This window comes from Streptomyces plumbidurans, from assembly GCF_019857225.1.
GTDB lineage: Bacteria > Actinomycetota > Actinomycetes > Streptomycetales > Streptomycetaceae > Streptomyces > Streptomyces plumbidurans.
The window spans coordinates 57672-115342 of record NZ_JAFJSY010000014.1 but is presented as its reverse complement, the minus strand read 5'-3'; the positions used below and the strand labels follow the sequence as shown (position 1 = coordinate 115342).

General features: G+C 70.3%; 41 protein-coding genes, 5 tRNA genes and 1 pseudogene (2 of these 47 cut by a window edge). 24 read left to right on the top strand and 23 right to left on the bottom strand.

Annotated elements, in window-relative coordinates; all coding sequences use genetic code 11:
* A protein-coding gene (gene ppdK / locus JYK17_RS12500; protein WP_108007653.1) for a pyruvate, phosphate dikinase crosses the window boundary here: on the top strand, positions 1-578 show its final stretch. 2143 nt of this gene lie to the left of the window's left edge; the window shows 578 of its 2721 coding nt (coding positions 2144-2721); its start codon lies beyond the left edge, outside the window; the stop codon is at positions 576-578.
* Between the two features lie 130 nt (positions 579-708).
* On the opposite strand, the gene JYK17_RS12495 is transcribed toward ppdK, so the two are convergent.
* Positions 709-1248 carry a DUF4232 domain-containing protein gene (locus JYK17_RS12495; protein WP_222810376.1) on the bottom strand — a complete coding sequence of 180 codons (540 nt, stop codon included), beginning with the start codon at positions 1246-1248 and terminating at the stop codon, positions 709-711.
* A 133-nt stretch (positions 1249-1381) separates the two neighbouring features.
* On the opposite strand from JYK17_RS12495, the gene JYK17_RS12490 reads away from it, so the two are divergent.
* Positions 1382-2308: an oxidoreductase gene (locus tag JYK17_RS12490; RefSeq protein WP_222810375.1), complete on the top strand. Its 927-nt coding sequence runs from the start codon at positions 1382-1384 to the stop codon at positions 2306-2308.
* A gap of 389 nt (positions 2309-2697) precedes the next feature.
* Here JYK17_RS12490 and JYK17_RS12485 read toward each other — a convergent pair whose 3' ends face one another.
* The 5 genes from JYK17_RS12485 to JYK17_RS12465 form a co-directional block, all read right to left on the bottom strand.
* Positions 2698-3462 carry an SDR family NAD(P)-dependent oxidoreductase gene (locus JYK17_RS12485; RefSeq protein ID WP_164932248.1) on the bottom strand — a complete coding sequence of 255 codons (765 nt, stop codon included), beginning with the start codon at positions 3460-3462 and terminating at the stop codon, positions 2698-2700.
* Between the two features lie 101 nt (positions 3463-3563).
* A complete protein-coding gene (locus JYK17_RS12480; RefSeq protein WP_128803014.1) occupies positions 3564-4148 on the bottom strand; it encodes a TetR/AcrR family transcriptional regulator in 585 nt (194 codons plus the stop codon).
* 65 nt (positions 4149-4213) lie between these two features.
* The gene (gene nirD, locus JYK17_RS12475) at positions 4214-4564 is read right to left on the bottom strand and encodes a nitrite reductase small subunit NirD (RefSeq protein ID WP_108007657.1); all 351 of its coding nucleotides are present in this window, start codon (positions 4562-4564) and stop codon (positions 4214-4216) included.
* Positions 4561-7194, bottom strand: a complete 2634-nt coding sequence (gene nirB, locus JYK17_RS12470; RefSeq protein WP_108007658.1) for a nitrite reductase large subunit NirB — start codon at positions 7192-7194, stop codon at positions 4561-4563. Before nirB ends, nirD begins: the two co-directional genes overlap by 4 nt.
* Positions 7194-8405, bottom strand: coding sequence for an NAD(P)/FAD-dependent oxidoreductase (locus JYK17_RS12465; protein WP_108007659.1), 1212 nt, complete (start codon positions 8403-8405; stop codon positions 7194-7196). Before JYK17_RS12465 ends, nirB begins: the two co-directional genes overlap by 1 nt.
* A 163-nt stretch (positions 8406-8568) precedes the next feature.
* Between JYK17_RS12465 and cpt the strand changes: the two genes are divergently transcribed.
* The gene (gene cpt, locus JYK17_RS12460; protein ID WP_108007660.1) at positions 8569-9102 is read left to right on the top strand and encodes a chloramphenicol phosphotransferase CPT; all 534 of its coding nucleotides are present in this window, start codon (positions 8569-8571) and stop codon (positions 9100-9102) included.
* On the opposite strand, the gene JYK17_RS12455 is transcribed toward cpt, so the two are convergent.
* Both JYK17_RS12455 and JYK17_RS12450 read right to left on the bottom strand, forming a co-directional pair.
* On the bottom strand, positions 9086-9706 hold the full coding sequence (locus JYK17_RS12455; protein WP_108007661.1) for a class F sortase: 621 nt from the start codon (positions 9704-9706) through the stop codon (positions 9086-9088). The two genes, cpt and JYK17_RS12455, sit on opposite strands and share 17 nt — an antisense overlap.
* A 154-nt stretch (positions 9707-9860) precedes the next feature.
* A complete protein-coding gene (locus tag JYK17_RS12450; RefSeq protein WP_108007662.1) occupies positions 9861-10376 on the bottom strand; it encodes a hypothetical protein in 516 nt (171 codons plus the stop codon).
* Between the two features lie 304 nt (positions 10377-10680).
* Here JYK17_RS12450 and JYK17_RS12445 point away from each other — a divergent pair.
* From JYK17_RS12445 to JYK17_RS12385, 7 genes and pseudogenes are all read left to right on the top strand, one after another.
* Positions 10681-11286, top strand: a pseudogene (locus JYK17_RS12445) (NADPH-dependent FMN reductase).
* A 576-nt stretch (positions 11287-11862) separates the two neighbouring features.
* Positions 11863-13503, top strand: a complete 1641-nt coding sequence (locus JYK17_RS12440; RefSeq protein WP_222810374.1) for a DUF6531 domain-containing protein — start codon at positions 11863-11865, stop codon at positions 13501-13503.
* 76 nt (positions 13504-13579) lie between these two features.
* Positions 13580-16912: a putative adhesin gene (locus tag JYK17_RS40470; protein ID WP_441350879.1), complete on the top strand. Its 3333-nt coding sequence runs from the start codon at positions 13580-13582 to the stop codon at positions 16910-16912.
* Positions 16905-17555: a DUF7919 family protein gene (locus JYK17_RS12400; protein ID WP_108007666.1), complete on the top strand. Its 651-nt coding sequence runs from the start codon at positions 16905-16907 to the stop codon at positions 17553-17555. Before JYK17_RS40470 ends, JYK17_RS12400 begins: the two co-directional genes overlap by 8 nt.
* 701 nt (positions 17556-18256) lie before the next feature.
* Entirely contained in the window at positions 18257-18604 is a 348-nt protein-coding gene (locus JYK17_RS12395) for a hypothetical protein (protein WP_128803021.1), read from the top strand.
* A 48-nt stretch (positions 18605-18652) separates the two neighbouring features.
* Entirely contained in the window at positions 18653-19348 is a 696-nt protein-coding gene (locus tag JYK17_RS12390) for an ABC transporter ATP-binding protein (RefSeq protein WP_108007667.1), read from the top strand.
* On the top strand, positions 19345-21561 hold the full coding sequence (locus tag JYK17_RS12385; protein WP_222810373.1) for a hypothetical protein: 2217 nt from the start codon (positions 19345-19347) through the stop codon (positions 21559-21561). Before JYK17_RS12390 ends, JYK17_RS12385 begins: the two co-directional genes overlap by 4 nt.
* 69 nt (positions 21562-21630) lie before the next feature.
* Here JYK17_RS12385 and JYK17_RS12380 read toward each other — a convergent pair whose 3' ends face one another.
* The 3 genes from JYK17_RS12380 to JYK17_RS12370 all read right to left on the bottom strand — a co-directional run bounded on the left by JYK17_RS12380 (position 21631) and on the right by JYK17_RS12370 (position 26334).
* Complete coding sequence (locus JYK17_RS12380) at positions 21631-23283, bottom strand: M4 family metallopeptidase (protein ID WP_108007669.1); 1653 nt, start codon at positions 23281-23283, stop codon at positions 21631-21633.
* 160 nt (positions 23284-23443) lie between these two features.
* Positions 23444-25549 carry a molybdopterin oxidoreductase family protein gene (locus tag JYK17_RS12375; RefSeq protein WP_222810372.1) on the bottom strand — a complete coding sequence of 702 codons (2106 nt, stop codon included), beginning with the start codon at positions 25547-25549 and terminating at the stop codon, positions 23444-23446.
* Between the two features lie 113 nt (positions 25550-25662).
* Positions 25663-26334 carry a SanA/YdcF family protein gene (locus JYK17_RS12370; RefSeq protein ID WP_222810371.1) on the bottom strand — a complete coding sequence of 224 codons (672 nt, stop codon included), beginning with the start codon at positions 26332-26334 and terminating at the stop codon, positions 25663-25665.
* A 234-nt stretch (positions 26335-26568) separates the two neighbouring features.
* Here JYK17_RS12370 and JYK17_RS12365 point away from each other — a divergent pair, with 234 nt between their 5' ends.
* The 5 genes from JYK17_RS12365 (at position 26569) to JYK17_RS12345 (ending at position 33541) form a co-directional block, all read left to right on the top strand.
* Positions 26569-27405 carry a sirohydrochlorin chelatase gene (locus JYK17_RS12365; RefSeq protein WP_222810370.1) on the top strand — a complete coding sequence of 279 codons (837 nt, stop codon included), beginning with the start codon at positions 26569-26571 and terminating at the stop codon, positions 27403-27405.
* A 50-nt stretch (positions 27406-27455) separates the two neighbouring features.
* Positions 27456-28769, top strand: coding sequence for a deoxyguanosinetriphosphate triphosphohydrolase (locus tag JYK17_RS12360; protein WP_222810369.1), 1314 nt, complete (start codon positions 27456-27458; stop codon positions 28767-28769).
* A 168-nt stretch (positions 28770-28937) separates the two neighbouring features.
* The gene (locus tag JYK17_RS12355; protein ID WP_222810368.1) at positions 28938-30203 is read left to right on the top strand and encodes an NAD(P)/FAD-dependent oxidoreductase; all 1266 of its coding nucleotides are present in this window, start codon (positions 28938-28940) and stop codon (positions 30201-30203) included.
* 29 nt (positions 30204-30232) lie between these two features.
* Positions 30233-32134 carry a DNA primase gene (gene dnaG / locus JYK17_RS12350; RefSeq protein ID WP_222810367.1) on the top strand — a complete coding sequence of 634 codons (1902 nt, stop codon included), beginning with the start codon at positions 30233-30235 and terminating at the stop codon, positions 32132-32134.
* A gap of 102 nt (positions 32135-32236) precedes the next feature.
* Positions 32237-33541, top strand: coding sequence for an RNA polymerase sigma factor (locus JYK17_RS12345; RefSeq protein WP_222810366.1), 1305 nt, complete (start codon positions 32237-32239; stop codon positions 33539-33541).
* A gap of 33 nt (positions 33542-33574) precedes the next feature.
* Here the strand turns inward: JYK17_RS12345 and JYK17_RS12340 are convergent, their stop codons facing one another.
* The 4 genes from JYK17_RS12340 to JYK17_RS12325 all read right to left on the bottom strand — a co-directional run bounded on the left by JYK17_RS12340 (position 33575) and on the right by JYK17_RS12325 (position 39243).
* Entirely contained in the window at positions 33575-35503 is a 1929-nt protein-coding gene (locus tag JYK17_RS12340) for an ABC transporter ATP-binding protein (RefSeq protein WP_222810365.1), read from the bottom strand.
* On the bottom strand, positions 35503-37236 hold the full coding sequence (locus JYK17_RS12335) for an ABC transporter ATP-binding protein (protein WP_108007678.1): 1734 nt from the start codon (positions 37234-37236) through the stop codon (positions 35503-35505). Before JYK17_RS12335 ends, JYK17_RS12340 begins: the two co-directional genes overlap by 1 nt.
* A gap of 115 nt (positions 37237-37351) precedes the next feature.
* Entirely contained in the window at positions 37352-38809 is a 1458-nt protein-coding gene (locus JYK17_RS12330; RefSeq protein ID WP_108007679.1) for an FGGY family carbohydrate kinase, read from the bottom strand.
* A 128-nt stretch (positions 38810-38937) separates the two neighbouring features.
* Complete coding sequence (locus JYK17_RS12325; protein WP_108008059.1) at positions 38938-39243, bottom strand: hypothetical protein; 306 nt, start codon at positions 39241-39243, stop codon at positions 38938-38940.
* Positions 39244-39400: 157 nt separating this feature from the next.
* Here JYK17_RS12325 and JYK17_RS12320 point away from each other — a divergent pair.
* The 7 genes from JYK17_RS12320 to JYK17_RS12290 all read left to right on the top strand — a co-directional run bounded on the left by JYK17_RS12320 (position 39401) and on the right by JYK17_RS12290 (position 41974).
* Positions 39401-39473 (top strand) — tRNA-Asn (locus JYK17_RS12320).
* 5 nt (positions 39474-39478) lie between these two features.
* Positions 39479-39551: transfer RNA gene (locus tag JYK17_RS12315), tRNA-Asn, on the top strand.
* Positions 39552-39556: 5 nt separating this feature from the next.
* Positions 39557-39629, top strand: a tRNA-Asn gene (locus JYK17_RS12310).
* Between the two features lie 5 nt (positions 39630-39634).
* A tRNA-Asn gene (locus JYK17_RS12305) sits at positions 39635-39707 on the top strand.
* A gap of 179 nt (positions 39708-39886) precedes the next feature.
* Positions 39887-39960, top strand: a tRNA-Ile gene (locus tag JYK17_RS12300).
* Between the two features lie 482 nt (positions 39961-40442).
* Positions 40443-40715, top strand: coding sequence for a hypothetical protein (locus JYK17_RS12295; RefSeq protein ID WP_222810364.1), 273 nt, complete (start codon positions 40443-40445; stop codon positions 40713-40715).
* A 65-nt stretch (positions 40716-40780) separates the two neighbouring features.
* Positions 40781-41974, top strand: coding sequence for a N(5)-(carboxyethyl)ornithine synthase (locus tag JYK17_RS12290; protein ID WP_128803108.1), 1194 nt, complete (start codon positions 40781-40783; stop codon positions 41972-41974).
* 127 nt (positions 41975-42101) lie between these two features.
* Here the strand turns inward: JYK17_RS12290 and JYK17_RS12285 are convergent, their stop codons facing one another.
* The 3 genes from JYK17_RS12285 to JYK17_RS12275 all read right to left on the bottom strand — a co-directional run bounded on the left by JYK17_RS12285 (position 42102) and on the right by JYK17_RS12275 (position 45595).
* Positions 42102-44213: a LamG domain-containing protein gene (locus tag JYK17_RS12285; protein ID WP_222810363.1), complete on the bottom strand. Its 2112-nt coding sequence runs from the start codon at positions 44211-44213 to the stop codon at positions 42102-42104.
* A gap of 370 nt (positions 44214-44583) precedes the next feature.
* Positions 44584-44877, bottom strand: coding sequence for a hypothetical protein (locus JYK17_RS12280; protein ID WP_108007774.1), 294 nt, complete (start codon positions 44875-44877; stop codon positions 44584-44586).
* Between the two features lie 229 nt (positions 44878-45106).
* Positions 45107-45595: a hypothetical protein gene (locus JYK17_RS12275; protein ID WP_128803110.1), complete on the bottom strand. Its 489-nt coding sequence runs from the start codon at positions 45593-45595 to the stop codon at positions 45107-45109.
* A gap of 1067 nt (positions 45596-46662) precedes the next feature.
* Here JYK17_RS12275 and JYK17_RS12270 point away from each other — a divergent pair.
* Positions 46663-47610 (top strand): anti-sigma factor RsbA family regulatory protein, encoded by a 948-nt coding sequence (locus JYK17_RS12270; RefSeq protein WP_128803111.1) that lies wholly within the window; start codon positions 46663-46665, stop codon positions 47608-47610.
* Between the two features lie 36 nt (positions 47611-47646).
* Here JYK17_RS12270 and JYK17_RS12265 read toward each other — a convergent pair whose 3' ends face one another.
* From JYK17_RS12265 to JYK17_RS12245, 5 genes are all read right to left on the bottom strand, one after another.
* Positions 47647-48684, bottom strand: a complete 1038-nt coding sequence (locus JYK17_RS12265; RefSeq protein WP_222810362.1) for a rod shape-determining protein — start codon at positions 48682-48684, stop codon at positions 47647-47649.
* Between the two features lie 190 nt (positions 48685-48874).
* Positions 48875-52144 (bottom strand): SAV_2336 N-terminal domain-related protein, encoded by a 3270-nt coding sequence (locus JYK17_RS12260; RefSeq protein WP_222810361.1) that lies wholly within the window; start codon positions 52142-52144, stop codon positions 48875-48877.
* Complete coding sequence (locus JYK17_RS12255; RefSeq protein WP_128803113.1) at positions 52144-53151, bottom strand: AAA family ATPase; 1008 nt, start codon at positions 53149-53151, stop codon at positions 52144-52146. The genes JYK17_RS12260 and JYK17_RS12255 overlap by 1 nt, the downstream gene beginning before the upstream one ends.
* A 33-nt stretch (positions 53152-53184) precedes the next feature.
* Positions 53185-54858 carry a VMAP-C domain-containing protein gene (locus tag JYK17_RS12250; RefSeq protein ID WP_108007780.1) on the bottom strand — a complete coding sequence of 558 codons (1674 nt, stop codon included), beginning with the start codon at positions 54856-54858 and terminating at the stop codon, positions 53185-53187.
* Positions 54855-55205 (bottom strand): CU044_2847 family protein, encoded by a 351-nt coding sequence (locus JYK17_RS12245; RefSeq protein WP_128803115.1) that lies wholly within the window; start codon positions 55203-55205, stop codon positions 54855-54857. The genes JYK17_RS12250 and JYK17_RS12245 overlap by 4 nt, the downstream gene beginning before the upstream one ends.
* A gap of 202 nt (positions 55206-55407) precedes the next feature.
* Between JYK17_RS12245 and JYK17_RS12240 the strand changes: the two genes are divergently transcribed.
* Positions 55408-57671 carry the 5' portion of a S8 family serine peptidase gene (locus tag JYK17_RS12240; protein WP_222810360.1) on the top strand. The gene runs 1363 nt beyond the window's last position, so 2264 of the gene's 3627 nt are visible here — the first part of the coding sequence; it begins with the start codon at positions 55408-55410; its stop codon lies beyond the right edge, outside the window.

The following is a 57671-nucleotide window of genomic DNA, read 5'->3' as shown; positions in this document are numbered from 1 at the left end:
CGGCCGAGCGCAAGGCCGCGAAGGGCGACCCGCGCGCCGAGATCATGATCCCGCTCGTCGGCACCGTCCAGGAGCTGGAGATCGTCCGAGAGGAGGCCGACCAGGTCGTCGCCGAGGTCGAGGCGGCCACGGGCACGCAGCTCAAGCTCGCCATCGGCACGATGATCGAGCTGCCGCGCGCCGCCCTCACGGCCGGGCAGATCGCGGAGGCCGCCGAGTTCTTCTCCTTCGGCACCAACGACCTCACCCAGACGGTGTGGGGCTTCAGCCGGGACGACGTGGAGGCGAGCTTCTTCACGGCGTACCTGGAGAAGGGCATCTTCGGCGTCAGCCCCTTCGAGACCATCGACAGGGACGGCGTCGGCTCGCTGGTCGAGCTGGCGGCGAAGGCGGGGCGGGCGACCCGCCCGGATCTGAAGCTCGGCGTCTGCGGCGAGCACGGCGGTGACCCGGAGTCGGTGCACTTCTTCCACGAGGTGGGCCTGGACTACGTCTCCTGCTCCCCGTTCCGCATCCCGGTGGCCCGCTTGGAGGCCGGCCGGGCGGCGACCCAGTCGGAGGGCAGCGACCACCGCTGACCCACCCCGTACCCCGGAGCCGCCGCCCGTCCCCGACCCTCAAGACCGATGGGCGGCGGCTCCGGATCACCAAGAGGGGCGGCACCTTGTGCGGGGTGCCGCCCCCTTCGTGTGTCCCCGTGCAGGGTGCTCAGATGACGCCCTGGGTGTTGACCGGGCCGACCTGGAAGAGGTGGGAGCACACCTTCCAGTGGGCGGGGACGAGGACGGCCTTGTACGAGGCCGGCGGGTAGACGCGCAGGTAGCTGCCGGTGCGTTGGCAGGCGCCGCCGACCGGGCCGTTCGTGGTGCGGATGACCGCGGAGGCGGAGTGGCCGGCGGCGAGGACGACGGTGCCGTAGGAGGTGCCGCTGCGGGTGGCGGCCGCGCCTATCTGGTGGTGCTTGGAGTCCAGGACGCTGACACCCGGGTACCCGCGCAGGGCACAGCTGCCGTGCCCGGTGTTGGTGAAGCTGATCGGCCGGTAGAGGGAGCCCGCCGCGCCCTCCGCCCGGCCCATCGACAGCTGCAGCCCGGAGACGGTACAGGTGGGCACGGCGCGCGCGGCCGGTTGCGACGCGGGTGCGGCCGAGGCGTTCCAGGTGATGCCCGCGGTCGCGAGCGCGGCGAGGACGGCGGTCACAGAGGCGGCCGTGCCGCGCCGGGAGAGGTGTGGAAAGTGCGTGAACATGGCGCTTGCGCCTCCATGCGGCGAACGGATGGATGGTGGTCAATGCGTTGGATGCGTCGCGGACGGGAAAAGTTGTGGTCGTCCAGGGGGTACGGCCACGGTGGGGTTCACGTGCGAGGGAGGGAGTCCGGTCATGTCCGGCTGGAACAGTGACGGCATCCCCGACCAGCGCGGCCGCGTCGCGGTCGTGACGGGGGCGAACAGCGGGCTGGGCCTCGTCACCGCGCGGGAGCTGGCGCGCAAGGGGGCACGGGTGGTGCTCGCGTGCCGCAGCGAGGTGCGGGGGAGGGGCGCGGTCGAACACATCCGGGGTGAAGTGCCGGGCGCGGAGGTGGAGTTGGCCCGGCTGGATCTCGGGGACCTGAGCTGCGTAAGGGAGTTCGCGGACGGCTTCTCCTACGACCGCCTCGACCTGCTCGTCAACAACGCCGGCGTGATGGCGCTGCCGTACGGGACGACCGCGGACGGCTTCGAGACGCAGTTCGGGGTCAACCACCTCGGGCACTTCGCGCTCACCGGACTGCTGCTGCCCGCGCTGCTCGCCACCCCCGGCGCCCGCGTGGTGACCGTCTCCAGCGAGATGCACGCGCTGGGCAACATCGACATCGACGACCTCAACAGCGGGCGCCGCTACCGCCGTTGGATCGCCTACGGCCGCTCCAAGACCGCCAACCTGCTCTTCACGCACGAGCTCGCGCGCAGGCTGGCGGCACATGGCGCGGACGTGATGGCGGCCGCGGCCCACCCCGGCTACGCGGCCACCAACCTGCAGGGCACGGCGCCCCGGATGGAGGGGCGCAGGCTCGCCGGCCGGGTGATGGCCCTCGGCAACACGATCTTCGCCCAGTCGGCGGAGGCGGGCGCGCTGCCCACCCTGTACGCCGCAACGGCCCCCGACGTGCGGCCCGACTCCTTCACCGGCCCCTCATTCCTGAACTGGCGCGGCTCCCCCGCCCCCTCATGGCGTGCGCCATGGACCCTCAACGACGCAATGGGCGAACGACTCTGGACCGCGTCCGAGCAGCTGACGGGGGTGTCGTACGACCTATTGAAGGGGTGAGCCGGCCGCACGGGGCCGACTCATCAGACTGGGGCCCAACTCGTCAGGCCGGGACCTGACCGATCGGGCCGGGCGTGGCCTGTCGGGCCGTCGCGGTGCTGCCCGCCATCAGGGCTGTGCCGGTCACCGAGGATAGGCCGCGCCCGAGCGGCTGGCCGGGGTGAGAGGGCGACCGGCTGGAGGCGCGAGCCTGGCTCCGCTCGGGGGCGTGGCCCGTGAGGCCGGGACCCGACCGATCGGGCCGGGTGTGGCCCGTCAGGCCGTCGCGGTGCTGCCCGCCATCAGGGCCGTGGCGATCACCGAGGATGGGCCGCGTCCGAGTAGCCGGCCGGGGTGGGTGTGCGACCGGCTGGAGGCGCGAACCTGCCGCGGCTCCGAGACGTGACCCGTCACGCCGTAGCCCCGCTGTCCACCACCAGGTCCGTGCCGACCACCGAGGAGGCGTCGTCGGAGGCCAGGTAGAGGACGGCGGCGGCGATTTCGGTGGTGGTCGAGACGCGGCCGAGGGGGAGGGTGGCCTTTGCGCGGTGCTCGCGGTCGGCTTCCGTTTCGCCGGGGCGCAGGGACATGGGGGTTTCTACGGCGCCGGGGCTCACGGCGTTGATGCGTATGCCCTCGGCGATGTGGTCGCGGGCCGCGCCCCGGGTCAGGGCGGAGACAGCGGCCTTGGAGGCGGCGTAGGCCGTGGCTCCCGGTACGCGTGTGTGCGCGCCGAAGGTGGACGCGATGTTGACGATCGCGCCGCCCGACGGCTGGGTGCGCATCCGGCGAATCTGGGCCCGCATTGCCAGGAAGACGCCGGTGACGTTGGTGTCGAGCTGGGTGTGCCAGTCGGCCTCGGAGAGGTCGGCCAGCGGGGCGCCGCCCCGGAAGACGCCCGCGTTGTTGACCGCCACGTCGAGCGTGCCGAAGGCGTCGACGGCGGCGTCCACCAGTGCCTGGGCGTCGGCGGCGGCGGACACGTCGGCCGTCACCGCGAGCGCCTTGCCGCCCTGGTCCTCGATCAGCCGGACCGTCTCGTCGAGCGGCTCCCTGCGCCGCCCGGCCACGACGACCCGCGCCCCCTCGGCCGCGAAGGCGAGCGCGATGGCTCGTCCGATCCCGGAGCCGGCCCCGGTGACGAGAGCGGTTCTGCCGGTGAAGCGGCTCGTCATGATCTCCCCTGATTTTTGATTGCTGATTTCTGGTTCCTGATTATTGACCGAACGGTTCAGTATTGACCCAGCAGAAAGCGTCCCTCGGTGCGAGGGGTGCCTCAGTCCAGCAACGCCAGTGCCTGCTCCGCCGCGTCCCTGACGCGTGCCGGGTCGGCCGAGGCCTTGCCGACCACCCGCAGTCCCTGCATCAGCACCAGCAGCATGCGCGCGAGCGTGAGCGGATCGCGGTCGGCGGGTAGCTCGCCCTGGGCCTGTGCGCGGATCAGGGCCGAGTGCAGGACGGCTTCGAGCTGGTCCCAGTTGCGCTCCACGTGCCGCGCGGCGGCCGCGTCGTGCGGGGCGAGTTCGCTCGCCGTGTTGGTCACCAGGCAGCCGTTCACCCGCAGTTGCTCGTCGGCCGCCTCGGTGGCGTAACGCCGAACGACGGACCGTACGGCGGGCAGGGCCGGCCCCGGCTGGGACAGCTCCCGCACCATCGGCGGGAGCCCGGCCCGGTCGTAGCGCTCCAGCGCCTTGAGGTACAGCTCGTGCTTGTTGCCGAAGGTCGCGTAGATGCTGGCACGTCCGATGCCGAGCCGGTCCACCAGGTCGGACATCGACGTCGCCTCGTAGCCGCGCTGCCAGAACAGCTCCAGGGCTGCCTGCAGCGCGGCGTCCGGATCGAACTCCTTGGTCCTGGCCACGTACCACAGACTAGGTCTGATCGGAACGATCGGTCAAGAAAGCAGGGAGTGGCTATGGGAGGTACCTATGCCGCCCGCACCTCGTACGTCTCCACCCGCACTGTCTCGTCGTCCAGGCACTGCCCCGACAGCAGGTCGAAGCGCTGCTTCAGCAGGGGCGAGGCGACGAAGGGGCGGCCCCGGTGGGTGCCGGTCAGGCCGCGGGAGAGGACCGCCGCGCCGCCGAAGGGGTCGCGGTTGTCGATCGCGTACAGGTTGCCGCCGCGGTCGCGGAACAGGGCGGCCTGGCGGCCGTCGGGCAGCAGCGCCGCGACACCACGGCCCGGGACCAGCTGAGTGAGGTCGCAGACCTCCAACCAGCCGTCCCGCAGCTGGAGTTGGATCTTCAGGTCGGTCGTCTCGGGTGCCAGGGTCATCGCTGGGCGCTTCCTTCCAGGAGGTTGGCCGTGGTGTCGGTGGTGCGCATGCCGATGGACAGCAGCGGCAGGTCGGGCTTGACCTGGTCGCGTTCCGGTACGAAGCCGACGATCGGGTCAGGGGTGTCGGGCGCGTTCACGAAGGACACGAACCGCGCGAGCTTGTCTGGGTTGTTGATGGTGGTCGCCCACTCGTCGGCGTAGTTCGCCACGTGCGCCGCCATCAGGGACTCCAGCTCCGCACAGATCCCGAGGGAGTCCTCCACCACCACCTCCCGTACGTGGTCCAGGCCGCCGGGGATGCGCTCCAGCCAGGTCGAGGTGCGCTCGAGCCGGTCGGCGGTGCGGATGTAGAACATCAGGAACCGGTCGATGAGGCCCACCAGTTCGGCGTCGGACAGGTCCTGGGCGAGCAGGTCCGCGTGGCGCGGGGTCGCGCCGCCGTTGCCGCCGACGTACAGGTTCCAGCCGCCTACGGTGGCGATGACGCCGAAGTCCTTCGACTGGGCCTCGGCGCACTCGCGGGCGCAGCCTGAGACCGCGGACTTCAGCTTGTGCGGCGACCTGAGCCCCCGGTAGCGCAGCTCCAGGTCGATCGCCATGCGGACGGAGTCCTGGACGCCGTAGCGGCACCAGGTCTGGCCCACGCAGGACTTCACGGTGCGCAGCGCCTTGCCGTACGCGTGGCCCGACTCGAAACCGGCGTCCACCAACCGCATCCAGATCAGCGGGAGTTGCTCGACCCGCGCGCCGAACATGTCGATCCGCTGGCCGCCGGTGATCTTCGTGTAGAGGCCGAAGTCGCGGGCGATCTCGCCGATCGTGATCAGGCCCTCGGGGGTGATCTCACCGCCGGGGATGCGCGGGACGACCGAGTACGAGCCGTTCTTCTGCAGGTTGGCCAGGAAGTGGTCGTTGCTGTCCTGCAGCGCCGCCTGCTCGCCGTCCAGGACGTAGCCGCTCGCGCCGATCGTCGGGGCGAGGGAGGCGATGATGGAGGCGATGGCCGGCTTGCAGGTCTCGCAGCCGTCGCCGCCCCGGGCGCCGTCGCGGCCGTAGCGGTCCAGCAGGTCCTGGTAGGAGTTGATGCGCAGGGCGAGGACGATCTCGTAGAGCTCCTCGCGGGTCTGCGGGAAGCAGCCGCACAGGCCCTTGTCGACCTCGACGCCGGACGCCTCCAGCTCGGCGGTGACGAGCTGGCCGAGCACCTTGACGCAACTGCCGCAGCCCGTACCGGCCTTGGTGCACTTCTTCACCTCGGGCACGGTGGTGCAGGAGTGCTCGGTCACCGCGCCGCGGATCGCGCCCTTGGAGACGTTGTGGCAGGAGCAGATGACCGCCTCGTCGGGCAGCGCCGACGGGCCGAGCTGGGGGCCCGAGCCCGCTCCTGCGGGCAGGACGAGCGACTCGGGGGAGATGGGCGGGACGGAACCGGTCAGGGCGCGCAGGGTGCCGTAGGCGTCCGCGTCGCCGACCAGGATGCCGCCGAGCAGCGTGCCGTCGCGGCCGATGACCAGCTTCTTGTACAGGCCGGCGCGGGAGTCGGAGTAGACGACGTCCAAGCAGTCCTCGGCGGTACCGTGCGCGTCACCGAAGGAGGCGACGTCCACACCGAGGAGCTTCAGCTTGGTGGAGAGGTCGGCGCCGGTGAACGACGCCTCGTCCGCGGCGATCGTGGCGGCGGCCGTCTCGGCCTGCTCGTAACCGGGGGCGACCAGGCCGTACACCCGGCCGTCGGCGGCCAGCGCGCACTCGCCGATCGCGAAGACATGCGGGTCGGCGACCGTACGGCACTGCTCGTCGACGGTGATGCCGCCGCGCTCGCCAACCGTGAGACCGCAGTCGCGGGCGAGCTGGTCCCTCGGCCGCACACCGGCGCTGAACACCACCAGGTCCGTGGCGAGTTCGGAGCCGTCGGACAGTTTCATGCCGGTGACGGCGCCGGTCTCGTCGACCACGACCTCCTGCGTGCCCACGCCGGTGTGCACGCTCAGGCCCATCTCCTCGATGGTGCGCAGCAGCGCCGCGCCGCCGCCGTCGTCGACCTGCACGGGCATCAGACGCGGCGCGAACTCCACGATGTGGGAGGTGAGTCCGAGCCCCTTGAGCGCACCGGCCGCCTCCAGGCCGAGCAGACCACCGCCGACGACCGCGCCGACCGTCGCGTTCTTCGCGTACTCCTCGATCGCGAGCAGGTCCTCGATGGTGCGGTAGACGAAGCAGCCGGTGGCGTCCTTGTTCGGGACCGGCGGCACGAAGGGATAGGAGCCGGTGGCGAGGACGAGGGTGTCGTACTCGAAGACCTCACCGGACCGGGCGGTGACCTTCCTCGCCTCGCGGTCGACGGAGACGGCCGGGTCGCCGACGTACAGCTCGATGCCGTGGTCGTCGATGAACTCCATGTCGGTCATGGAGAGTTCGTCGGGAGAGCGGCCCGAGAAGTACGAGGTGAGGGCCACGCGGTCGTAGGCGGGGCGCGGTTCCTCGCAGAGCACGACCACGCGGTGCGTGGCGGTCAGGCCGCGCTCGGCGAGGGCTTCGAGGAAGCGCTGGCCGACCATGCCGTGGCCTACGAGCACGATCGTGGGGGCGGTCTCCGTGGCCTCCGTGGCCTGCGGGGTGGCGGTCATCAGGAGCCTCCGTCGTTGGTGAGCAGGTGGAGCAGCGGGCCGTCGTTCGGGAGCGGCTCTGCTCCCTCCCAGGCGCGCGCGAGCGCGCCGACGGTGCCCAGTTCGCCGACGAGAACCCCGCCGACCAGGCGGTCGTCGCGGACGACGACCTTGCGGTAGGTGCCGCGGGTGGCGTCCGTGAGCTGGACGACGTCGTCCCCGGGACGCGGCTCCGTCTCGCCGAACGCGGCGAGGTCGAAGAAGCCCTCGCCGGCCAGCGTCAGCCGGGTCAGCGCACGGGTGCCGGAATAGCGGGCGTTGGTCCGCCCGGCGAGCAACTCGGCCAGCACATCGGCCTGTTCGAGCGCCGGGGTGGCGAGCCCGTACACGGTGCCGTCGTGCTGGACGCAGTCGCCGATCGCCCGGATGTGCGGGTCGGAGGTGCGCAGTTCGTCGTCGACGACGACTCCCTTGCGCACGTCCAGGCCCGCGTTCTGCGCGAGGCCGACGCGGGGGTGGACCCCGCAGGCCAGGACCACGAGGTCGGCGTCGAGGGCGTAGCCGTCGTGCATCTCGACCGAGCGGACGGCGCCGCCCACGCAGCGCACGTCGCGTACCCGGCACTCGGTGTGCACCTCGACGCCGAGGTCGCCCAGATGCCGCGCGACGAGCCTCGACGCGTTCGGGTCGAGCTGGCGCTCCATGAGCCGCTCGGACTGCTGGGCGAGGACGACCTGGGCGCCGCGCCGGGCGAGCGCGCGGGCCGCGGAGACCCCGAGGAGCCCGCCGCCGATGACGACCGCCTTCACGCCCGGCCGTACGGCCTTGGACAGGCCGAGGCAGTCGTCCATGGTGCGGAACGCGTGCACGCCCTCGGGCAGGACGTGGTCCGGCGTGAACAGGCCGCGCAGGGGCGGCAGTACGGGGTTCGAGCCGGTCGCCAGCACGAGGGTGCCGTATGTGGTCTGCGAGCCGTCCGCGAGGTGTACGGCGCGCACCTCGCGGTCGATGCCCGTGACCCGGCCGCGGACGAGCTCGGCGGGCGCGGGCAGCGCGATGACGTCCGGGCTGTACCGCCCGGCCAGCACCTCGGCGAGGAGCACCCGGTTGTACGGGCGGTGCTCCTCCTCGCCGATCAGCGTCACGGGCGTGCCGAGCTCACCGAGCCGCCGGGCGAGACGGACGCCCGCGAGCCCGGCGCCGATCACCACCACACGCGTATTCGAGGTCATGTCTGGAGCGTGCGGTGCCGGTGTTTCCCGGCAGCATCACCACTGTTTCCCGCGCGGAACGCTGCCCTCTTCGGGGGCGGGGGGTGGGTGTGAGGGTTCCGGGGGAGGTGGGGGAGGGCGGTGTGAGGCCGGATGCGTACGGCCCTGACGTTACGGTGGCCGGGTGACGACTCAGGTGATCGTGCTCAACGGTGGATCGAGCTCCGGCAAGTCCGGCATCCTGCGGTGTCTGCAGGAGGTCCTGCCGGAGCCGTGGCTGGCCTTCGCGATCGACGCGTTCGTCGACTCCCTGCCCGCGTCCCTGCGGGCCGCGCTGGTCTCGCCGGACGGCGGGGTGAGCGTCGGACCCGACTTCACGACGCTGCAGACGGCGTGGCGGAAGGGGGCCGCGGCGACCGCGCGTGCGGGCGCCCGGATCATCGTCGACGACGTCTTCCTCGGCGGGCCGCACTCCCAGGAGGAGTGGCGCGCGGTGCTGGACGGCCTGGACGTGCTGTGGGTCGGCGTGCGCTGCGAGGCCGACGTCGCCGAGGGCCGGGAGATCGCGCGGGGCGACCGGGTGCACGGAATGGCGCGGAAGCAGGCGGAGCTGGCGCACCAGGGCGTGGTCTACGACATGGAGGTCGACACCACGCACACCGAGTCACTGGAGTGTGCGCGCACCATCGCGGCGGCCGTCGTCAGCGGCTCCCGGTGAGGTGCGCGAACACCACCACGTTCCCCTTGTAGCCCGTCGAGCGTGAATATCCCCCGCCGCAGGTGATCACCCGCAGCTCGGGGCGGGCGGCGGCCCCGTACACCTTGGCGTCGGGGAAGTGGCGGGCGTCGTACACCTCGACCGCGTCCACCGCGAACAGCGCCGTGCTGCCGTCCCGCCGGGCCACCTCGATACGGCTGCCCTTCTGCAGGGCGCCGAGGTCGTAGAAGACGGCGGGGCCCCGGGAGTTGTCGACGTGGCCGGCGACGACGGCCGTGCCGCGCTCGCCGGGGGTGGTGCCGGCCTCGTACCAGCCGGCGAGATTCTTCTGCGCGGCGGGCGGCACGTCGAGGCTGCCGGACGGGGTGAGGGCCAGGCCCATCAGGGGGGCGTCCACCCGGATCGAGGGGATACGGATGCGGTCGGGCGGGGAGGGCGGCAGCGCGGGCGCTGCGGGTGGTTCGCCCCCCTTGCCGGTGCGGGCCTGCGCGGCGGACGGCTGCGGCGGGGCCTGCGCCCCGGTGTCCGTACCGAGCAGCCAGGCGCCCGAGCACAGGGCGATCACGGTGACGGCACCTATCGCGGTGTTGCTGATTCGGCGCACGCGGGCCTCCTGCGGGACTGGGCGGACGGGCCCGGTCCCCTCCGGGCCGCGAGGGGGAGCGGACGGACCCGGTCCCCCTCCGGGCCGCGAGGGGCGTCGGACCCGGAGGGGGAGGGACATGCGGTACCGGTGGACGGACAGCGGAGGGTGTCCGTCAGATCCCGTCGCCTCTCGCCCGGCGATGCAGGAGCCAGGTACCGCCCGCGGCGGCGACGGCGAGAGCCGCCACGCCTGCCGCGGTCTGTACGGGATCGGGGCCCAGAGCGCCGCCGACCCCCGTCTTCACACTTCCGCGCGGCGCCTGTCCGCGCGCCTCGGCCGGGGCCACCGTCAGATCGCCCTTGATCGGCCGGCCGCCCTCGGCGCACTTCGCGACGATCTCGTACGTGCCCGGCTGCGCGCTCGACGGCACCCGGAACTGCCCGATGGCCTCGTTCTCGTGCGCGCTCGGCGCCAGCGTGAAGACGCCCGCGCCCACCGAGCCGGCGTCCCCTGCCGCCGTGCCGCCCGCGCAGCCCGCGGCGTTCACGGTGACCTGGCCGCCCGGTACGGCCGAGGAGGGGAACACCTCCAGGCTGGCGCCGCCGGCCGCGTACACGGGCGCGGTGAGGAGGCCTGCGGCTGCGACGGCGAGCGCGGTGCCGGTCAGCAGTCGGGCGGTACGTCGCATCGGTGCTCCTCCGAGCTGTCTTCGGTGTCGTGCCTGTTGGTCCTGTGGGTTGTCCTGTTGCCTTTCCGAGGTAAGTCGCAGCGCGCCGAGCCCGCTTCCTGAAGGGGCGTCAGAAACGTGGTGAATGGGTGTCAGGTCGGTGCGCGCGCGGGTGACTCGGGGGGACTTCTCGCAGGTCATCGGCGTGGGGCGGGGGATGCCTCAAGAGCACCCGAAGGGCGCAGGGCGGGCGTGTGAACGGGTGACCCGGCGCCCGCGGCGCGGGCTTGACCTCAAGCAAGGTCGAGGTACGAGGGTGTGAGGCATGCAGATCACAGAAGCGCCCCTCGCCGTCACCGTCGTCGTCGGAAGCAACCGTCACGGGCGGTTCGGCCCCGTCGTCGCCGACTGGCTCCTGGACCGGATGCGGGACCGGGACGACCTGGCCCCCACCGTGCTGGACGTGGCGGAGGCCGACCTGCCCACGACCTTCGCCCCGACCACCGAGGCGCGCGCGGCCCTGTCCGCCGTCACCCCGAAACTGGCCGCCGCCGACGCCTTCGTGGTACTCACCCCCGAGTACAACCACTCCTACCCGGCCGCCCTCAAGAACCTCATCGACTGGCACTTCACCGAATGGCGCGCCAAGCCCGTCGCCTTCGTCTCCTACGGCGGCATCTCAGGCGGCCTGCGCGCAGTAGAACACCTCCGCTAGGTCTTCGCCGAACTCCACACAGTCACCCTCCGCGACACGGTCTCCTTCCACAACGCGGCCACCTCCTTCGACGGGGGCCGCCTCAAGGACCCGACGGCGGCCAACGCTGCGGCGAAGGTGATGCTGGATCAACTGGTGTGGTGGGGGCGGGGGTTGAGGGAGGCTCGGGGGAAGCGGGGTTATCGGGGGAAGGGGGGCCGGGGGGTTCAATTTTAAAGTAATGATTCTGTAAAGCCATCCGGCGATCATTCGCAATCTAGACGAAATCGGTCGGACCCTCTCTTGATCTTTGATGGACATGAACATCAAATGATCACTAGTCGTGCACAGAGTGACCAGTGATGTGCGCGTTGTGTACGAGGTGGGGGAATGCTGACCTCTGTGTCTGCGCGTGCGCGCATTTTGATCGTGCTGTTGGTGCTGTCCGTCGTCGCGGGCGGCGGCTGGCTCATCAAGGTGACTGCCGATGGCAGTTCGGGAGCCGACAATCACGCGTATCGGGGTCCTCAGCCTGCGGCGCACCGGCAAGCGGTCACTCCCGAGCAGCGGCGTGAGCAGACCAGGGGCCGTGCGAAGCCGGTGAAGCCGCGCGGTCTGGCCACGACGAGGAGCAAGCCAGCGACGGCTGCCCAGATCGCTCTGCTGAGGCAGAATCAGCGCCAGTTGACAGCTCCGGGCCCCAAGCCACCCGGAATCCCTGCCGCATCGGGCGGCACGGTCAGTCGGGCCTCTTTCACGACCCGTGCCGGGGCGGCCGCTGCGGCGTCGTATTCAAGTGGTGCCCTGTACCAGGTGTCAGCCGACCCGTTCGGTAACACGGCCGCGCAGCAGGGCGGTTGGCTGATGGCGCTGGGCAACCACATTGGTGCGGCGGTGCCTGGTGAGCCGGTGCAGGTGTCGGCGGCGATCTGGCAGTCCGGCGGTGCGGACACCGAGGTGCACCCGGTAAAGGTCCGCTGGAAGGTGGACTACTACGGCTGCCGGCTGAGCAACGACGACGTCCAGACCTACGACTTCGGGCAAACGGTCCAAGCGCCGACGTTGAACACGGACAAGACGTTTCCCGTGGTCAACGCCTCGTTCACGGTACCGACGACCGACTGCACGCAGCAGGTTCCGAGCTACACCGTCTGGGCCTGCACCACGGTGACGGACGATCCGACGGACACCGAGTCCTGCGGCTCGTACAACATGTTCTACATCGTCCCGTCTCTGCCCGACGGCGCCGCGTGCAGCGCGGTGTGCGGCGACGCGAGCGGCGCGGCCGGTACCACGGTGATGCGTGCCGATCCGGTGAACACGGCGACGGGTGCGTTCACGGAGGCGTTCAGCGACGCACAGGTCCCGTCGCCGGGTGTGCCGTTGTCGGTCGGACGGGTGTACTCCTCCGACAACACCCTCACCGGTGCGCTCGGCAAGGGCTGGCAGCTGCCGTGGGAGACGCGGCTGCAGATCGGGGCCAACGGCGACGCGGTGCTGATCGGTGAGGGCGGATCTCGTCATACGTACATCAAGAAGTCGGGCGGGACGTTCACGACGCCGGGCGAGGCGCGCTCGACGCTGGTCGCGGACGGCAGCGGCTACAAGCTGACCACTGCCGACCACACGGCGTACGGCTTCAACGCCTCGGGGCAGTTGACCGCGGTGAAAGACCGGACCGGACGTGGTCTGGATCTGTCCTACACCGACGGCAGGCCCACCACGATCACGGATGCGGCCGGGCATGCGGCCAAGCTCGCCTACGTGGGCGGCCTGTTGGACAAGGTGACGCTCGCGGACGGCCGAATCGTCGACTACAGCTACACCGGCGATCAGCTGACCGGCGTGACCGCGCTGGACGGCAAGACGGAAAACTACGGTTACGACGCGTCAGGACGCCTGAACAAGGTGACGAACGCGCGTGGCAAGCAGGTCACGTTCAACGTCTACGACACCCAGGGCCGTGTCCTGACCCAGACTGATGCCCTCGGCCACGACACGAAATTCGCGTACTCCAAGAACGGTGTGTTCGACCAGGTCGACGTCACAGCGCCGGACGGCGGTGTGTGGACGGACGTTTATTACAAGAACGTCCTGTTCACGCAGATCGACCCGTTGAACGGCAAGAGTTACTACCGCTACGACAAGTTCTTCAACCGCACCAGCGCCATTGACGCGGAGATCCGCGAGACGCAGTTCGACTACGACAGCTCCGGCCGGCTCAAGGGCCGCTCCAACTCCGCCTCCGACGAGGGCTGGTCGTACGACGCCAACGGCAATGTCGCCTCGTACACGGACGGCGAGTACAACACTTACGAGTACGGCTACACCAACGACCAGCTCACCTCCGTCACGGATCCGCTGGGCAAGAAGACCTCCTACGGGTACAACCCCACCAGCCGGCTACTGGAGACGGTCACTACCCCGCGCGGCAAGACCACCACCTACGCCTAATGCCGACGGCAGCCTGAAGTCGGTCACCACGCCCCAGGGGTACAGGACCAGCTACACCTATGACCCGTCGGGGCGGTTGAGCACGGTCGTCGACCCGCGCGGCAACGTCAGCGGGGCGGACCCGGCGAAGTACACGACCACCTACACCTACGACGACGCCGATCGCATCAAGACGATCATCGACGCCCGCGGCCACACCACCTCGTACGACTACGACGACGTCGGAAACCTCCGCACGGTCACCGACGCGCTCAAGCGCACCACCACATACGACTACGACGACGCGGGCCGCCTGAAGACGGTCACGGACCCGGCGCAGAAGCAGACATCGCTGGGGTACGACGCGGCGGGCCGACTGGCTCAGGAGACCAATCGCCGGGGCGCCGTCGTCACCTACCGGTACGACAAGGCGGGCAACCAGACCCAGGTGGTCACGGCCCGCGGCCACGCTCCCGGAGCCACCGCGGCGGACTTCACCTGGACCATCGGCTACGACAAGGTCGGCAACCGCAAGACCGTCACCGACCCGCTGGGCAAGACCACAGCCTTCACGTGGGACGCCGACAACCGCCCGCTGTCGGTCACCGACCCGCTCAGCCACACCCGCAGCGTCGCCTATGACGACAACGGCAGCGTGGTCAAGACGACCGACGGTCTCGGCCATGGCATGACGCTGACCTACGACGACGACAACCGGCTGCGGACATCGAAGACCTGGGCCGGCTACGTCACTTCCTACGAGTACGACGACGACAACCACCTGTCGGCCGAGGTCTCGCCGGAAGCCGAGCGCACCACCTACACCTACGACGACGACGGTCACCTCGCCACCGCCGTCGACCCGCGCGGCAATGCCACCGGCGCCGACCCGGCCAAGTACACCTGGTCCTACGGCTACGACGCGGCAGGCAACCCCGCCACCCTCACGGACCCGCTCGGCCACCAGCAGTCCACCGGCTACGACCCGGTCGGCAACGTCTCGACGGTCACCGACGCCCGCAACAAGCAGACCGTCTACGAGTACGACGAGCTCAACCGTCCGAAGACGGTTACCGCCCCGGACTCCGGGTCCACCAGCTTCACCTACGACACGGCCGGTTTCGTTGAGACGAGCACCGACGCCAACACCCACACGACGACGTACGGCCACAACGCCGAGGGTCAGCTGACGTCGGTCAAGAACCCGCTGGGCAAGACCGTCTCGTACGAGTACGACCTCGACGGCAACCGCACCAAGTACACCAACGCCCGCGCTCAGACCACCATCACGACGGTCGACGCCCGCAACCTGCCTACGCAGATCACGTATTCGGACGGCACGGCGAAGCAGACCTACCTCTACGACGACGCGGGCCGCCCCAAGACCGTCACCGACGCCACCGGCACCCGCAGCCTGACCTTCGACGACGACGACAAGATCCTCACGATCACGGCGCCGGGCCAGAGCAAGCCGTTCAGTTACGTCTGGAACACCGACGACACCCTCAAGTCGCGCACCTACCCGGACGGCCGGTCCACCAGCTACACCTACGACAAGGTCGGCCGGACCAAGACACAGACGACCAACAGCAAGGCCATCTCATACGGCTACGACAAGGCGGGCAACCTCACGGCGGTCACCCTGCCCACCTCCACGGCCCGCGCCGAGAACCGCACCTACGACGAGGCCGGGCGCCTGGCGACGCTGACCACACCGACACTGAGCAACACCTACTCCTACGACGAGAACAACCGCCTGATCGCCGACAAGCCCGGCACCGGCTACCCGACCCGCTACGCGTACGACGACGCGGGCCGCATGAACCACACCTGCACGGACACCTCGGCCACGTCGTGTCTGACCGGCACCGCGGGCACCACCTACGCCTACGACAAGGTCGGCAACCTCAAGACGGCGAGCACGTCCAGCTCCACCACCACGAACTCCTACGACGCCGGCGACCAACTGCTGTCGACGACCAACGGCACCACCACCACGTCGTACGGCTACGACGCCGACGGCAACCAGACCAAGGACGACGACGGCACCTACGCGTACGATCCCGCAGGCCGGGTCAAGACCGCCACCATCGGCAGCAACAGCTACGCGTTCACCTACGACGCCGACGGCAACCGCGCAAGCGTCAAGAAGAACAACACCCTCGCAGGCACCTCCCTGTGGGACCTCAACAACGCCCTGCCCCAGATCGCCACCGACACCAACGCCTCTGGTGCACTGGTTGCCGACTACCAGTACGACCCCGACGGCACGGCCCGCTCGATGGACCGCACCGCCGGCAGCTACTACTTCACCCAGGACCGCCAGCACTCCGTCAGCGCCGTGTACAGCGCGGCCGGCGCAGACAACTACCACTACAGCTACAGCGCCTGGGGCACCCCGACCGGCAAGGCCACCATCACCAACGGCCAGACCAGCCCCTACGGCTACACCGGCCAGTACAAGGACCAGTACCTCCCCGACCGCCTCCAGCTGCGGGCCCGCTCCTACGACGCCACGCAGCGCCGCTTCACCACCCAGGACCCGATCGGATCCGCAGCGGACAACCCCAACCAGTCCGCCTACAACTACGCCGACAACGACCCCGGCAACCTGGCCGACCCATCCGGCAACTGCCCGATGTGCATCGGCGCGGCCATCGGAGCCGTCGTCAGCGGCGGCGTCTACGCCCTCTCACACCAGGACGACTTCGACTGGGGCGACTTCGCCGCGGCCACCGGGGAAGGCGCGGTTGTCGGAGCCGTCGGCGGCTTCCTCGCTCCCGCAGGCACCAGCCTCGCCACCCAACTCGGCTTGCAGGGCGGCAGGGCCCTCGCAGTCGCGACGGTGACCGACGCCGCCATCGGAGCAGGCCTGACCTGGGCCATCAACACCGCCCAATGCCAGCCCACCACCCCGGGCGACCTCCTCGTCGGCGCCCTCACCGGCGGACTCGGGAACCTGATCAGGCCGGCGTGGGCGTGGGGCAGGAACCTGTTCCGGGGAGTGAAGCTCAGCCATCCGAGTGCTGGCATCGCGCAGCCTTTGCTAGGGATGCAGCCCGCACGGACCGATGGCGTCGTGCTACACGGCCACGGTGGGTACTACGGGCATGGCACCTTCGAAGTTCCTGAAGGCACATCTGTATACATGTATGTGAAGGACGGCAGGAGGCTCGACGCAAAGATCGGTCTGATCATTTCCGCTGGCAACGGAAGAATCGAACCGGTCCAGATCTACGGGCCAGGGCAGACCATTCCCAACTACACGCTGTCGCCACTGGGCAGGCACCCCGAGACGGGATGGCCCATGAAGTACCGCGTAGGGTCTAGGGTCGTGGATGACGACACGCTGCTGAGCGATCTGCTGGAGCCCAACATGGGAGTCTGTCACTGGGTTGCATGCCGACGCCCTGGAGCCGGAAATGGCTGAGTACGAGGATCTGTCTGCCTACCGGGACGGTTACTCGCCGTTCGAGATGATCAACGTCGGATGGCTCGGAGTGTCACGGGGTATACCGGTGTCCGGAGCTCCCCTGGTTGACCGACTCGTGGAGCGGCTGGCTCAGGAGGTGAAGATGCCTCGCAGTGTGACGCTCGGTAGCCACGACTGCGAGTTCTGCACCGAGGAGGACGGGCAGGGTGGGAACGGTGAAATTCACATTTATTCCACCAGTCATTCGGTGGTGTTTTGCGCTCCGCTGCTCATCCTTCACTACGTGCGGCATCACGGATATACCCCACCAGCGAGCTTCTTGGAAGCGCTCGATTCCATCGATGATTCCCTCCAGTGGGACTCTAGGGCGGAAACATTGATGGCCATTCTCGCGGATCCGATGGGTCACGCAGGTTGGCGTGCGAACGCCCTATATGACCTGCCGAGATGGTACGGCGACGAACGAGCCTACAGGGCTGTTGTTGCTTCGGTCGATGATGAGCAGATCCGCGAGATAGACGAATACGAACTGGGTATGTCACTGTCACGATTCTGGATCAAGGCTGGAACGATTGATGCGGCCGTCTATCGGCGCCTGTCACCGGCGACTCAGTCCATTATTAAGCAAAGTGTTTTCTAAAGCCTGTTGCGTATCGGCGATAACGCTCAGATCCGGCCATTAACGGGACCGGCACCACCGCTGGCACCCCGGCCAGTGGCGACGCGTCTGGTGCCGGACCCATTTGGAGTGCCACCGCTGATCCGCATGGGTGACTTTGGCACCCGTCCGTAGGGGGTGTCGGCAGGGCGCGCCCTGCCGGTCCCGACGCGTCCCCTCGGAGGCGTTGTCGGGGCCGGTACGTCGTCTCCCCTGCGAGGGCAGAACCGTCGCCGCCTTACCAACCTGGCCCGCGGCGACGAGACGTGGGAGGCGGTGGCCAAGACGGGCGAATACGTCCTGCGCCCCACCTGCCTGGCTCTCGCCAGCGACGCCCTCGCCATCCGTTCTTGCCGAGGTCGGTGACTGCCTCCGCTCCCGCGTTCGCTTTTAGTGCGTCGACGGATGGTGCTTATGCGTTGACCTCTGGAGGTGATCACTATGCGAATATCAAAGACACGGCTAGGGATGGACATCCGGTCAAGGCCCAGTACTACCGCTTGAATAGTTCCGGCACACTCCGCACGCTTTGGGAAAAGAGAGGCTACGGATACAGCAGTACCAGTGATTACGGGTCGAACGTGCTTGAAATAAAGGCCTGCGAGTACATCAACAACTGGCCTGACGATTGCAGTGCGTGGGACAACGACTGACGATTCTGAATGCGTAAAAGGGAGAGTCTTGTGGAGATGAAGAGAATGGTTGCGGCCGGGATCGCGGTAGCTGCGCTGGCGATGTCTACGCCGGCGTTCGCTGGAGAGCTTGACGCTTCGACAGGCGGTGCTTATGCGTGGACATCCGGGAATGTGCGCCATTACGCGAATATTAAGGACACAGACAAGGATGGCCACCCCGTCAAGGCTCAGTACTCGTATCCGTACTTCAGCGAAACAGTCCACACCTTGTGGGAAAAGCGCGGTTACGGGTACTCGACCAAAAGTGCCCGTCACGAAAGCGAAATTTGGCGCATAAAGGCGTGCGAATATATAAATAATTGGCCCGACGACTGCAGTGGCTGGGATTCGGACTGAATCGCATCCGATCTAAGCAAGAAAATGAGAGCAGGGATCTTGGAAGCGATGGATGTGGCAGTTCTGGAGATAGGTGAACTGCATTACCGGATCAAAGATCGAGTGATCCTGGATTCGGTTGATCTGACGGTCAGGGCCGGAGAGTCCGTCGCGATTTCGGGACCGAGCGGTAGCGGTAAGTCAACCCTGTTGATGTGTGTACTGGGTCTGCTCAAGCCACTGGCCGGAGCCGTGCTTGTTCGTGGTGAGCGCATGGACTCTCTTGTCGGTCGGCGGTTGCTGCGGCACCGGCGGGATTCGATCGGCATGGTGTTCCAGGCCGGTGAACTGCTCCCTGAGCTCACACCGGTGGAGAACGTTGCGATGGCAGGGCTGTTCGCCGGGATATCTCGAGCAGACGCGTTCGGCCGTGCCCAGGAATTATTGCGCGAGCTGAGCGTGCCACCGGATGCGACCGATACGAGTTCTCTTTCCGGAGGCGAACGCCAGCGCGTCGCCGTGGCGCGCGCGTTGATGAACAAGCCTGCTCTCTTGCTCGCGGACGAGCCCACGGGAGCTCTGGATTCGGTGGCCCGCCAGTCCGTCGCCGATCTGCTCTACAGTCTGCCCGAGCGCTGGAGCTGCGGCCTCGTGGTGGTAACGCATGACGACACCGTCGCCTCCCGCGCCCAGCGCCGCCTCCAGCTTCAGGACGGACGTCTGATCCCGGCTCCGGAGCCCGCATCGGCGGGAGCTGCGTCATGAAGAGTCGTCCGCTATTGCTGCAACTGCTGCGAGCAGGCTGGAGAACGACATTCTCGACCGAAGCTGGGCGTCTGCGTTTCTGGGCGCTCGGCTCGGCCACCTGCCTCCTCGCACTCGCGCTCGGCGGCCTGGCGCTCGCTCACGCCACGTATGACGGCCGTGAGATCCGGGGAGGGGCTCGTGCACCGCAGATCATCAGCGAGGAGCAGCGGAACGAAGCCGTGGCGTTGTGGTCCTGGGGGAGCGATGACGTCGACGGACGCCAGCACAGTGTGGTCTACATCGAGCCAATGAGGTCGAACGCGCCACTGCCGCCGGGCCTCAGCCATTGGCCCAAGCCAGGAGAAGCAGTGTTGTCTCCGGCTTTGCTGAAGGCTGGACAGCGAGAGGGCATCAGAACCCGCTACGGCAAGCTCGCCGGCACGATCGGAGCGGAAGGCCTGGAGGCGCCGGAGGAGCGGTTCGCCTATGTCCGGCCGCGCGCCGAGTTGTTGGACCGCAAAGACATGCATCCCGTCCGAGCTTTCGGACTCCATCAAGGAGGCGTGGCCTCGCTGGGCGAGAGCATGTCCATTCCGGGCTTCTCGGTCTTCGCCGCGGGACTGGCGGGGTTCGCGCTCTTGCCTGCCGGCGCCTTCGCCCTGGCCAGTGTGCGCATCGGCTCAGTAGTTCGGGAGAGGAGACTCGCACTCTTCCAAGCTCTCGGGGCAGGAAAAACTTCACAAATTGTCTTCACCGTGGGAGAAGTAGCGGCGCCAGCGCTGTGCGGCCTTGCCGGAGCCGCCGTACTCATGAGTCCCACCCTCATCAGCAACGTACGGTTTCCTTGGACCGAATTCACACTCAGCGCTCAGGACGCCCGCCGGGCTTTGCCTTGGCTTGCGGCTTCAGGGGCCCTTGCGGTCGTAATGATGGTGGCAGCGGCCGTAGTGCCTCATCCGTCACGTCGGCCTTCAGAAGGATCGACCCGCCCAGTACCCCGATTCCAGCGCCAACGCGCCTGGCTGCCCTGGCTTTTCCCTTTCGCGATGCTTTTCGCAGTACGCGGTTCGGAACTCGCCGGTGACGACCTACGCCTGCCTGTGTATGCCGCAGGCGTTGCGGCGGTGCTGCTCACTCTGCCTTCTGTCATTGCCGTGTTCACGGGATGGGCGGGCACAGGCATTGCTCAAGCGGGCAACAAGCTCGGCCGCCCGGGGATGCTGGTCGCCGGGCGCAGGATGGCAGCGCAGACAAGGGTGACCGCCCGTTTTGTGGCGGCCGTGGTCGTCATGATCGGGCTGGTGGCCCAGACCCAGCTCTGGACGTGCCTGTTGGGGGAAAACGCGGCCAACGCCATGGCCACGAAAGATCGTATAAGCACTTCACTCCTCGTCGTCTCGCCTTATCCCGACAGCGAGGCGCGGCTACGAGACTTCACTGCGGCCTTGCCCTCTGGCGTCGAGTTGCTCGCGGCCCAGGAGGTCTCACCCGGTGAGAACACCGCACGCCTCACCCTCACCGGATCCTGTACGGCACTCACGGCGCTCAAGCTTCCATGTTCCGCCGCGACACCGGCGACGAGTAGGCAGAGGCAGACGGCACGCGACGTACGTGTCTCTGAACTCCTCCGGTGGACCGGAAATGAGGCAGAGGGCCAGGTCGTTGCCCGGCAAGGCCGCGTGGATGGGGTTCACGCTGAAGACGAATCACCGATTCTGATCGCTGTCGACAAATCGGGAGCTAACCTGCGCGTATCGGCTCTCAAGGAGACCGCGCGAGCTCACCTCGACATGCGCGCCAATGCCGAACCTCTCGGCAACAGTTGGCTTCTGGGTGCCAACGACCTGGAAGTATCCGCGTCCTGGGTGCGATTGCTCGGTCTGATCGGGGCCTGTCTCACCGTATTCGCCATGGGTTTCACGGCACTTGCCGAATTTCTGCGGTTCGGACGGGAAGTGGCTCCGCTCTCAGTGCTGACGGGTGGCAGGGGAGTCTTCGGCGCTGTCGCGGCGTGGTCCTTGGTGCTCCCCACCCTGCTGGCGGCCGTGTTCGGAAGCGTTGTCTCCCTTTGGCTGACGGCTCCCATCACGGTGGGCGGCATGCAGCCTGTGTCCGACAGCCTCTATCTCGTCCTAGCAGGGGGAGCGAGTGCGAGTGCCGTGGTGCTCTGCCTGTGGGCATGGCGTTCCGCGAACCGCCTGGCTGCGTCCTGGAGACCGTCGGCCGACTGATCGATCGGGTTGATCGCGCCGTGCGGCCGGGTTGCGTTGCCACCCGGCCGCACCTGAAAAAGTCCCGGCTCAGTTCACGTTCACCGCGCTCCAAGCAGCCCCCACCGCGTCGTACTCAGCGCTCCCCGCCCCGTACAGATCCTTCGCGGCGTTGAGGGTCGCCGTGCGGGCGCCCGCGTAGTCCGTCGAGGAGGTCATGTAGACCGTCAGGGCGCGATACCAGATCTGGCCGAGCTTGTCGCGGCCGATGCCGGTCACCGTTTTGCCGTTGGAGGTGGGGGAGTTGTAGCTGACGCCGTTGATGGTCTTGGCGCCGCTGCCCTCCGCCAGGAGGTAGGCGAAGTGGTTGGCGACGCCGGAGGAGTAGTGGACGTCGAGCTTGCCGACCGAGCTGCTCCAGTAGTCCGCGGACTGGCCGTCCTTGGAGGGCTTGTCCATGAAGCGCAGCGCCTTGGCGCCGAAGCCGGGGCGGACGATCTTCTCGCCGATCAAATAGTCCCCGGGGTCGGAGGAGTTGTTCGCGTGCCACTCGACCAGCGTGCCGAGGATGTCGGACGTCGCCTCGTTCAGCCCACCGGACTCGCCCGAGTACGTCAGCGCCGCCGTCTTGGAGGTGACGCCGTGCGTCATCTCGTGACCGGCCACGTCCAGGCCGACCATGGGCCCGAGCGTCGTACCGTCACCGTCGCCGTACGTCATGCAGAAGCAACTGTCGTCCCAGAAGGCGTTGTTGTACTTGTTGCCGTAGTGGACGCGGTTGTAGGAACCCTTGCCGTCGTCGCCGATGCCGTTGCGGCCGAAGACGTCCTTGTAGAAGTCCCAGGTCATGTTGGTGCCGTACTGCGCGTCCACGGCGGCGGAGGCGCGGTCCGAACTCGTGCCGTCGCCCCAGTGGTTGTCCGCGTCGGTGAACACCGTCGAGGGGGCGCGGGAGATGCAGATGCTGGTCAGGATGCACAGGTCCGACTGGCCCGCCGCGTCACCCGTGTACGTCCCGCCCCGGGTCGCGTCCTTGAGCTGGTACGTCGATCCCGACTGCGTCGTCTGCAGCGGCACCGTCCCGCTGTACAGCGACTTGCCGTCGCCCGTCGCCGTCTCGATGTCGTCCCAGGCGTCGATCTGCGAGCCGGTGTGCGCGTCCGTGAGGACGGTGCGGGAGACCGGGTTGCCCATCGAGTCCTGCGCCACGACATCCGTGCGCCACGCCAGCTTCGGCGCCCCGTGCAGGGCGTCGACGACCAGCTGGGGCTTGGCCGTCAGCTTCTTCAGGGTCTCGCCGAGATTGACCGCCCGCAGCGCGTTCGCCGCGAGGTCGGCCGCCTTCGGCGCCGGTATGGAGGGGTCGACGGAGGCGAGGGATATCTTGCTGCGCGTCGCGCGGTCGGCGTTGCGGTAGGCACCGTCCCGTGCCACGTGGACCACGAAGTCGCCGCCCAGGACTGGGAGGTGACGGTACGTCCGGTCGTAGCGCACATGCTGGGTGCCGTCGCTGTCGACGATCACGTCCCGCACCTTCGTGCCCTCGGCGGAGGTGAGCTGGAGGCTCGCGGCGTGCTTCAGCAGCGCCGACGCCGCGTTCTCGATCGCGTCCGCCCTGGTGGGTCGGTCGTCCGCGACGGCGGCGGGGGACAGTGCGGAGGCCAGCAGGGTGGCGGTGGTTGCGGCCACGCCGAGTGCGGCCAGACGACGGGAGCCCCGGACGTCGATACGTATCCGACTCATCGATCTCCTCGAAAAGGCGCCAGGGGCGCGTGGGGGGAGCGCTTGCGCTGACTGAGATGGCTTATTGACTTTGATTTAAGGGGCCATGACAGATCAAGGTCCATAGCGCGGACGAGGAGGTATGTGAGGAGAGAGGATCGTTTTTGTGAGGTTCCGAGGACTACTTCCGCACGGCCTCCAAGCGCACCGCGCACGCCTTGAACTCCGGCATCCGCGAGGTGGGGTCGAGCGCGGGGTTGGTCAGGGTGTTGGCGCGGCCCTCGCCCGGCCAGTGGAAGGGCATGAAGACGGTGTCGGGGCGGATCGCGGTCGTGATGCGGGCGGGTGCCACCGCGCGCCCCCGGCGCGAGACGACCGCCACCGGGTCGCCCTCCGCCGCCCCGAGCCGCGCCGCCAGCCGCGGGTGCAGCTCCACGAACGGGCCCGGCGCCGCGGCGTTCAACTCCGCCACACGCCGGGTCTGCGCACCGGACTGGTACTGGGCGACGACCCGGCCGGTCGTCAGCAGCACCGGGTACTCCTCGTCCGGCTCCTCGGCGATCGCCCGGTGCGAGACGGGGACGAACCGGGCCCGGCCGTCCGCGGTCGCGAAACGGTCGAGGAAGAGGCGCGGAGTGCCGGGGTGGGCGTCCACGGACCCGTCCGCCGATGCGCCCGGTTCGCCCTGAGGGCACGGCCAGAACACCCCGTTCTCCTCCGCCAGCCGGCGATAGGTGATCCCGGAGTAGTCGGCGGGGCCGCCCGCACTGGCCCGCCGCAGCTCCTCGAAGACCTCCTCCGGGTCGGTCGGGAAGCCCTTCTCCACGCCGAGCCGGTCGGCGAGTTCGTGCAGGACCTCCAGGTCGCTGCGGACGCCCTCGGGGGCGGTGATCGCCCGCCGCCGCAGCAGGACGCGGCCCTCCAGGCTGGTGGTGGTGCCGGTCTCCTCCGCCCACTGGGTCACGGGCAGGACGACGTCGGCGAGGGCCGCCGTCTCGGACAGTACGACGTCACACACCACCAGAAGGTCGAGCGACCTGATGCGCTCCTCGATGTGCGCGGCCCGCGGAGCCGACACCACCGGGTTGGAGCCCATCAGCAGCAGCGACCTGATGTCCGTGCCCAGGGCGTCGAGCAGTTCGTAGGCGCTGCGTCCCGGCCCGGGCAGCGAGTCCGGGTCCACGCCCCACACCTCGGCCACATGCCGCCGTGCGGCCGGATCGTCCAGCTTGCGGTAGCCGGGCAACTGGTCGGCCTTCTGGCCGTGTTCGCGTCCGCCCTGGCCGTTGCCCTGCCCGGTCAGACAGCCGTAGCCGGACCGCGGGCGGCCCGCCCGGCCGGTGGCCAGGCACAGATTGATCCACGCGCCCACCGTGTCCGTGCCCTTGGACTGCTGCTCGGGCCCGCGCGCGGTCAGCACCATCGCGTCCGCGGGCTCGCAGAACAGCCGTACCGCCTCGCGCAGTTGGGGAACGGACACCCCCGTGATCCGCTCCACCTGCTCCGGCCAGTGCGCCATCACCGCGGCCCGCGCCTCCTCCCAGCCGTCGGTGCGCGCCTGGACGTACTCCTCGTCGACGCGCCCCTCCGCCACGACCAGGTGCAGCAGACCGAGCGCGAGGGCGAGGTCGGTGCCCGGGCGGGGCGCGAGGTGCAGATCGGCCTGCTCCGCGGTCCTGGTGCGGCGCGGGTCGACGACGATCAGCGTGCCGCCGTTCTCCTTCAGTTCGGTGAAGAAGCGCAGCGACGGCGGCATGGTCTCGGCGAGGTTCGACCCGACGAGGATCACGCAGCCCGTCCTCGGGATGTCCTCCAGCGGGAACGGCAGCCCGCGGTCCAGGCCGAAGGCCTTGGTGCCCGCGGCCGCCGCCGAGGACATGCAGAAGCGCCCGTTGTAGTCGATCTGCGAGGTGCCGAGCACCACCCGGGCGAACTTGCCGAGCGCGTACGCCTTCTCGTTGGTCAGCCCGCCACCGCCGAAGACACCGACCGCGTCCGGGCCGTGCTCCGTACGCGTCCGCCGCAGTCCCTCGGCGATCCGGTCCAGCGCCTCGTCCCAGCCGGCCGGCACCAGCGTGCCCCCGGAGCGCACCAGCGGGGTGGTCAGGCGCACCCGGGAGGAGAGCAGGGCCGGTGCCGTACGGCCCTTGCCGCACAGCGCGCCCCGGTTCACCGGGAAGTCCGTCCGCTCGCTCACCTCGACCGTGCCTCCGGGCACGGGCGTCAGGTTCATCCCGCACTGCAGGGCGCAGTACGGGCAGTGCGTGGGCGTCGCTGAGGTCTGCATGTCCCTCAGCGTGCTTCGGCCGTGTTACGTGCGGGACGGCCCCCTGTTACGCGGGCGGGACGGCGGCCTCCCGGCTCCGGCCGCCCCGGCGTGAGCGTCCCGTTTCCGCACCGTCACCGGGCGCTCGCCAGCGCCTTCGACACCCCCGTCTCCTTCGGTCCGAGGAAGCGCGGGTCGGGGTGGAACACCGCGTCCAGGGCCGCCTTGCCCGCCGCGAGGACCTCCCGGGTGCCGCCGTAGTACCAGGTGATGTCGTGCTTGTCCTGGACCCCGATGCCGTACGAGCGCACGCCCGCCGCCTGGCACAGGGCGACCGCGCGCCGGATGTGGAAGCCCTGGCTGATCAGTACGGCCCGGTCGACGCCGAAGATCTTCTTCGCGCGGACGCAGGAGTCCCAGGTGTCGAAGCCGGCGTAGTCGCTGACGATCCGTTCGCCGGGGACGCCGTGCCGGGTGAGATAGGTGCGCATGGCGTCCGGCTCGTCGTAGTCCTTGCGGCTGTTGTCGCCGGTGACCAGCACGACCTTCACACGGCCGGCGCGGTACAGCCGTGCGGCCGCGTCCAGCCGGTGCGCGAGATAAGGGGAGGGCTCGCCGTCCCACAGGCCCGCGCCGAAGACGACGGCGACGTCGGAGCGCGGTACGTCCGCCGTCGTGCGCAACCGGTCGCCCGTGACCAGGTACATCCAGGTCGCCGGCAGCAGCGCCAGCACGCACCCGGCCATCACGGCCTGCAGCAGCCGCCGCCGACCGGCACGCGTGCGTGGCAGACGTGGTCTGCGCATGGGACGCCCCTCTCCCTCACGACACTTGCGACGCCGAAGCCACCGCATCGACAGTCAGAGACGTCCCGTCACCCGCATCGGTTCGCCGCCTACCACGTGACCAGAAACACTTCGCGCGAGGAAACCGCAGGTCACCTCGGTTCACAGTCCTCACCCACGCCACCGTGAACTGCCGGAAAACGCCCGTCACGCGCGCGCAACGGGACGGCAACGTGACGCCGACACCATCGGCGCATGACAGCGACGCGCAGATCACCGGTTCCTCGCGGCCACTTCCCGGCCGGGCCGTGGGCACCCCCGCCCGCGCTCGTCGTCGTGGCGCACGGCAGCCGGGACCCGCGCGCACTGCGCAGGGTCGGCGCGCTCCTGGATCGCGTACGGCAGCAGCGCCCCGGTCTGCCCGTGCACCTCGGGCACATCGAACTCAACGAGCCGCTGCTCCCCGACACCCTCGCCTCCCTCGGCACCGCCGACGCGGTCCTGGTCCCCCTGCTGCTCAGCCGCGGCTACCACATCAAGCGGGACATCCCCGAAACGGCCGCGAAGTCGGCGGTACGCGCGCGCGTGGCCGGTGCCCTCGGCCCGCACCCCCTCCTCGTGGACGCCCTGTGCGCCCGGCTCGCCGAGGCGGGCTGGCGCACCCCCGCGGACGACCCCACGAACGACCCCGCGGAGGCCCCCGCGGACGAGGAGACCCGCCGCAGCAGCGCCGTCGTCCTCGCCGCCGCAGGCTCCCGCGACCCGGAGTCGAGGGTCGACACGGGCCGCACGGCCCGGCTGCTCGCCGAGCGCCTGGGCGTCCCGGTGGTCCCCGCCTACGCCAGCACCGCCGCGCCGACGGTCCCGGACGCGGTACGGGCGCTGGCCGCGAGCGGCCGTCACCGGGTCGCCGTGGCCTCGTACTTCACCGCCCCCGGCCGCTTCGCGACGGAGTGCGCCGAGGCCGCCCCCTGGATCGCCTCGGCCCCCCTCGGCACCCACCCGGCCATGGCCCGCCTGGTCCTGCACCGCTACGACCAGGCCCTCGCCACCCGCGCCACAACGTCCGGGCCCGCGCTCGCCTCGGCCTGAAACGGCACCTGACGTCCCGATTGTCGGTCCGTGCCTCTACTGTCGGGAGCATGGAAGGCATCGCAGGCATCGAGCCGCAGGATTACGAGAACCACGTCCCGCCGCCCGGCTACGACGCGTCAGCAGTGGAGCGCTGGGTCACCGAGCCCGACAAGCGCCCCGGCCGCACCGCCTTCCAGCGCGACCGCGCGCGCGTGCTGCACTCCGCCGCCCTGCGCCGACTGGCCGGCAAGACCCAGGTGGTCACCCCCGGCGCCCGCAACCAGGCCTGGGACGCCAGTCCTCGTACGCGCCTGACGCACTCACTGGAATGCGCCCAGGTCGGCCGGGAGCTGGGCGCGGCCCTCGGCTGCGACCCGGACCTGGTGGAGGCGGCCTGTCTCTCCCACGACCTGGGCCACCCGCCCTTCGGGCACAACGGCGAGCAGGCGCTCAACGAATTCGCCGAGGACTGCGGCGGCTTCGAGGGCAACGCCCAGTCGCTGCGCCTGCTCACCCGCATCGAGCCCAAGCGCTTCACCGACGGCGGCTCGCGCTCCGTCGGCCTCAACCTCACCCGCGCCACCCTCGACGCCGCCACCAAGTACCCCTGGCCCCGCGGCGAGCACCCCACCGACCCCGGCTCCCGCAAGTTCGGTGTCTACGAGGACGACCGCCCCGTCTTCGACTGGGTCCGCAAGGAGGCGCCCGGCGCCCGCACCACCTTCGAGGCGCAGGTCATGGACTGGGCGGACGACGTGGCGTATTCGGTGCACGACGTCGAGGACGGCCTGCACGCCGGGCACATCGACCCCAACTGCCTGCACGCCGAGCCCGAGCGGCAGTCGGTGTTCGCGGTCGCCGTCGGCCGCTACGTGCCCGCGGGCACCGACCCCGCCGAGCTGGCCGCCGCCCTCGACCGCCTCCAGGACCAGGAGTGGTGGCCGCACGGCTACGACGGCTCGGCCATCGCCCAGGCCCGCCTCAAGGACGCCACCAGCCAGCTCATCGGCCGCTTCTGCCTGGCCGCGGAGGCCGCCACGCGCGCGAGACACGGCAGCGGGCGCCTGACCCGCTACGGCGCCGAGCTCGTCGTACCCCGCGAGGCCCGGCTGGAGTGCGCGGTCCTCAAGGCCGTCGCCGACCGCTATGTCATGCAGCGCGCCGAGCAGGAGCGGCTGCGGGCCGACCAGCGGATCGTCGTCGCCGAGCTGGCCGAGGCGCTCACCGCCCGCGCCCCGGACGGCCTGGACCCGCAGTTCCGCGCCCTGTTCGAGCAGGCCGGCGACGACCGCGCCCGCAAGCGCGTGATCGTCGACCAGATCGGGTCCCTCACCGACGCCTCGGCCCGCTCGCTTCACGCGCGTCTGACAGGGCATCCATGAGACTGACGGGACGTGGGTGACGCCGAACACGCCCGATCGTGACCCTCCGTGGCCTGATCGGGCCACTCCCTCTTCCCCCATCACGCTGCGTGCGGGACGCTCGCATGTGGCGGCATCCGCTGTGTTCTCCGAGGAGACACCCCTCGGACACCCCGTAGGAGGCATCAAGTGGTCGACGCGGATCAGACATTCGTCATCGTCGGAGGCGGACTCGCCGGCGCCAAGGCGGCCGAGACGCTCCGAGCGGAGGGCTTCAGCGGCCGCGTGATACTGATCTGCGACGAGCGCGACCACCCCTACGAGCGCCCCCCGCTCTCCAAGGGCTACCTGCTGGGCAAGGAGGAGCGCGACACCGTCTTCGTCCACGAACCCGCCTGGTACGCGCAGAACGACATCGAGCTGCACCTCGGCGAGACCGTGGACGCCATCGACCGCACGGCCAAGACGGTCCGCTTCGGCGGTGACGGCACCCTCGTCCGCTACGACAAGCTGCTGCTGGCCACGGGCGCGGAACCACGCCGCCTCGACATTCCGGGCACCGACCTCGCGGGCGTCCACCATCTGCGCCGTATCGCGCACGCCGAGCGGCTCAAGGGAGTGCTGAGCGCCCTCGGCCGGGACAACGGCCACATCGTGATCGCGGGCGCCGGCTGGATCGGTCTGGAGGTCGCGGCGGCGGCGCGGGAGTACGGCGCCGAGGTCACCGTCGTCGAGCCCGAGCAGACCCCGCTGCACGCGGTCCTCGGCCCCGAGCTCGGCAGCCTCTTCGCGGATCTGCACCGCGAGCACGGCGTCCGCTTCCACTTCGGCGCGAGGCTCACGGAGATCGTCGGTCAGGACGGGATGGTGCTGGCCGCCCGCACCGACGACGGCGAGGAGCACCCCGCCCACGACGTCCTCGCGGCGATCGGCGCCGCCCCGCGCATCGGCCTCGCGGAGGCCGCGGGCCTGGAGATCGCCGCCCGTGAGCACGGCGGCGGCGTCGTGGTCGACGAGCGGCTGCGCACCTCCGACCCCGACATCCACGCGGCCGGTGACGTCGTCTCCTTCCCGCACGCCCTCTTCGGCACCCGGCTGCGTGTCGAGCACTGGGCCAACGCCCTCAACGGCGGCCCGGCCGCGGCCCGTGCCATGCTCGGCCAGGACGTCACCTACGACCGTGTGCCCTATTTCTTCTCCGACCAGTACGACCTGGGGATGGAGTACAACGGCTGGGCGCCCCCGGGCACGTACGACGAAGTGGTGATCCGCGGGGACGCCGGAAAGCGTGCGTTCATCGCGTTCTGGGTCAAGGACGGCCGGGTGCTCGCCGGGATGAACGTCAACGTGTGGGACGTGAAGGACCCCGTCCAGAAGCTGATTCGCGCGAAGACACAGGTGAACACGGAGGCGCTGGCGGACCCGCACGTTCCGCTCGAAAGCCTCGTCCCTTAGCTGTCAGTGCACCACCGTAGAATTCACGCGTGGCTGGACGGATCAACGACGAGGACGTGAAGGCGGTACGGGACGCGGTCCCGATCGACGCCGTCGTCTCCGAGTACCTCCAGCTGCGCAACGCGGGCGGTGGCAACCTCAAGGGCCTGTGCCCCTTCCACGACGAGAAGTCGCCGTCCTTCCAGGTCAGCCCCAGCAAGGGACTCTTCCACTGCTTCGGCTGCCAGGAGGGCGGCGACACCATCACGTTCGTGATGAAGGTGGACCACCTCTCCTTCTCGGAGGCGGTCGAGCGCCTCGCCGGCCAGGCCGGCATCACGCTGCGTTACGAGGAGGGGGGGTACAACCCCACCCACCAGCGCGGCGAGCGCATCCGCCTGGTCGAGGCGCACAAGATGGCCGCGCAGTGGTACATGGAGCAGCTGGCCACCAGCCCCGAGGCCGACGCCGGCCGCACCTTCCTCGCCGAGCGCGGCTTCGACCAGGCGGCCGCAGAGCACTTCTCCGTCGGCTACAGCCCGCAGGGCTGGGACCACCTCACCCGGTATCTGCGCGGCAAGGGCTTCAGCGACAAGGAGCTGGTCCTGTCCGGCCTGGCCCAGGACGGCCGCCGCGGCCCCATCGACCGCTTCCGCGGCCGGCTGATGTGGCCGATCCGCGACATCGGCGGCGACGTCGTCGGCTTCGGCGCGAGGAAGCTCTACGAGTCGGACAACGGCCCCAAGTACCTCAACACCCCCGACACCGCCATCTACCGCAAGTCCCAGGTCCTCTACGGCATCGACCTCGCCAAGAAGGACATCGCCAAGGCGTCCCGCGCGGTGGTCGTCGAGGGATACACCGACGTCATGGCCTGCCACCTCGCAGGCGTCACGACCGCGATCGCCACCTGCGGCACGGCCTTCGGCGGCGACCACATCAAGATCCTGCGCCGGCTGCTGATGGACAACGGCAGCGCGCGCGTGATCTTCACCTTCGACGGCGACGCGGCCGGCCAGAAGGCCGCCCTGCGCGCCTTCGAGGACGACCAGAAGTTCGCCGCCGAGACCTACATCGCGATCGCGCCGGACGGCATGGACCCCTGCGAGCTGCGCCTGGCCAAGGGCGACGACGCGGTGACGGACCTGGTCGAACCCCGCACCCCGCTGTTCGAGTTCGCGCTGCGCCAGATCGTCGTCCGCTACGACCTGGACACCCCGGCCGGCCGCGCCGCGGCCCTGGACGAGGCCGCCCCGATCGTCGCCCGCATCAAGAACACCGGCGCACAGCACGAGGTCGCCGTCCAGCTCGCCGGCATGCTCGGCATCCTGGACACCCAGTTCGTGGTCAAGAGGGTCGCGCAGCTGGCCCGTTGGGCCCGCGACCGCGGCGGCAGGGGCCCGGGCCCCTCCGCGCGAGGCGCGCAGGCGTACGAGGCGGCAGCGCCCCCCAGGGCCTCGGGCCCCGCCCTCAACCTCCGCAACCCCGTCTACGCCACCGAACGCGAGCTGCTCAAACTGGCCCTCCAGCATCCGGAGTTGGTCTCCCCGGCCTTCGACGCGTACGGCATCGACGAGTTCACCGCCGCGCCGTATGCCGCCGTGCGCCTCGCGGTGATCGAGGCAGGCGGCGCCGAGAGCGGGGTCGAGGACGCCCAGGAGTACCTGGTCCGGGTCCGCGAGGCCGCGCCCGACGACGCCGTGCGGGCGATGGTCACCGAGCTGGCGGTGGAGCCGATCATGCGCCGCACCGTCGACGAGGTGTACGCGGGCATGGTGCTGGTCCAGGTCCGCCGCCGCGCGGTCGAGCGCCGCATCCGCGACATCCAGTCCCAGATGGCCCGGCTGTCCGCGGGCGGCGATCCCGCGCAACTCGCCGCGGTGCAGAACGAATTGTGGGTGCTCCAGCAGTACGACCAGGCGCTGCGGGAGCACGGAGCCGCAGCTCTCTGACCTGGGCCGTACGACGCGGTCACCGCGGGGTCACGGCCCGATTGCAAAAAGTCACCGCACGCCCCTCGTGGCGGCGATGTGTCGTACTCCACACTGGGTCCGGTGCCTGAGTCCTCGGAGCGCGGCCGATCCGTCCCACACGGGTCGCACACCCCCGCGGTTCCGCTCATCGCGTACGGGACGGACAGCGGCGTGGCCGCCGACTCCGCTCCCGAAGTAGCGCTGCCGCACACCTCAGCAGCGATCATCCTGGAGGTCGCCCCCGTGCAGACCCAGACCCTCACCCAGACCGACACCACCACGAACGGCACGGTGCCGGAGGCCGAGGCCGACGTTCTCGTCGCGGTCCCGCCGCAGAGCCGTGTCGCGCACCACCCCGAGGCGGGCGCGGAAGGCCCGCCCGAACCGGCCGAACCGCCCGCCGAGGCGCTGGCGACCGAGCCCGCCGAGCCGGTGGACACTCCCATCGTGGAGCGGGTCCGCGCCGACACCAGCGGCCCCTCCTCCGATCTGTTCCGCCAGTACCTGCGCGAGATCGGCCGCATCCCGCTGCTCACCGCGGCCGAGGAGGTCGAGCTCGCCCGACGGGTCGAGGCCGGCCTGTTCGCCGAGGAGAAGCTGAGCAACACCCCCTCTTTGGACAGCCAGTTGGCGCTCGACCTGGACCGCCTGGTGGTGCTGGGCCGGATGGCCAAGCGCCGCCTCATCGAGGCGAACCTGCGGCTCGTGGTCTCCGTCGCCAAGCGCTACGTCGGCCGCGGCCTGACCATGCTCGACCTCGTGCAGGAGGGCAACCTCGGCCTGATCAGGGCGGTCGAGAAGTTCGACTACGCCCGCGGCTACAAGTTCTCGACGTACGCGACCTGGTGGATCCGCCAGGCCATGTCTCGGGCCCTCGCCGACCAGGCCCGCACCATCCGGGTCCCGGTCCATGTCGTCGAGCTGATCAACCGCGTCGTCCGCGTCCAGCGCCGCATGCTGCAGGAGCGGGGCTACGAGCCGACCCCGGACGAGGTCGCCGCCCATCTCGACCTGCCGCCCGAGCGGGTCAGCGAGGTGCTGCGGCTGGCCCAGGAGCCCGTCTCCCTGCACGCCCCGGTGGGCGAGGAGGACGACGTGGCGCTCGGTGACCTGATCGAGGACGGGGACGCGGCCTCACCGGTCGAGTCGGCGGCGTTCCTGCTGCTCAGGGAGCACCTGGAGGCCGTACTGTCCACGCTCGGCGAACGCGAGCGCAAGGTCGTCCAGCTCCGCTACGGCCTCGCCGACGGCCGCCCGCGCACGCTGGAGGAGATAGGCCGCATCTTCGGGGTGACCCGGGAACGGATACGGCAGATCGAGTCCAAGACCCTCAACAAATTGCGGGACCACGCTTTCGCGGACCAGTTGAGGGGCTACCTGGACTGAAAGGGGGCCGCCTGCCGGCGGCCCCCCGTGCACCTAGTCGATCTCCGCGACCGCCTGGGCGAACTGCGCCTTGTACAGGCGGGCATACGCCCCGTCGGCCTCCAGCAGCTCCGTGTGGGCCCCCTGCTCGACGATCGACCCGTTCTCCATGACGAGAATCGTGTCGGCGTCCCGGATGGTCGACAGCCGGTGCGCGATCACGAACGACGTACGCCCGTGGGCGAGTTTCGCCATCGCCTTCTGGATCAGCACCTCGGTGCGGGTGTCGACGGAGCTGGTCGCCTCGTCGAGCACCAGGATCACCGGGTCGGACAGGAACGCCCGCGCGATGGTGATGAGCTGCTTCTCGCCCGCGCTGACGCCCGAGCCCTCGTCGTCGATCACGGTGTCGTAGCCGTCGGGCAGCGTACGCACGAACCGGTCGGCGTGCGCGGCCCGCGCCGCCTCCTCGATCTCGCCGCGGGTGACGTCGCGGGAGGCACCGTAGGCGATGTTCTCCGCGATCGTGCCGCCGAACAGCCAGGTGTCCTGCAGCACCATGCCGATCCCGGCGCGCAGTTCGTCCCGGGTCATGGTCGCGATGTCGACGCCGTCGAGGGTGATGCGCCCGCCGGAGACGTCGTAGAACCGCATGAGCAGGTTGACCAGGGTGGTCTTGCCGGCGCCCGTCGGGCCGACGATCGCGACCGTGTGCCCCGGTTCGGCCTTCAGGGAGAGGTTCTCGATGAGCGGCTTGTCGGGGTCGTAGCTGAAGGAGATGTTCTGCAGCTCCACCCGCCCGCGCAGCTCGTCGGGCCGCTCGCCCGGCATCGGATCCGGCTCCTGCTCCTCCGCGTCCAGGAGTTCGAAGATCCGCTCGGCCGAGGCCACGCCTGACTGCACCAGGTTCGCCATCGACGCGACCTGCGTCAGCGGCATGGAGAACTGGCGCGAGTACTGGATGAAGGCCTGCACATCGCCGATCGACAGGGCGCCCGAGGCGACCCGCAGCCCGCCGACGACCGCCACCAGCACATAGTTGAGGTTCGACACGCACATCATCAGCGGCTGCATGATCCCGCTGTTGAACTGCGCCTTGAACCCGGCCTCGTACAGCGCGTCGTTCTGCTCGGCGAACTGCTCGGCCGACTCCTCCTGCCGCCCGAACACCTTCACCAGCGTGTGGCCGGTGTACATCTCCTCGATATGGGCGTTCAGTTTGCCGGTGGAGCGCCACTGCTGCACGAAGTGCGGCTGCGAGCGCTTGCCGACGCGGGTGGCGACGACGAACGACAGCGGCACGGTCACCAGCGCGACCAGCGCCAGGATCCACGACACCCAGAACATCACCGCGAGCACACCGATGATCGTCAGCAGCGAGTTGATCAGCTGGCCCATCGACTGCTGCAGCGTCTGCCCGATGTTGTCGATGTCGTTGGTCGCCCGCGACAGCACCTCACCGCGCTGCCGCTTGTCGAAGTACGACAGCGGCAGGCGCGACAGCTTCGCCTGCACCTGTTCGCGCAGCCGGAACATCGTGCGGTTGACCGTCTGGTTGACCAGCCGGGTCGCCCCCGCCATCAGCAGACCGGCGACCGCGAACGTACAGACCGCGAGCAGCAGTACGCGGCCCACCGCGTCGAAGTCGATGCCCTGGCCCGGCGTGAAGTCGGTGCTGCGCAGCATGTCGGCGATGCTGCCCTGCCCGTGCTCCCGCATCGAGTCGAGGACCTGCTCCTTGCTCGCCCCGGCCGGCATCTGCCGCCCGATGATCCCCGCGAAGACCAGGTCGGTGGCCTTGCCGAGGATCTTCGGACCGATCACGTTGAGGCCGACGCTGACCACCACGCACAGCAACAGCGCGTAGATCGTGAGGCGTTCCGGCCTGAACTGCGAGAGGAGGCGTTTGCTCGACGTCTTGAAGTCCATCGAGCGGCTGTCGGGACCGCCCTGGCGCATCATCCGTCCCATCGGCCCGGCCATCAGGCAGCCTCCGCTTCCGTCAGCTGGGAGAGCACGATCTCCCGGTAGGTCTCGTTGCCGTCCATCAGCTCGTGATGGCGGCCGGTACCGACGACGCGGCCCTCGTCGAGGACCACGATCCGGTCGGCGTCCCGGATGGTCGCCACCCGCTGGGCGACGATGACGACGGTCGCCTCCGAGGTCTCCTCGGCCAGCGCCGCCCGCAGCGCCGCGTCCGTGGCGTAGTCGAGCGCGGAGAAGGAGTCGTCGAAGAGATAGATCTCCGGGCGCTGGACGAGCGTACGGGCGATGGCGAGCCGCTGCCGCTGGCCGCCGGAGACGTTCGAACCGCCCTGGGCGATGGGCGCGTTCAGCCCGCCCTCCAGCTTGGTGACGAAGTCCTTGGCCTGCGCGACCTCCAGCGCGTGCCACAGTTCCTCGTCGGTGGCGTCCGGATTGCCGTAGCGCAAGTTGGTCGCCACCGTGCCCGCGAACAGATAAGGCTTCTGCGGTACGAGCCCGACCGTCTTCGCCAGCAGCTTCGGGTCGAGGGTGGCGACGTCCGTGCCGTCGACGAGGACCTCGCCGTCGGTCGCGTCGAACAGCCGCGGCACCAGCCCGAGCAGCGTGGACTTGCCGCTGCCGGTCGAGCCGATCACGGCCGTCACCTCGCCGGGCCGGGCCACCAGGTCGATCGCCCTGAGCACCGGCTCCTCGGCACCGGGGTAGCGGAACCCGGCGCCGCGGATCTCCAGATGCCCGTGCCGGCGCAGCTCGGTGACCGGCGCCACCGGCGGCACCACGCTGGAGGAGGTCTCCAGGACCTCCTGGATCCGCTCGGCGCAGACCTCAGCGCGCGGCACCATCATGAACATGAAGGTGGCCATCATCACGGACATGACGATCTGCATGAGATAGGCGAGGAAGGCGGTCAGATCGCCGATCTGCATCCCGCCGCTGTCGATGCGGTGCGCGCCGAACCACACCACGGCGATCGACGACAGGTTCACCACGGTCATGACGATCGGGAACATCAGCGCCAGCATGTTGCCGGTGGCCAGCTGCATCTCGGTGAGATCGGAGTTGGCCTTCTTGAACCGGTCCTTCTCGTACTCGTCCCGGACGAAGGCCCTGATCACACGGTTGCCGGTGATCTGCTCGCGCAGCACCCGGTTCACCGTGTCCAGGCGCTTCTGCATGGCCCGGAACAGCGGCCGCAGCCTGCGCACGATCAGCGTCACGCAGATGCCCAGGGTCGGCACCACCGCGACCAGCACCGCGGACAGCGGTACGTCCAGGCCCAGGGCCAGCACGATGCCGCCGACGCACATGATCGGCGCGGACACCATCAGCGTGAACGACATCAGGGCCAGCATCTGGACCTGCTGCACGTCATTGGTGGTACGGGTGATCAGCGAGGGCGCGCCGAAGTGGCCGACCTCGCGCGCCGAGAAGGACTGCACCCGGTCGAAGACGGCGGCCCGTACGTCCCGGCCGAGGGCCGAGGCGGTCCGCGCGCCGAAGTACACGGCACCGATGTTGCAGACGACCTGCACCAGTGAGATGCCGATCATCAGGGCGCCGAAGGAGAGGATGTACCCGGTGTCACCCTTCACGACACCGTTGTCGATGATGTGGGCGTTCAGAGTGGGCAGGTACAGGGTGGCGCAGGTCTGCAGGAACTGCAGCAGCACCAGCAGGGCAATGGGTTTCTTGTAGGGCCTGAGGTAGGTCCGCAGAAGTCGTATGAGCACGCTACGTCTCTCGGAGTCGGCGATCGGGCGGGCTTGATGCCCGAGGCTCCTATCGTCCGACACTCCACCCGCGTTACCTCAACCGATTAAGCCGACAGCAGTGCTCTTTACCGCCTTACGGGCGGAAAGCTCCGGGGTGTGTCTGATCCCTCACGGAAACGTACTGCTGGCGCACCGCCTGTCCCACGGCCAGCTCGTCGCCGGGCGAGAGAACCTGCGCCGCCGCGGCACCCTGCCAGGCCGGCGGATTGCGCGGGTCGAGGGTGCCCTGCGAGGCGCCGCGCGCCCAGGCCGCCTGCCGGGCCGCACCGATCGCCGCGTAGTCGGCGGGCTGCGGCACGACGATCTGCGCCCCGAACAGCATGGGCGCCGCCGCCTGCACGGCGGGCAGTTCGGCGGCCGCCCCCAGCAGGAAGACCCGCCGCACCTCCACGCCCCGGCCGCGCAGCACGTCCAGCGCGTCCGCGAGCCCGCACAGCATCCCCTCGAACGCCGCCCGCGCCAGGTGCTCCGCCTTCATCGACTCCCGCCGCAGCCCGGCGAGGGTCCCCGCGGTGTGCGGCAGATTCGGCGTCCGCTCGCCCTCCAGATAGGGCAGCAGTACGAGACCGTGCGAGCCGGGCGTCGACTTCAGCGCCAGGTCGGACAGGCTCTCCAGGTCGGGCAGCCCGAGCAGCTCGGCGGTCCCGCGCAGGGTCCGAACGGCGTTCAGCGTGGTGACGACGGGCAGATGCAGACCGGTCGCATCGGCCAGGGAGGTGATCATCCCGGAGCTGTCCACGAGCGCCTCGCGGTGGACGGCCATGACGGACCCGGAGGCGCCGAGCGACACGACGGCGTCCCCGAGACCTATCCCGAGCCCGAAGGCGGCGGCCATGGTCTCGCCGGTCCCGGCGGAGATCAGCAGCCCCTCCGGCGTCGTGCCGGCCGGGTCCGAGGGGCCGATCACCTCGGGCAGCATGGCCTGGTGACCGAGCGCCAGCTCGACGAGGTCGGTGCGGTAGTTGCCGGTGGCCGCCGACCAGTAGCCGGTGCCGGAGGCCCCGCCCCGGTCGGTGGTCCGGCGCACCGGGCGCCCGAGCAGCTGCCACACCAGCCAGTCGTGCGCCTGCATCAGGATCGCGGTGCGCAGGGCGGCGTCCGGCTCGTTCTTCGCCAGCCAGCGCAGTTTGGTCACGGGCAGCGCGGCCTGCGGCACACAGCCCACCGCCTGCGCCCAGGCCTCGCGACCGCCGAGCGCGTCGATCAGATCGGCCGCCGCGACCTGCGCCCGCTTGTCGCCGCCGACCATCGCGGGCCGCACGGTGTTGCCCTGGGAGTCGAGCGGCACGACCGCGTTGGCCTGCGCCGACACGCCGATGGCCTGCACGCCCTCGAGGAGTCCGCCGCCGGCCGCCTCGCCGAGGGAGAGCAGCCAGGCCTGCGGGTCGACGTCGGAGGGTCGACCGCCGCCCTCGCCGCCCTCGACGGGATGCGCGGCGTAACCCTGCCTGAGCACGGCGCCCGAGTCCGCGTCGCAGACGACGATGCGAGTGAAATCGGGCGCACTGTCCAACCCGGCGACTATCCCCATGACCGAAATTCTATGGGCCGTACGCCGTGGGGGTGTGTGGCCCTGCGGCGCGCCCTCGGCGGGGACGATCTACGTGGTGTCCATGTGTCGCTCTCCGTGTCGCTCCACGTGTTGCTCCACGTCTCGCCCTACGTGTTGCTCGAACCCCAGTCGTCGTCCGCCACGCCGTTGCTGCCGCGGTCGCGCAGGGAGCGCACGCGCTGGGTCACGGATTCGGGGACACGGTCGCCCACCTTGTCGCTGACCACGTGGTACGCCTTGCCGGCGAACTCCCGTCCCTGCTGGGCCGCCGACTCCGCGGTGTTGCGGACGGCGGGGTTCTGCGCGACCTGGCGAGCGGACTTCTTCAGCTGCTCGTAGCGCTCGCGCCCGGCACGAGTGCCCAGGACGTAACCCAGAGCCAGTCCGACGACGAACGTGAGCTTGTAGCGCATGACGGCCACCCTTTCCTCGTGCAGGTCCATGGCGCAGCGTCGGTGTCGGGGGAACCGATTGGCGGAGCACCCCCCTGCTTGCGCTAATGTATGTGTCGCAGCGAGCGCGCGCCCCCTGGCGAATACCCAGGTAGGTACGTTCGATGCAACGAGGCATTCCTCCGTAGCTCAATTGGCAGAGCAGCCGGCTGTTAACCGGCAGGTTACTGGTTCGAGTCCAGTCGGGGGAGCTCGGTCCTCCGTAGCTCAATTGGCAGAGCAGCCGGCTGTTAACCGGCAGGTTACTGGTTCGAGTCCAGTCGGGGGAGCTCGGTCCTCCGTAGCTCAATTGGCAGAGCAGCCGGCTGTTAACCGGCAGGTTACTGGTTCGAGTCCAGTCGGGGGAGCTCGGTCCTCCGTAGCTCAATTGGCAGAGCAGCCGGCTGTTAACCGGCAGGTTACTGGTTCGAGTCCAGTCGGGGGAGCACGCTGAACGAGGACCCCGACGGGGTCCTTTTTCATGTCCGGTCCCGAACCCCGGGAACCGCGCAGGTCACAGCGGAGTCCTCAAGGGCAGGCGAAGTCGACCATACGAAGCAGGAGATCGTATGAGCGGCTATGCTGCGGCAGACGGCGCGCACAAATGTGCGCGACACGCCGCTATGGGGCGGTAGCTCAGCCGGTTAGAGCAGCGGACTCATAATCCGTCGGCCGTGGGTTCGAGTCCCACCCGCCCCACCCACCCGTCCTGATGCAGGCAGGTTTCGGCCTGCGGAAACGTTCATTGTTCGGGTGCCGGAGCGTCAACTGTGCCTGAACGGGCTGGATCCGCTTCTTCGGGGACAGCTGGTCGCCCTGCAGCCCGCTCCGCCTCACCTCGCGGGACAGCGCCACCTGACGGCATCCGGAACGTGCGGGGGCCGGAGGGGAGTACGGTGGCGCTACCGAGCGCACCTCGCACGCCGTCATCAGTTTCCGCGTCGCCCTCGGGGAACGGCGCAGGTCGGCGTACATCGAATCCGGCCGGAAATGAGCCGCAACATGTCTCCTGGCTCGTACTGTCCCGCCGTCCTACGTATCCGGGCCCGTGGAGCGCGGTAGCGGATTTCCCGGTTTCCGTGATGCCCCCGAGGCATCCGGCATCTCGCACGGCCCTGGACCGATCAGCACGTCTGAACGGATGAGCACGGCTCTGAACCGATCAAGAGGATGCGAGACCCATGTATTCACAGGATTCCATCTCCGGCCACCGCCGCGGCCGTCCCGAACCGACCGCGGAGGTGCTCTCCGGACTGGCCTGCCTCATCTGTGGCGCCGACTACCGGAGCGCACCGGACCCGGAGGGGGTGGTGGTGTCCCACCGCGACGACAAGCAGCTCCTGGCCTGCCACGGGACGTGCGCTCGCATGGCGAGCGGGTCGGTAAACGGTCTGGACGAGACGCCCCTCCCGCTGGCCGAGCGCGTCCGCAGGCACCGGGCCGACGGCTCCTGACCCGGATACCGGGCAGCCACGACAAGCACGCCAAGAACGAAGCGAACGAAATGATGAGGAAGCGTATGAGCCTGCTGAGTCTCGGAGTAATCGCCTCCTCCCGCAAGGAGAACGAGTTCCGCCTGCCGTTGCACCCCGCCCATCTCGACCGGATCGCCCCGGACGTACGCGAGAGGATCTTTCTCGAACAGGGCTACGGCGAACGGTTCGGCGTCGCCGACGATGCGCTCGGACCGCTCGTGGCGGGCTTGCGCTCCCGCGAGCAACTCCTTGCCGAGTGCGATGTGTTGCTGCTTCCCAAACCCATGCACGACGACGTCGCCGCGCTGCGCGAGGGCCAGGTGCTGTGGGGATGGCCGCACTGCGTGCAGGACGAGAGGATGACCCAGCTCGCCATCGACCGACGGCTGACCCTCATCGCCTGGGAGGCCATGAACCACTGGACATCCACGGGCGCCTTCAGCGTTCATGTGTTCCATAAGAACAACGAACTCGCGGGCTACTGCTCGGTGCTGCATGCCCTGCAACTCGGCGGGCTGACCGGCAGCTACGGACGCCGCCTGCGTGCGGCGGTCATCAGCTTCGGCGCCACCGCGCGCGGAGCGGTCACGGGCCTGGGCGCCATGGGGGTTTCCGACGTCACGGTGCTCACCCAGCGCGCCGCCGCCGCGGTGGCCTCGCCGATGCCCTCGGTCGTCATGGGCCACTTCGAGGAGCAGGAGGGCGATCCGTCGCGCCTGTGGGCATTCACCGCGGCCGGTTCCGTGCCGCTGGCGGAGTACCTGGCCGGGTTCGACGTCATCGTCAACTGCGTCCTGCAGAACACCGACGCGCCGCTCATCTTCGTCACTGACGAGGAACTCGCCCTGTTCCGGCCGGGGACGTTCTTCATCGACGTTTCCTGCGACGAGGGCATGGGGTTCGAATGGGCCCGTCCGACCACCTTCGGAGAGCCCATGCCCGCGGTGGGGCCGGGCTGCCACTACTACGCGGTGGATCACAGCCCGTCCCACCTGTGGAACTCCGCCACCTGGGAGATCAGCGAGGCGCTCCTTCCCTACCTGCGCAAGGTCATGAGCGGTCCCGCGGCATGGGACACCGACGCCACGGTCAGAAAGGCCATCGAGATCCGCGACGGCGTCGTCCAGAACCCGAAGATCCTCTCCTTCCAGCACCGGTCAGCCGCCTACCCCCACACTCCCGAGGCCCCGGCGCCCGCCCTCACCGCAGTACTGCACTCCGCCGGGCAGTCGGCCTGACCATCCCGAGCCGGGAGTGTCACTGGCCCAGGACTTTGGCCTCTTCCGAGTGGCACCACGGCCCGCCGGAACGTGGGTTCGGGCGGGCCGCGGGGGTGATCAGGGACCAGGGGTCAGGAACCAGGCGTCAGCACAGGCAAGGGTCCGTGCCGGTGCCCAGGGCGAGGATGTCCTCGTCCCTCAGCGCGCCCGCATAGGCCTGGACCTCGTCCACGTCGCCGTGCAGGTACTCGCCCCAGCCGTCGCCGACCTGGGCCCGGCCGATCTGGAAGGCGCCCTTGCTGGACCAGCCGTCGGGGAGGGTCGTGGTCGCCTGGGCGTCGGTGTAGCCGTCGAGGTAGAGCTTGATCGTGTCGGTGGCGTCGTCGTAGACCACGGCGAGGCGATGGCCCGGGCCCTCGCCGCCGTCCGCGCCCTCGATCCGGGACACCACCTTCTCGGGGGCTCCGGCCTCGTCCTTCTCCGGCATCACCAGCTGCCAGGTGTGCGTGGACGGCTCGTAACGCACCTTGAGGGCGTCGGTGTGCTCACCGGCCTGCGACAGCACGGTCATCGGGTGGGCGGGATCGGAGTCCGCGAGGCGTACGACGACGCCGAGAGTGAAGCTGTCCCCGGTGTCCACGACGGGCCCGTCGGCAGCGGCGTACCCGGTCTCGCCGTCCAGACGCAGATGTCCCTCGCCGACGAGTGGCGGCGGTACATAGGTGCAGTCCGGGTCGGCCTCCGGGATGCAGGAATCGTCGGAGCCCCGGTAGATCGAGGCGCCCGTGCCGATCCGCAGGGGCGCGCCGCCCGACTGCTCGGGGCTCACCCCGTCCGTCGCGTTCTCCAGCGACCAGTGGCCGAGCAGCTTCGGCTTGCGGTATGACAGTTCGGCCGCCTCGTCCGGCACCACGACCCGGTCGTGAACCTGCACGTCACCGATGTCCCCGTGCCAACGGTCCCGGTAGCCGGCCGCCCTGCGGGCGCGCCCGATCTGGAAGGCTCCGGCCGCCTCGGCGGGAGTCGCGTCGGCCGCGGTCCCGACCTCGTGGCCGTTGACGTACAGCCGCGCCTTGCCGGTCTCGGCGTCGTAGAGCCCCAGCAGATGGGCCCACTCGCCGGTCTCGGGGGCACCGCCGGACACCCGCGCGCCGCCGATCGCGAACGACCAGGCGGGGTCCGCGTCCTGACGGTGCAGACCGAAGGTGAAGCCGGGCGCCCCGTCGGCGTCCTGGCTGGCGACGGTCATGTTCCGGTCGGTCTCGGCGGGCCTCACCCATGCGCTCACCGCGAAGGTCTTGCGGATGTCGGTCGCCGGGGCGTCCGGGGTGAGGAAGCCGTGGCCGCTGCCGTCGAGGCCGACTGTGGCGGTGGTCGCGGTGCCCGCGGGGGCCGGGCCGCCGAAGGTCACGCCGGTCCCGGCGCGGGCGGCGGTGCCGGTCTCGGCGGTGGCCGAGCGGGAGCCCGCCGGGTCGTCCAGCTTCCAGCGGGCGACGGGAGCACGGCCGGCCTTCACGTTGAAGTCGTAACGCGACTCCGCGCTGCTGCGGCCCGACCGGTCGATCGCGTGGACCGTCAGCGACTTCGGCCCTGAGGTGAGCGGCAGATACGGAACGGTCACGGCCGCGCCCGGCCGCTCCGCGGAGACGGTTCCACGGGGGCCGCCCAGGAAGTCGTACGTGTACGACACCACGTCGTCGGAGGGCGAGTCCATGGTGAAGTGGCCGTAGACGCCCACGCCGTCCACCGAGAACACCTCCTCCGGCTGGGGGTACTCGGGAGAGGTGATCGTGGCCTTCTCCGGACTGGTGTCGTCGTAGACGAACGAGCAGACCGAGCCGTCGCCCTCGTCGCTCCATGCGGAGGTCGACTCGCCGTCGTTCGCGCGGACATGCCAGGAGATGACGGTGTTCGCAGGGATGTCGTCCGGCACCGTCCAGTACTGGCTCTGCCCCGACGTCAAGGTGACGGTGGTGTAGGTGCGCCGCTGTTCCACGCCTGCCGTGTCCGTCCACCAGGCTTCGAACTCGCCGCTGACCGGGCTGGCCTCCGAGGGCTGGTTGTCCTCCTCGGGGTCGTACAGCACCGCACTGAGTCTGGGGGGTGCCGAGACGTACGGAGTGTCCTCGCCGGTCGCGCAGGCCTTGCCCCCCGACCGGAGGTCCTGCACGAGCGGCTGGCTCGGCGGCAGGTTGTCCACCGCGTACGCCGTCCCGGCGGCCGCGGCCAGCAGCGCCGCGACGCAGCTGCCCACCACCGTCCGTCTGTGTCGACTCGTCCATCTGAATTTGTTCAAGTGGCCCTCCCCTGTTTGCGCGTGAGCGTTGTGGATCACGCAGGGGCATGAAGTTAACAGAGGCCACTGACAGTGCAGGAGGGAGTTTTTGGCGAGTCAGTAGGGGGGCCATCTCCAGGTCGCCGATCACGGTCACGAAGACGGTGTGATCACTCGCGGGGTCACTCGTTCGAGGTCACGGGCGTTCTTGCACAACGTCACGAACGCGCCCCTCGCGCCACCGATGCCCAGGCCCACCTCCGGGGCCTCGACCGTCTCCGGGGGCCGGGCCCCACTGCGGCAACGGGCGGTCAGCTTGGGGCTGACCGCCCGTGGGTTGGTGGGGCTCGTCCTAGAAGGCGCTGTTGTCGCAGCCCATCTTCGAGCCGAGCTGGGAGCTCTGGGCGGCCGGGTTGCCCTCGCCGTTGAGCCCGTTGCCCAGTACGCCGTTGAGCAGGCCGACTGCGCCGAGGACGTCGACGTTCAGGTCGTGGGACCTGCAGGTGGTGCTCTGCTGGACGCTGAACTGGCCGCTACCGGGGCCGCCGCCCTGGCCCGTGCCGTCGGCGTGCGCGATGCCGGCGGTCATCAGGCCGGCGCTGCTGAGGGCGGCGATCAGGACGGCGGCCTTGTGAAGCTTGTGCATGTCATCTCCGGGGGAGAGAGGCGGATGCGAGACGCGAAGGATCGACTCCTTACAGCCACGGGAGATTAGTGATAAACACCCCAAATTAGCCTATGGCGCGCCGGGGTTCATGATCTGCGCCGTCGGTCATCTAGTCGTATTCCGGGCGGCGGGTGGGGGTTGGGGTATCTGCCTGCGTACTGCGGGAGTTGTCTCAAGTCGCGTGATGCGAGGGGGAGTTGAGGTGCAGTCAGCCTGTCTCCGCGCGCAGGCCGTCGCGCAGGCGGCGTAGGTCGTCGGCGTGTCTGCCCAGGCCGTTGAGGCGTAGACGGGCGGCTTCCGTGCGGGGGCTCTGATGGAGGGTGAAGGCCAGGTTGAGGGACTCGCGGAGCATCCAGAGGTCGTAGGCGAGCAGCCGTGCCGCTCGGGCCTGTGCCTGTACGAGGTCGGGCTCGGTGAGTTCGATGTCCTGCAGCCGGGCGCGCAGCCGGTGCAGGGTGATGCTCTGCTGCCCGCAGGAGCGGGCGGTCTGGCGGGTGACCGGGCCCGGCTCGCCGCACGCGGCCACCGCCGCGTCCGCCGGGGTCTGCGCCGCCACCGCCTCGTCCAGCACGGCGACCAGCGCGTGCACCTGGGCCGGGCGCGAGGGGCGGGCGGGGGCCGGGTGCTGATGCAGGCGCGCGAGCGTTCGTACGGCACGATGCCACCGCACGGCGCCCGGGGCTGTGCGTCTGGCCATGGCTCCAGTGTGCGCCCGGGGGGTACGTCCGGGGCAGACGTCGGTTGGCGCCGGGCGGCGCTTCCGCGGGCAGAGCGGGGCAGAGGTGCCGGGGGCGGAAGCTGCTGGGGCTGGGGCTGGCGTGTTTGGGGGCTGCCGGATCGGGACTCCCGTGTCCGGGGGCTGCCGGGCCGGGGCTCCCGTGCCCAGGGGGACTGCTGTGTCCGGGCCGTCGTGTCCAGGGGGACTGCCGGGCCAAGGCTGCCGGGCCGGGCCGTTGCGTCCGGGGACTGACGGCCCGGGTCTGTCGTGTTCCGGGGGCTGCCGAGCCGGGGCTGTCGTGTGGGGGGACTGTCGGCCAGGACTCCCGTCTTCGTAGGACTGTCGGGCCGGGGCGGCCGTGTCCGGGGGACTGCCGAGGGGGACTCTCGTGTTCGAAGGGCTGCCGGGCCGAGGTTGCCGTGTTCGGGGGACTGCCGGCCGACACTCCCGTGCCCGAAGGACCGCCATCCAGGACTCCCGTGCCCGAAGAGCTGCCAGTCGCGACTTTGTGCCCGGTGGCGGTAGGGCCGGGAAGTGCTTCAGGGATCTCGGTGCGCGGAGGCTGCGTCCGGGGTATCAGGCCCTGGGGGGTGTCTCCTCCCCGGGGAGTAGTGGAGTGTGGGGCCGGTCATGCCGGGGAGGCAGTGCGGGTGCATCCGTGAGCACGATGTGGCGGGGCACCTCGCGGCGGAGGCTGGTTCGTGTCAGGCAGTAGGCCTTGAAGGTCCGAGGAGGGCGTCATGAACCGCCAGATCCGCGTCCGTGTCACCCGCCGGCCCACCACGCCCCGTGACACCACCATCGACCGCAGGACCCCGTCGGGACGACTGCTGCCGTACTGATGTCGTGTTCGTGCTCGTGTCGTGCACGTGTCGCCGCGCCGTACCGGGCTCGGGGCCGGTCACGGGCATGTCCCCCGTCCGCCCGGGTAATCGGATCATGTCCGGGAAAGCCGGTGGAAAAGGATACGGTGTGGGCGTCCGGCACCCGGCGGTGCCGCAGGCGGGCCGCCCGGTGCCTGTGCGGACGGTGGAGGTGATCAAGCCATGAGCGTGACCGAGCCCTTCGCCCCCGTCGGCGCCTTTGCGCACCCGGCCCTCTTCTACGGCGACGAGTACGAGTACCTCGCGGGCACGCTCCCTTTCGTACGGGACGCCCTCGCGGCCGGCAGACCCGTCGCCGTGGCCGTGCCCGAGGAGAACCTGCGGCTGATCAGGGACGCACTGGGCGAGGACGCCGACGCCGTACGGTTCATGGACATGCGGGAGGTCGGGCGCAACCCCGGCCGGATCATCCCCGCGGTGCTGCGCGCCTTCGCCGACGCCCAGCCGCCCGGCACCCGGGTGAGCATCATCGGCGAACCGATCTGGGCGGGCCGCACCGCCACCGAGTACCCCGCCTGCGTCCAGCACGAGGCGCTGATCAACGACGCCTTCCGGGGTGCGGACGCGGCCATCCTGTGCCCGTACGACATCCGGCGGCTCGACCCGCTGGTCATCGCCGACGCGTTCGCCACCCACCCCACCGTCGTCCGGGCGGGCTCCGGCCGGCAGGAGGACAGTGCCGCCTACGCCCCCGCGGACGTCGTCGCCCGCTACAACCTGCCGCTGCCGCCCGCCCCGGACGTGCCGGCCTTCCGCTTCGACGAGCAGTCCCTCAGCGAGACCCGGCACCGCGCCGTCGGCGAGGCCGCACGGCTCGGCCTCACCTCTCCCCGGCGCGAGGACATGGCGCTGGCCACCGCGGAGCTGGTCACCAACAGCGTGGTGCACGGCGGCGGTTCGGGCTCGTTCGCGGTGTGGGGCGAGGACGGGTACGTGGTGTGCGAGGTGCGCGACAAGGGGCATCTCACCGACCCGCTGGCGGGACGCAGGCCCGTACCCCGTGAACAGCGCGGCGGACGCGGCCTTCTGATGATCAATCTGATCGCGGACCTGGTCCGCGTGCACACCGGCCCCGCCGGGACCACGATCCGCTGCTGGTTCGCTCTCTGAGCATGCCGGGTCGCGCTCTGAGCGACGGGGCGGGGCTCACTTGGACACCGGTTCGAGCGCCAGTGGCGCGATCTTGCCCTCCAGCATGTAGCCCAGGCCCTGTACGGCGCACACGTCGGGCCGTTCGGCGATGTGCACGGGCAGCTTGGTGGCCTGCCGCAGCATCTGGTCCAGGCCCGGCAGCAGCGCGCTTCCGCCCACCATGGTGATCCCGCTGTCGACGAGGTCGGCGACCAGGTCCGGCGGGCAGCCGCGCAGTACGCGTCCGATGCCGTCGAGCACGGCGGTCAGCGGGGTCTCGATCGCGTCGCGCACCGCGGCGGTGTCGACCCGCACACTGCGGGCGAGCCCGGTGGCGACGTCCCGACCGTGGATCTCGGTGGACTCCGGGCCCTGGCGGGTGAGGCCGTTGCCGGACAGGGCGATCTGCAGCGGCCGTACGGACTGGCTGGGGAGCATCAACTCGTGCTCGTGGCGCAGGTGTTGGACGATCGCGTGGTCGACGGCCTCACCGCCGACGGGGATGCGCTCGGCGGTGACGATCGAGCCGAGGGAGAGCACGGCGACCTGGGTGGCCGCCGCACCGCACACCATGATCATGGTGGCCTCGGGCTGCTCCACGGGCAGTCCGCAGCCCACGGCGGCCGCGATGAGCGTGTCCACCAGCTCCACCCGGCGCGCGCCGAGCCCGACCAGCGTCTCGACGGCCGCACGCCGTGCCAGCGGGTCGGCGTCGTGCGGGACGCAGGCCGCGGCCCGCAGGAACGGCTTGCGGCGCAGGGCGCGGCGCATCTTGTCGCCCAGCAGTTGCCGGAGCATGCGCTGCGCCATCTCGATGTCGACGACGGTGCCGCCGGACACCGGGCGTACGACACGGATGTAGTCCGGGGTGCGGCCCTTCATCTTCTCCGCGAACTCGCCCACGGCGATGAGGGCTCCGGTGCGGGTGTTCACGGCGGCGGCGGAGGGCTGGTCGACGACGAGGCCGGCGCCCTTGACGTAGACACGGGTCCGGGCCGCCCCCAGGTCGACGGCGAAATGGCAGCGGCGCAGCTGCTCCAGACTGGCGGTCATACAGGGTCCTCCCGAGAGCGCAGACCGTGGAGGGGCCGCCGGGTGGCGTGCCTTATAGGCATCGTGGGGGAGCGGGGGTGGGGTGCGCCTTTTTTGGGGGGCCGGGTGGGGGTGCCGCTGAATGGGGGTTTTTGGCGTATATCTCTGAAGTAGTGGTGGCGTAAATGCCGGTATGGGAGCGGACCAGGGCTTATAAGGCGCGGGCCACGTCCAGCAGTGGTGCCAGCGAGGACACCGTCACCTCGCAGCCCGCCTCGCGCAGGCTGTGCTCGATGGTCGGATTGCGGGCCAGGCCGATGAAGCCGAGGCCGATCTGCTGGGCCGCGGTGAGTTCGGCGACCGTGGAACCGATCAGTACGCCCGTGGCGGCGGATGCGTCGGGGGAACCCAGGGCGCGCAGCAGGCAGCCGGGGTCGGGCATCAGCCGGGCGAGGTCGCGCGCGCGGCCGTACAGGCCCTCCAGCGGCAGCCGGTAGTGATCCAGATAGAGGTGCGCGGCCTCTTCGCAGGCATCCGTGACCACCGCGACCCGGCGGCCGGAGTAGTGCAGGGTGCGGGCGAGGACGATGGAGTTGTGGGTCAGGGGGGCGTCCGGGACGGCCTGCAGTTCGAGCTGGTCGAGACGGTCGCGCAGCAGCGGTCCGAGCCGGTCGTGGGCGAAGGCGCGCAGGACGTCCAGGGGATGCGGGAACATGTCCTGCCCCGCGGCCCGCGGCAGCGGGTGGCCCGCCAACGCGTCGCCGACGTCCCGGTGTTCGGCGACCACCGCGAGCAGGGCGAGCACGGCCTCGCGTGCGGTGTGCGCCGTGAACAGCCGGGTGACGGGCCCGTCGAAGCCGAGCAGTACGGTCTCGGCGCCGGCGAGGAGATCGGACGGCGACCGGGGCGCGGGGGTGTGCGGTTCGGGGAGCCGGGCGTTCTCCGGGGCGAGCTGCACTTCGTACGAGATCGCCAGCCCCGGTACCGGCCACTCGCGCAGGCCGCCGTTGACCGCGCGCTGGGCCGCGCCCGCCCGGCGCAGCGGATGGCGGCGGGTGATGCGTGCCGCCGCGGCCAGCAGATGGTCGAGGAGCCGGCCGGAGACCTGGGCGGTCTCGTCGCGTACGAAGGCGACGGGGTCGACGACGTGCCAGGACAGCTCCACCGTGGCGACGAAGGACCCCCTGCCCGAACTCGGCAGGGTCACCTGGTGCACGGCCTGGTGCGTGGTGAGGTCGACCTCGTAGTACGTGGTGCGGCGCGGCGGGCGGCTGCCGAGCGGCGTGGCAGGGTCGAGGAGGGTCAGCGGGCCGTCGGGCCCGGTGTGCACGATCGCCGTACGGCCCGGGGCCGGGATGCCCAGCAGGCCGAGGTCGTGGGTGATGAACGGCCCCTTCACCAGGTCCCGTTCCTCGGGCTCGGGACCCCTCGCGTACAGCGGGTGGTACCAGGCGACGGGCGGTGTGTCGGCCGCGTCGCCCAGGACCGGCCGGAAGCGCGGCCGGTCGAGCGCGGCGGAGCTGGCCGCGAACTCCTCGTACCAGGACGGGGAGATGACGACCAGGACATCGGCGGTCGTACGGTCCTGGAGTGTGCGGACCTCGGCGGGGAGGTCCGGAACGCCGGCCCCGGACGACGCGGGCGTGTGCCAGAACGTCACCCGCAGGCGCGGTGGGTCCGGCAGTTGTGCGAGCCGGTCGGTCAGCTCGCGCAGGGTCGCCACCAGTACCGGCAGGGCGTAGCTGCCCGGCGGTGTGAGCACAAGATAGCCGTTGTCCCGCACCTGCACCTCGCGGCGGGCCAGTGCGGCCCGGTCGAGGATGCGGGTCACCGCGTATTCGAGAGTGATCCGGGTTTCGGGTCGACCGGTGAGGTCGTCGGCCTCGAAGAGGATCGCCGGGCTCGGCGGTTCGGGTGGGGCCGCCTGTTCCGCGAGCCCGTCCACGGGCGTTCCCGCCAGTCTCCGTACGACCTCGGGGCTGACCGTGGCGAACGCCTCGCCGTCCGCCTCCGGTTCCGTGCCGCCCGGTGCGGGCGTCAAGGCGCGGAACTCGCCGCGCGCGCGGCCCGCGCGGTGGTCGATCAAACCGCCCACGCGCTCCAGGAGTTCGGTGGTGCGGTTGCGGGCCGTGCGGGGGAGGCTGCGCAGCAGCAGGTCACGCACGCCGTCGCGGAAGGCGTAGGAGCCGGCCGGTCCGGGGACGGTGGTGAGCATGCCGCTGAGGATCACCTCGGCCAGATGCTGGGGGCGCGGATCCGGTTCCAGCGCGGCGTGCACCAGCCTCATCACCGGCAGATCGGGCCGTCCGACCGCGAGATGCCCGGCCAGCCGGAACGCCTCGGGGGACGCGGTCGCCCTGAACCGCAGTACCAGTTCCTCGCTCGACAGCAGCCCGGCGTCGGTACGGTCCTCGGAGTCGTCCGGCGGACGGTCCAACAGGCCGACGGCGGCCGGGAGTTCGGCGCCACCCGGGGTCGCGAGCAGCGCCGCCCAGTTGGCCAGCCAGCGGGGATCGGGCTCCATGACCGGCAGCGGGACGGCCGAGATCTCCTGCGGCTCGTACGGCGTGAAGCGCAGCGCCGACGTCGGCGCCGCGGAATGCGGTGCCGACAGGCGGCCCGGCGCGGTCGGCAGTGCGGTGTCCCGCCACAGATGTTCCGGCAGCGGCTGTACGACGGCCAGCGGCATGCGCCGGGCCCAGCGGCGCAGGGTGCGGTACCAGAGGATGCCCGCCGGCCCCTGGCGCCACTGCGGGCCCATGCAGTCACTGATCACCAGGGTGACGGTGCGGCCGTCGACGGGGGCGGGCGCGTCGTCGCCGCACACGGTGCCGTCCGGCCGGGCCCGGTAGGACGTGACGGTGCGGAAGACGCCCGACTGGGCCAGGGCCGTGTGCAGTTCGCGGATCAGCGGGCGCCAGACGGGCATCGTCGGCCCGGTGTCGTGCACCAGGTTCAGGCACAGCCAGCGTTCCTGCGTGGGGCGCATGATCGGGAGCCACCACTCGGGGCCCGCCCCGAGGCGGGCGATGCGGTCGGCGGTGGCGTGCTCGTCCAGCTCGAGGCCCGTGGGTGCGGCGATACGGCGCTTGAGCGGGCGTAACGCACGTTGCAGACCCAGGGGGTGGCGCAGCATCGGGGGCGACGGGGCGAGCAGGGAGGCGTGGGGGCGACCGGTCCCTGCCGTCCCGGAACCGGGCAGATGGAGGGGGACGCGTTCGGGTTCCTGCGGGGGCGCGGGGGCAGGGGGCCGCGGCGTCGAGGGAGCGGAGGGCGGGGTCGGCTGCGGTGGGGGAGACGGCCGGTTCCCGGCGGGCGGCTCGTGCCGGGTGGTGTCCGCGGGTGCGGGGGCTGCGGGCTCCTGCGGCTCCATGTGCCGTGCCAGCCACAGGAGTTCGGCCAGTTCCCGGGGGCTCGGGCGGGGGCCCGAGGCGGCCTCGGCCAGGATGTCGGCGAGCCGGGCCAGCAGGTCGCCGCGCATCAGAAGGCGTCCGTCGGCCCGGCCTCGCCCAGATACGGCATCAGCTGCTCGGCCAGCTCGTCGAGGGACTCGGCGCCGAGGTCGGAGGAGCGGGCCAGATAGATCGCGTTGAGCAGCTGGTCGGTGGCCAGGTCGCCGCCGCCGATCCTGGACAGGAAGCGGGTGATCAGGGATTGCGCGTAGGCGTCGGGCTCCTCGCCGAAGTGGGCGCGGACGATCGCGGCGAGCTGGTCGTCGTCGGGCTGGCGCAGCCGCAGGGTGACGCAGCGGCGCAGGAAGGCGGGCGGGAACTCACGCTCGCCGTTGCTGGTCAGGACGACGAAGGGGAACGCGCGGCAGCGGACCCGGCCGCGCTCCACCGGCACCCGCTCGTCGGTGCCGTCGATCATGACCTCGGCGGTGGGGGTGCGGCGGGCGCTGCGGACCAGTTCGGGGATCTCGTACTGGCCCTCCTCCAGGACGTTGAGCAGGTCGTTCGGCAGATCGAGGTCGCTCTTGTCGATCTCGTCGATGAGCAGGGCACGAGGGTGGGCGTGCGGGAGCAGGGCGGTGCCGAGGGGGCCCAGGCGCAAATGGTCCTCGATGCCGGCCTCGGCGGCGGCCGGGGCCTGCCGGGCCGCGTAGAGCCGCGAGAGCGGGTCGTACTGGTAGAGGCCGTCGTGCAGGGTGCTGCGGCTGGTGATGTTCCAGCGCAGGACGGGCCCCAGGCGCAGCTCGCGGGCTACCGCGTACACGAGTGAGGACTTGCCGGTGCCCGGAGGGCCGGTCACCAGCAGCGGGCGCCGCAGATACAGGGCGGCGTTGACCAGTTGGACCGTCTCCGGGGTGGCCCGGTAGGTCGCGGCGCGGTGGGCGCGGTCCGGGGAGACGACGGACGCGTCGGCGGCCTCTTCGGGTGTCCGGATCACGGGGGCGCCGTCGAACGCGCGCCAGGGCGGGGGCGGCGGCAGCCGGGTGATGCCGTCGTGCGGCTCGTTGGTACCGGTGTAGACGGGCCACAGGGGCATGGAACTTCACTCCGGGGGTGGTGCGGGGGCGGTTCAGGCGACGGGCGAGTGGAGGAGGGCGGCGGGCTCGGGGAAGCAGCGGGGGTCGTCCCACAGGAGCTGGACGTCGCGCGCCCAGTGCCGGTCGGGGTGCTCGTCGGCCTCGGCGGTCTCCCGCAGGTCCATGACCTCGCGGGGGAGTTCGGCGGGCGGGACGCCGGTGAGGCGGTCGGTGAGCTCGTCCAGGAACGTGGCGCCCGGGCAGGGGCCGTCGTGTCCGGGCTCGGCGCAGCCCGTGCGCGGCCACAGCAGGATCGCGACCGGGGTGTTGAGGCCGACCTCGAAGTGCGGTGGCGCCCCGGTGGGCGGGAAGGCGTAGCCGGTCAGGTCGGCGTCGTCGTCGCGCAGCCGTTTGCGCAGGCTCTGCGGTCTCTCCCCGGTGTCGCAGTCGACGCGGTGCAGCCGGGCCCCGGGGCAGGCGTCCAGCTTCTGCCACCGCTTGGCCAGCTGGTGACGCAGCCGTCCGCTGCGATGCCGGGAGCGGTCCACGACGACCAGCGGATAGGCGCAGCCGAGCGGGGTGGGGTCGTCGGCGCCGCACTCCCAGCTCGCCACCGGTTCGTTCAGCCACCCGCGAGGCAGTACGAACGTGATCAACTCCTCGGCGCCGGGCGCGAGTTGGGTGAACGCCTCGTCGATGCTCCGCTGGACGTAGGCGCGTACGGCGGCGCGCGGCAGCCGCCGCGAACCCACGCGCCTGCGCTGTCCGTCACGGTAGGCGGACACCTCGACGGTGACCTGGTCCGTGCCCGCGCCGCTGCGGTCCATCTCGACGACGATCGGCGACCACACCGGGGCCGCCGCCGCGGGCCGTACCGGCGGGGCGTCCAGCAGTTCCTCGAGCCGGTCGGCGAACCGGGTCACCGCCTTGCCGTCCGCCACCTCCCACTGCACATACCCGGCGGCCGCGCCGAGCGAGGCGAAGCCCTCCCTTGTCGGCAGTTCGGGGCCGAAGGGCCCCACGGCGTCGAGGAACAGCCGGTCGGGGTCGCAGTCCAGGCCCTCCGCCACCGCGCGCCGCACCAGCGCGTGCAATCTGCGCAGCGCGTCGCGGTCCTGGTCGGGCGCGGCGAGCAGGGCGCCGAGTTCGGGCCAGTAGCGGGCCATGACCTGGGTGGGCAGCATGCGGCCGACGCGGCCGTCCCGGGCGCCCACGACGGTCGACACCATGCCGACCACCCTGCCGTCCGCGAGGGTCACGGCCGCCCCGCTGAATCCGGGCGCCAGTGCCTGGCCATGGGCGGTGGCGGCCTCCAACTGCCGCCATTCGTCGCGGACCAGGGCGCCGGGCACCGCGTGATACTGGGCGAGCATGCCCTCGTCGTAGCCCTTGGGGAAGCCGTAGGCGACCAGCGTCGGTGCGGGTTCGCCCGCGAGTTCGGCGCCGGGGGGTGCGAACCGGGCGGGCTCCAGGGGCACGTCGCGGTCCAGCTCCAGTACCGCGAGGTCGCCGGGGTCCGCCGCGTCTCCCGCCCACCCGCCGAGAGCGGCCACGGTGGCCGGAAGCGGGCCCAGGTTCCGGCTGTTGGGGAAGGAGACGGTCACCTCGGAGGTGGCGCTCGCACGGACGACGTGGGCGCAGGTCAGCACGCGGCGCGCGGAGACGAGGAAGCCCGCTCCGACCTCGTTGCCGCAGACGATCCGGGCGTGCCAGGCGAACTCGGTCATGACGGATCGGCGGCCTGCGCGTCCGAACGGGACGGCCCCGGTGACCAGTTGAGCTTCACCACCAGGTGCCCCTCGGCCGCTCCCTTGGCGATGACGGCGCCCGCCTCCGCGCTGAGTTTCACCCCGAACTCCAGCTCGACCGAGTCCGGCTTGAGCGCGCCGTCCCGGAACACCCTGAGCGCGGACTCGGCGGCAGCCCGGACGCCGTCCAGCGCGCTCTCGAACGTACGGGCCGCCTGTGCCGGGCCGTCGCCGCGCGACACCATCCGGGCCCCGGACTCCTCGTCCACGCCCTCCACGACGACCAGTGCGCCGTCCTCCGTCTTGAACTCCACCAACGCGTCCAATGGGTCGTTGCTCCCCCCGTGCTCTGTGACGCAGGCAACCTCCCATGTTACGGACGGTGTTGGATGATGTCGCGGTTTCAGATGTGCCCTTTTTGTGTGCCTGGCGGAAAACCGCCAGGGCGTCAACCCGCCATGTCCCGCCGGTCCCTCCCGTGCCACGGGCCCCGACATCCTGTGCAGCACCCGACCAAGAGAGGCGTGCATGAGCAGAGGACCAGGCAGACGCAGAGCGATCCTCCTGTCGGCGGGGCTCGTGATCGCCCTGCTGCCGGCCGGTACGGCGGCAGCGGCTGCTCCCGGGAAAGCCGCACCCGCCAACCGCACCGCCCCCCGCACCACCCCCCAGACCGTCACCCTCGTCACCGGCGACAAGGTGACCGTCACCGACCTCGGCCACGGCAGGAAGACGGTGGACGTCGTACGGCCGCGCGGGGCCACCGGTGCCGTCAGGACCCGGACGGCGAACGGGGAGATCAGTGTCGTACCGGACGAAGCCCTGCCCTATCTGCGTGCCGGCACGCTCGATCAACGGCTCTTCGACGTCAGTGAGTTGATACGTCAGCGACTGGGTGACCGGAAGACCGGCGAGCTGCCGCTGATCGTGACGTACGACAAAGGGGCGAAGCTCGCGACGCCGCGGGACGCGGTGCGCACGCGGACTCTTGCGAGCGTGCGCGGGGCCGCCGTGGAGGCGGACAAGGGGCGGGCGTTCTGGCGGGCGTTCACCCAGCAGGACGGCATCGACAAGCTCTGGCTGGACGGGCGGGTCAGTGCCGACATGGCCGAGAGCAACGCCCAGATCGGGACGCGGGCGGCGTGGGACGCGGGACTCACCGGCAAGGGGGTGACCGTCGCGGTCCTGGACACGGGCGTCGACACCTCCCACCCCGACCTCGCGCAGCGCGTGTCCGTGACCAAGAGCTTCATCGAGGGCGAGGACGTCGCCGACCGCAACGGCCATGGCACGCACGTCACTTCGACCGTCGGCGGCAGCGGGGCCGCCTCCGACGGCAAGGAGAAGGGCGTCGCCCCCGACGCCACGCTGGCGGTCGGCAAGGTGCTCGACGACCAGGGTTCGGGCAGCGAGTCCCAGATCATCGCCGGCATGGAGTGGGCCGCCCGGGACGTGCACGCCAAAGTCGTCTCCATGAGCCTCGGGTCCACCGAGCCCAGCGACGGCACCGACCCCATGGCGCGGGCCGTCGACACCCTCTCCCAGGAGACCGGCGCCCTCTTCGTCATCGCCGCGGGCAACACCGGCACCCCCTCCTCCATCGGATCGCCCGGCGCTGCCGACGCCGCGCTCACCGTCGGGGCCGTCGACCCGTCCGACCGGGCCGCCTACTTCACCAGCGCCGGGCCGCGCCACGGCGACAACGCCCTCAAGCCCGACCTCTCCGCGCCGGGCGTCGACATCCTCGCCGCCAGGTCCCAACTCACCGACGGCGACGGCTACTACACCTCCATGAGCGGTACGTCCATGGCGACGCCCCACGTCGCCGGAGTGGCCGCCCTGCTCGCCCAGGAACACCCGGACTGGACCGGCGCGCGGCTCAAGGACGGGCTGATGTCGACGTCCGCGCGACTGGACGCGTCCGCCTATGTGCTGGGCGCGGGCCGGGTGAGCGTCCCCGCTGCCGTCAAGGCGGACATCACCGCCACCGGAAGCGCCGACCTTGGCTTCTACAGCTGGCCCTACGACGCCGACAAGCCGGTCACCAGGACCGTCACGTACACCAACTCCTCCGACAACAACGTCGAGTTGACCCTGTCCGTGGAGGGCGCCCCGGAAGGGGTGGCCACCCTCGCCGACCCGGCACTCACCGTGCCCGCGCACGGAACGGCGTCGACCACCGTCACCGGCGACGGCGCGAAGGCCGCGGTCGGGAACACCAGCGGGCAGATCGTGGCGTCCGTGGCCGGGACGCCCGTCGCGCACACCGTGTTCGGGCTGGTCAAGGAGGAGGAGCGGTACACGCTCACCGTCCATGTGAAGGACCGCGACGGGGCCGCCACCCCCGCCGACCTCGTCGTGCAGAAGTTGGCCGAGCACGTGGACCCCGTACCGGCGCACGTCGGCGACACCGGCACGCTGAAGCTGCGGCTGCAGCCGGGGACGTACAGCCTGACCTCCTTCCTCGACGTGCACGGCAGCCACGGCGCCGACTCGCTCGGCCTCGGCTTCCTCGCGGCACCCGAGATCGACCTCGACCGGGACCGTGAAGTCACCCTCGACGGACGGAAGTTGCGAGAGATCAGGGCGGAGGTGCCGCGGCGCACCGAGACCCGGCAGCTGCTCATGGAGTACGACCGCGACGCGAACGGGTCCGACCTGTTCGACGCCGTCCAGGTGCCGCTGAAGTACGACAGCGTCTTCGCCGCGCCGACCGGCCGCGTCACGCAGGGCGGCTTCGAGTACCGGACCGTGTGGCGGCTGGGCAAGCCGCAGTTGGAGGTGAAGGGCAT

Coding starts and splice junctions, on each gene's coding strand:
- JYK17_RS12495 (WP_222810376.1), bottom strand. CDS start 1,248: ATGTTCACGCACTTTCCACACCTCTCCCGGCGCGGCACGGCCGCCTCT.
- JYK17_RS12490 (WP_222810375.1), top strand. CDS start 1,382: ATGTCCGGCTGGAACAGTGACGGCATCCCCGACCAGCGCGGCCGCGTC.
- JYK17_RS12485 (WP_164932248.1), bottom strand. CDS start 3,462: ATGACGAGCCGCTTCACCGGCAGAACCGCTCTCGTCACCGGGGCCGGC.
- nirD (WP_108007657.1), bottom strand. CDS start 4,564: ATGACCCTGGCACCCGAGACGACCGACCTGAAGATCCAACTCCAGCTG.
- nirB (WP_108007658.1), bottom strand. CDS start 7,194: ATGACCGCCACCCCGCAGGCCACGGAGGCCACGGAGACCGCCCCCACG.
- JYK17_RS12465 (WP_108007659.1), bottom strand. CDS start 8,405: ATGACCTCGAATACGCGTGTGGTGGTGATCGGCGCCGGGCTCGCGGGC.
- JYK17_RS12450 (WP_108007662.1), bottom strand. CDS start 10,376: ATGCGACGTACCGCCCGACTGCTGACCGGCACCGCGCTCGCCGTCGCA.
- JYK17_RS12400 (WP_108007666.1), top strand. CDS start 16,905: ATGGCTGAGTACGAGGATCTGTCTGCCTACCGGGACGGTTACTCGCCG.
- JYK17_RS12390 (WP_108007667.1), top strand. CDS start 18,653: ATGGATGTGGCAGTTCTGGAGATAGGTGAACTGCATTACCGGATCAAA.
- JYK17_RS12385 (WP_222810373.1), top strand. CDS start 19,345: ATGAAGAGTCGTCCGCTATTGCTGCAACTGCTGCGAGCAGGCTGGAGA.
- JYK17_RS12380 (WP_108007669.1), bottom strand. CDS start 23,283: ATGAGTCGGATACGTATCGACGTCCGGGGCTCCCGTCGTCTGGCCGCA.
- JYK17_RS12375 (WP_222810372.1), bottom strand. CDS start 25,549: ATGCAGACCTCAGCGACGCCCACGCACTGCCCGTACTGCGCCCTGCAG.
- JYK17_RS12370 (WP_222810371.1), bottom strand. CDS start 26,334: ATGCGCAGACCACGTCTGCCACGCACGCGTGCCGGTCGGCGGCGGCTG.
- JYK17_RS12365 (WP_222810370.1), top strand. CDS start 26,569: ATGACAGCGACGCGCAGATCACCGGTTCCTCGCGGCCACTTCCCGGCC.
- JYK17_RS12360 (WP_222810369.1), top strand. CDS start 27,456: ATGGAAGGCATCGCAGGCATCGAGCCGCAGGATTACGAGAACCACGTC.
- JYK17_RS12340 (WP_222810365.1), bottom strand. CDS start 35,503: ATGGCCGGGCCGATGGGACGGATGATGCGCCAGGGCGGTCCCGACAGC.
- JYK17_RS12330 (WP_108007679.1), bottom strand. CDS start 38,809: ATGGGGATAGTCGCCGGGTTGGACAGTGCGCCCGATTTCACTCGCATC.
- JYK17_RS12325 (WP_108008059.1), bottom strand. CDS start 39,243: ATGCGCTACAAGCTCACGTTCGTCGTCGGACTGGCTCTGGGTTACGTC.
- JYK17_RS12295 (WP_222810364.1), top strand. CDS start 40,443: ATGTATTCACAGGATTCCATCTCCGGCCACCGCCGCGGCCGTCCCGAA.
- JYK17_RS12290 (WP_128803108.1), top strand. CDS start 40,781: ATGAGCCTGCTGAGTCTCGGAGTAATCGCCTCCTCCCGCAAGGAGAAC.
- JYK17_RS12280 (WP_108007774.1), bottom strand. CDS start 44,877: ATGCACAAGCTTCACAAGGCCGCCGTCCTGATCGCCGCCCTCAGCAGC.
- JYK17_RS12275 (WP_128803110.1), bottom strand. CDS start 45,595: ATGGCCAGACGCACAGCCCCGGGCGCCGTGCGGTGGCATCGTGCCGTA.
- JYK17_RS12270 (WP_128803111.1), top strand. CDS start 46,663: ATGAGCGTGACCGAGCCCTTCGCCCCCGTCGGCGCCTTTGCGCACCCG.
- JYK17_RS12265 (WP_222810362.1), bottom strand. CDS start 48,684: ATGACCGCCAGTCTGGAGCAGCTGCGCCGCTGCCATTTCGCCGTCGAC.
- JYK17_RS12260 (WP_222810361.1), bottom strand. CDS start 52,144: ATGCGCGGCGACCTGCTGGCCCGGCTCGCCGACATCCTGGCCGAGGCC.
- JYK17_RS12255 (WP_128803113.1), bottom strand. CDS start 53,151: ATGCCCCTGTGGCCCGTCTACACCGGTACCAACGAGCCGCACGACGGC.
- JYK17_RS12250 (WP_108007780.1), bottom strand. CDS start 54,858: ATGACCGAGTTCGCCTGGCACGCCCGGATCGTCTGCGGCAACGAGGTC.